The organism is Williamsia sp. 1135 (assembly GCF_002095395.1).
In the GTDB taxonomy this organism is placed as follows: Bacteria; Actinomycetota; Actinomycetes; order Mycobacteriales; family Mycobacteriaceae; genus Williamsia.
In genome coordinates this window covers 57,672-99,938 of the sequence record NZ_MJEI01000092.1, presented here as the reverse complement: position 1 = coordinate 99,938, position 42,267 = coordinate 57,672, and the positions used below count along the sequence as shown (strand labels likewise).

The 42,267-nt window shown below is 65.7% G+C and carries 40 protein-coding genes and 2 riboswitches (1 of these 42 cut by a window edge); of the genes, 23 read left to right on the top strand and 17 right to left on the bottom strand.

Annotated elements, in window-relative coordinates; translation table 11 throughout:
- Nucleotides 1-2,007, top strand: a 2,007-nt coding sequence (locus tag BFL43_RS13620; RefSeq protein ID WP_143695303.1) for a DUF222 domain-containing protein, incomplete at its 5' end; no start/stop codon positions are given.
- Between the two features lie 14 nt (nucleotides 2,008-2,021).
- Here BFL43_RS13620 and BFL43_RS13615 read toward each other — a convergent pair.
- Genes BFL43_RS13615 through BFL43_RS13605 form a run of 3 tightly spaced genes read right to left on the bottom strand, consistent with a single transcriptional unit; the run spans nucleotide 2,022 to nucleotide 5,214 of the window.
- Nucleotides 2,022-2,786: an adenosylcobinamide-GDP ribazoletransferase gene (locus tag BFL43_RS13615; protein ID WP_084893066.1), complete on the bottom strand. Its 765-nt coding sequence runs from the start codon at nucleotides 2,784-2,786 to the stop codon at nucleotides 2,022-2,024.
- A complete protein-coding gene (gene cobT, locus BFL43_RS13610) occupies nucleotides 2,783-4,537 on the bottom strand; it encodes a nicotinate-nucleotide--dimethylbenzimidazole phosphoribosyltransferase (RefSeq protein WP_084893065.1) in 1,755 nt (584 codons plus the stop codon). Before cobT ends, BFL43_RS13615 begins: the two co-directional genes overlap by 4 nt.
- A gap of 5 nt (nucleotides 4,538-4,542) precedes the next feature.
- Nucleotides 4,543-5,214, bottom strand: a complete 672-nt coding sequence (locus BFL43_RS13605; RefSeq protein WP_084837111.1) for a DUF3043 domain-containing protein — start codon at nucleotides 5,212-5,214, stop codon at nucleotides 4,543-4,545.
- Between the two features lie 60 nt (nucleotides 5,215-5,274).
- On the opposite strand from BFL43_RS13605, the gene BFL43_RS13600 reads away from it, so the two are divergent.
- The 3 genes from BFL43_RS13600 (at nucleotide 5,275) to BFL43_RS13590 (ending at nucleotide 8,005) form a co-directional block, all read left to right on the top strand.
- Nucleotides 5,275-6,330 (top strand): glycerate kinase, encoded by a 1,056-nt coding sequence (locus BFL43_RS13600; RefSeq protein ID WP_084893064.1) that lies wholly within the window; start codon nucleotides 5,275-5,277, stop codon nucleotides 6,328-6,330.
- A 136-nt stretch (nucleotides 6,331-6,466) separates the two neighbouring features.
- Nucleotides 6,467-6,841, top strand: coding sequence for an iron-sulfur cluster assembly accessory protein (locus BFL43_RS13595; protein ID WP_084837109.1), 375 nt, complete (start codon nucleotides 6,467-6,469; stop codon nucleotides 6,839-6,841).
- A 186-nt stretch (nucleotides 6,842-7,027) separates the two neighbouring features.
- A complete protein-coding gene (locus BFL43_RS13590) occupies nucleotides 7,028-8,005 on the top strand; it encodes a carbohydrate kinase family protein (RefSeq protein ID WP_084893063.1) in 978 nt (325 codons plus the stop codon).
- 84 nt (nucleotides 8,006-8,089) lie between these two features.
- Here the strand turns inward: BFL43_RS13590 and asnB are convergent, their stop codons facing one another.
- Nucleotides 8,090-10,015: an asparagine synthase (glutamine-hydrolyzing) gene (asnB, locus tag BFL43_RS13585; protein ID WP_084893062.1), complete on the bottom strand. Its 1,926-nt coding sequence runs from the start codon at nucleotides 10,013-10,015 to the stop codon at nucleotides 8,090-8,092.
- A 346-nt stretch (nucleotides 10,016-10,361) separates the two neighbouring features.
- Here asnB and BFL43_RS13580 point away from each other — a divergent pair, with 346 nt between their 5' ends.
- From BFL43_RS13580 to BFL43_RS29160, 3 genes are all read left to right on the top strand, one after another.
- Nucleotides 10,362-11,321: a cytochrome c oxidase subunit II gene (locus BFL43_RS13580; protein WP_346425964.1), complete on the top strand. Its 960-nt coding sequence runs from the start codon at nucleotides 10,362-10,364 to the stop codon at nucleotides 11,319-11,321.
- An 18-nt stretch (nucleotides 11,322-11,339) separates the two neighbouring features.
- Nucleotides 11,340-11,756 (top strand): cytochrome c oxidase subunit 4, encoded by a 417-nt coding sequence (locus BFL43_RS13575; protein ID WP_084893060.1) that lies wholly within the window; start codon nucleotides 11,340-11,342, stop codon nucleotides 11,754-11,756.
- A gap of 252 nt (nucleotides 11,757-12,008) precedes the next feature.
- Nucleotides 12,009-12,308 (top strand): GNAT family N-acetyltransferase, encoded by a 300-nt coding sequence (locus BFL43_RS29160; RefSeq protein WP_206186664.1) that lies wholly within the window; start codon nucleotides 12,009-12,011, stop codon nucleotides 12,306-12,308.
- Between the two features lie 87 nt (nucleotides 12,309-12,395).
- On the opposite strand, the gene BFL43_RS13565 is transcribed toward BFL43_RS29160, so the two are convergent.
- The 5 genes from BFL43_RS13565 to BFL43_RS13545 all read right to left on the bottom strand — a co-directional run bounded on the left by BFL43_RS13565 (nucleotide 12,396) and on the right by BFL43_RS13545 (nucleotide 17,396).
- Nucleotides 12,396-12,851: a GNAT family N-acetyltransferase gene (locus BFL43_RS13565; protein ID WP_084893059.1), complete on the bottom strand. Its 456-nt coding sequence runs from the start codon at nucleotides 12,849-12,851 to the stop codon at nucleotides 12,396-12,398.
- 169 nt (nucleotides 12,852-13,020) lie between these two features.
- Nucleotides 13,021-14,637: a cytochrome bc complex cytochrome b subunit gene (locus tag BFL43_RS13560; RefSeq protein WP_084893058.1), complete on the bottom strand. Its 1,617-nt coding sequence runs from the start codon at nucleotides 14,635-14,637 to the stop codon at nucleotides 13,021-13,023.
- Nucleotides 14,634-15,806 (bottom strand): ubiquinol-cytochrome c reductase iron-sulfur subunit, encoded by a 1,173-nt coding sequence (locus tag BFL43_RS13555; RefSeq protein WP_084837099.1) that lies wholly within the window; start codon nucleotides 15,804-15,806, stop codon nucleotides 14,634-14,636. The genes BFL43_RS13560 and BFL43_RS13555 overlap by 4 nt, the downstream gene beginning before the upstream one ends.
- Nucleotides 15,803-16,726, bottom strand: a complete 924-nt coding sequence (locus BFL43_RS13550; RefSeq protein ID WP_084893057.1) for a cytochrome c — start codon at nucleotides 16,724-16,726, stop codon at nucleotides 15,803-15,805. The genes BFL43_RS13555 and BFL43_RS13550 overlap by 4 nt, the downstream gene beginning before the upstream one ends.
- A 58-nt stretch (nucleotides 16,727-16,784) precedes the next feature.
- A complete protein-coding gene (locus BFL43_RS13545) occupies nucleotides 16,785-17,396 on the bottom strand; it encodes a heme-copper oxidase subunit III (protein ID WP_081729571.1) in 612 nt (203 codons plus the stop codon).
- Nucleotides 17,397-17,503: 107 nt separating this feature from the next.
- Between BFL43_RS13545 and BFL43_RS13540 the strand changes: the two genes are divergently transcribed.
- Both BFL43_RS13540 and trpD read left to right on the top strand, forming a co-directional pair.
- Nucleotides 17,504-18,007: a hypothetical protein gene (locus BFL43_RS13540; protein ID WP_346425963.1), complete on the top strand. Its 504-nt coding sequence runs from the start codon at nucleotides 17,504-17,506 to the stop codon at nucleotides 18,005-18,007.
- Between the two features lie 10 nt (nucleotides 18,008-18,017).
- Nucleotides 18,018-19,070, top strand: coding sequence for an anthranilate phosphoribosyltransferase (gene trpD / locus BFL43_RS13535; protein WP_084893055.1), 1,053 nt, complete (start codon nucleotides 18,018-18,020; stop codon nucleotides 19,068-19,070).
- A 4-nt stretch (nucleotides 19,071-19,074) separates the two neighbouring features.
- Here the strand turns inward: trpD and BFL43_RS13530 are convergent, their stop codons facing one another.
- On the bottom strand, nucleotides 19,075-19,350 hold the full coding sequence (locus tag BFL43_RS13530) for an Lrp/AsnC ligand binding domain-containing protein (RefSeq protein WP_084893054.1): 276 nt from the start codon (nucleotides 19,348-19,350) through the stop codon (nucleotides 19,075-19,077).
- Nucleotides 19,347-21,215, bottom strand: a complete 1,869-nt coding sequence (locus BFL43_RS13525; protein ID WP_206186663.1) for a DEDD exonuclease domain-containing protein — start codon at nucleotides 21,213-21,215, stop codon at nucleotides 19,347-19,349. The genes BFL43_RS13530 and BFL43_RS13525 overlap by 4 nt, the downstream gene beginning before the upstream one ends.
- A 611-nt stretch (nucleotides 21,216-21,826) precedes the next feature.
- A riboswitch (cyclic di-AMP (ydaO/yuaA leader) is annotated at nucleotides 21,827-22,008 on the top strand.
- Between the two features lie 15 nt (nucleotides 22,009-22,023).
- Here BFL43_RS13525 and BFL43_RS13515 point away from each other — a divergent pair.
- The 12 genes from BFL43_RS13515 (at nucleotide 22,024) to BFL43_RS13460 (ending at nucleotide 32,842) form a co-directional block, all read left to right on the top strand.
- Entirely contained in the window at nucleotides 22,024-22,602 is a 579-nt protein-coding gene (locus tag BFL43_RS13515) for a C40 family peptidase (protein WP_084893052.1), read from the top strand.
- Between the two features lie 212 nt (nucleotides 22,603-22,814).
- Nucleotides 22,815-23,858 carry a C40 family peptidase gene (locus BFL43_RS13510; protein WP_084893051.1) on the top strand — a complete coding sequence of 348 codons (1,044 nt, stop codon included), beginning with the start codon at nucleotides 22,815-22,817 and terminating at the stop codon, nucleotides 23,856-23,858.
- Between the two features lie 8 nt (nucleotides 23,859-23,866).
- The gene (locus tag BFL43_RS13505) at nucleotides 23,867-25,270 is read left to right on the top strand and encodes a hypothetical protein (protein WP_143695302.1); all 1,404 of its coding nucleotides are present in this window, start codon (nucleotides 23,867-23,869) and stop codon (nucleotides 25,268-25,270) included.
- 18 nt (nucleotides 25,271-25,288) lie between these two features.
- On the top strand, nucleotides 25,289-26,413 hold the full coding sequence (locus BFL43_RS13500) for a glycosyltransferase family 4 protein (protein WP_084893049.1): 1,125 nt from the start codon (nucleotides 25,289-25,291) through the stop codon (nucleotides 26,411-26,413).
- Between the two features lie 67 nt (nucleotides 26,414-26,480).
- Entirely contained in the window at nucleotides 26,481-26,909 is a 429-nt protein-coding gene (locus tag BFL43_RS13495; protein ID WP_084893048.1) for an SRPBCC family protein, read from the top strand.
- Complete coding sequence (locus BFL43_RS13490) at nucleotides 26,906-27,343, top strand: SRPBCC family protein (RefSeq protein ID WP_084893047.1); 438 nt, start codon at nucleotides 26,906-26,908, stop codon at nucleotides 27,341-27,343. The genes BFL43_RS13495 and BFL43_RS13490 overlap by 4 nt, the downstream gene beginning before the upstream one ends.
- Nucleotides 27,340-28,593, top strand: a complete 1,254-nt coding sequence (locus tag BFL43_RS13485; protein ID WP_084893046.1) for an ArsA-related P-loop ATPase — start codon at nucleotides 27,340-27,342, stop codon at nucleotides 28,591-28,593. The genes BFL43_RS13490 and BFL43_RS13485 overlap by 4 nt, the downstream gene beginning before the upstream one ends.
- 73 nt (nucleotides 28,594-28,666) lie before the next feature.
- A complete protein-coding gene (locus tag BFL43_RS13480) occupies nucleotides 28,667-29,107 on the top strand; it encodes a hypothetical protein (RefSeq protein ID WP_084893045.1) in 441 nt (146 codons plus the stop codon).
- Nucleotides 29,108-29,142: 35 nt separating this feature from the next.
- Entirely contained in the window at nucleotides 29,143-30,111 is a 969-nt protein-coding gene (locus tag BFL43_RS13475) for an ROK family protein (protein WP_084893080.1), read from the top strand.
- A 68-nt stretch (nucleotides 30,112-30,179) separates the two neighbouring features.
- The gene (locus tag BFL43_RS13470) at nucleotides 30,180-30,890 is read left to right on the top strand and encodes a lysophospholipid acyltransferase family protein (RefSeq protein ID WP_084893044.1); all 711 of its coding nucleotides are present in this window, start codon (nucleotides 30,180-30,182) and stop codon (nucleotides 30,888-30,890) included.
- Between the two features lie 7 nt (nucleotides 30,891-30,897).
- Nucleotides 30,898-31,389 carry a polyadenylate-specific 3'-exoribonuclease AS gene (locus BFL43_RS13465; RefSeq protein WP_084893043.1) on the top strand — a complete coding sequence of 164 codons (492 nt, stop codon included), beginning with the start codon at nucleotides 30,898-30,900 and terminating at the stop codon, nucleotides 31,387-31,389.
- A 49-nt stretch (nucleotides 31,390-31,438) separates the two neighbouring features.
- Nucleotides 31,439-32,842 (top strand): 3-deoxy-7-phosphoheptulonate synthase class II, encoded by a 1,404-nt coding sequence (locus BFL43_RS13460; protein ID WP_084893042.1) that lies wholly within the window; start codon nucleotides 31,439-31,441, stop codon nucleotides 32,840-32,842.
- Between the two features lie 349 nt (nucleotides 32,843-33,191).
- On the opposite strand, the gene BFL43_RS13455 is transcribed toward BFL43_RS13460, so the two are convergent.
- Complete coding sequence (locus BFL43_RS13455; protein ID WP_084893079.1) at nucleotides 33,192-33,974, bottom strand: 3-oxoacyl-ACP reductase; 783 nt, start codon at nucleotides 33,972-33,974, stop codon at nucleotides 33,192-33,194.
- A riboswitch (TPP riboswitch) is annotated at nucleotides 33,966-34,060 on the bottom strand. Its footprint overlaps the gene before it by 9 nt.
- Before the next feature lie 77 nt (nucleotides 34,061-34,137).
- Nucleotides 34,138-36,360, bottom strand: coding sequence for a Stk1 family PASTA domain-containing Ser/Thr kinase (pknB, locus tag BFL43_RS13450; protein ID WP_240498238.1), 2,223 nt, complete (start codon nucleotides 36,358-36,360; stop codon nucleotides 34,138-34,140).
- Nucleotides 36,361-36,546: 186 nt separating this feature from the next.
- Between pknB and BFL43_RS28590 the strand changes: the two genes are divergently transcribed.
- Entirely contained in the window at nucleotides 36,547-36,912 is a 366-nt protein-coding gene (locus tag BFL43_RS28590; RefSeq protein WP_143695301.1) for an Rv2175c family DNA-binding protein, read from the top strand.
- Here BFL43_RS28590 and BFL43_RS13445 read toward each other — a convergent pair.
- From BFL43_RS13445 to BFL43_RS13430, 4 genes are read right to left on the bottom strand one after another with little or no spacing between them, the layout of a single operon-like run.
- A complete protein-coding gene (locus tag BFL43_RS13445; RefSeq protein WP_143695300.1) occupies nucleotides 36,909-37,811 on the bottom strand; it encodes a phytoene/squalene synthase family protein in 903 nt (300 codons plus the stop codon). The genes BFL43_RS28590 and BFL43_RS13445 overlap by 4 nt on opposite strands.
- Nucleotides 37,808-39,403 (bottom strand): alpha-(1->6)-mannopyranosyltransferase A, encoded by a 1,596-nt coding sequence (locus BFL43_RS13440; protein WP_240498237.1) that lies wholly within the window; start codon nucleotides 39,401-39,403, stop codon nucleotides 37,808-37,810. Before BFL43_RS13440 ends, BFL43_RS13445 begins: the two co-directional genes overlap by 4 nt.
- A gap of 13 nt (nucleotides 39,404-39,416) precedes the next feature.
- Nucleotides 39,417-40,943: a phytoene desaturase family protein gene (gene crtI / locus BFL43_RS13435; protein WP_084893076.1), complete on the bottom strand. Its 1,527-nt coding sequence runs from the start codon at nucleotides 40,941-40,943 to the stop codon at nucleotides 39,417-39,419.
- Complete coding sequence (locus BFL43_RS13430; RefSeq protein WP_206186662.1) at nucleotides 40,943-42,019, bottom strand: polyprenyl synthetase family protein; 1,077 nt, start codon at nucleotides 42,017-42,019, stop codon at nucleotides 40,943-40,945. Before BFL43_RS13430 ends, crtI begins: the two co-directional genes overlap by 1 nt.
- A gap of 86 nt (nucleotides 42,020-42,105) precedes the next feature.
- Here BFL43_RS13430 and BFL43_RS13425 point away from each other — a divergent pair, with 86 nt between their 5' ends.
- Nucleotides 42,106-42,267, top strand: partial view of a methylenetetrahydrofolate reductase gene (locus BFL43_RS13425; RefSeq protein ID WP_094647513.1) — the 5' portion only. 774 nt of this gene lie beyond the right edge of the window; 162 of the gene's 936 nt are visible here — the first part of the coding sequence; it begins with the start codon at nucleotides 42,106-42,108; its stop codon lies beyond the right edge, outside the window.

Genomic DNA, 42,267 nt, shown 5'->3' with positions numbered 1-42,267 from the left:
TCCATCACCGGGATAACGCCGGCGATGTCGTTGCGGGCCAATGACTTGTTGGCCTCGATCGAGCGGGCGCTGACCGGGCAGGGTTATCTGGAATGGGCCCGCTACGCCTATGCCGCGGAGCTGCACCGCCAGCTCGAAGCCGAAAGCGTTGCTTCTCATGATTTCCTGCAGGACGCGTACGTCCAGGCCGCAGCCCGCCTGGCTCTGGCGAATCGGCTGTCTCAGACGGCAGCGGAAAGTCATCTCACCTGTGCGCTCGCGTTGCGGGACCGGTTGCCGAAGGTGGCACTGGCCCTCAAGCATGGTCTGGTGGCCTGGCATCACATCCCGAAGATCGTCTCTCGCACGGATTTGATCGAAGGCACCGACCATGCTGCCGACATCGACCGCGACATCGCAGAGAGTTTGCGCGGCAAGGGGTCGTGGTCGAGCAAGGCTATGCGGGACATGATCGATGCCACCATCTTCCGGCGCGATCCGGACCTGATCCGCGAAGACCGCAAGGACGCCAAAGACAAGCGTGGAGTCTGGAGCGAGGGTGAGCAGAACGGGATGGGCAGCCTGACTGCGACGTTGTCGGCTGAGCACACGGCGATCATCATGAAGCGGTTGGAGATGTTGGCGAAGTCGACCTGCCGGCGCGATCCGCGCAAGAAGGCTCAGCGGATGTCCGATGCGTTGTTCGCGATCACGATGGGCCGCGAGTTCGCGTGCTTGTGTGATGAGGACGACGAGCATCCCTGTGAAGCGGAGATCTGGCCGCTGGTCAAGACGCAGCAGATTGGTGGGGTCGACGTCAAAATTGTGCTCCATGCGATCGCGAATCAGTCCACGCTCGATGGTGAGGACGACGAGCCCGGCTACCTCGAAGGCCATGGCGTCATTTCCGCCGAACACGCTCGCGACCTCGCCAAGCAGGACTCGACCACAGTCCGGCCCACGGGCAACAAGACACGACCGGCACCCGAAGCTGCGCCGGAGCCCACGCCAGAACCAGCAGAGACAACGTCGGAACCAGCGGAGCCCACGCCAGAACCGGCGGAGACAGCGCCGGAACCAACAGAGACAGCGTCAGGCTCCGAAACACCTGCTAACGCTGATGTTTCAGACACGCACGCGACGGCCGACCCGGGCGAGGATGTCACCACCGAATCCGAGGCCAGGCACACCTCGAGCGACACCGAAGCAGAAACCGAACACGAGACCGTGGCCGAACCCGAGGCTGTGGCCGAACGCGGTGTAGAGCCGGGCGGCACCGCACCGAATGACGCTGCGGCTCCTCACCAGCATGCGTCCGGGGGACACCCCGGTGCGGGTGCACACGGTGCTTGCTCGCCATCGCAACCGAACCGCGCAGCCCGACGCGCGGCGAAGAAGGCCGCCACCACGACGATGAACATGCCCGCACCGCCACGGGATCCGCGGTTCGGAGATCTCGACAACGTCGACTGGGATGACGTCAAACCACCCGTCTTCCAAATGATCCCGTTACCTCCGGTCAAGCCACGCGACCACTACCGACCCTCCGCGGTACTCGATGCCTTCCTTCGAATGCGTGACCTGTACTGCATGTGGCCTGGCTGCAACCAATCCGCCTGGACCGCTGACCTCGACCACACCACCGAATACGACCACAACAATCCCGCCTGCGGGGGCCGTACACATCCGACCGGAATGAAAGCGTTGTGTCGTTTTCACCACTTGCTCAAAACACATTCCGATTGGGTTGACGACCAATACATAGACCGCCACGGTCGCACGAAAACGGTGGTCATCACACCCGAAGGCCGCACCTACGACGGTCCTGCCTGGACCGGAGACGACCTGTTTCCCGCGTTGCGAAACATAGAGTGGGAAGACCCGGCACCGGCGCCACCGCGCAGACGAAAACCGGATCAACCAACCCGCACCCGGTCCAGAACCGAAGCCAAACATCAACGTCGACAACAAGAACGCAATCGCAACCGACTGCGCCGAGAATTGCTGGACGACGCTCCGCCCGGGTGAAGTGACCGGCGACGTCAACCGGCCAGCACGACGCACAGTGCGATCAAGGTGCTCAGTTCGATGAGGGCGCCGAGCACATCGCCGTTCATCCCACCGAAGCGCTGCGCGCAGTGGGCGCTGAACAGCCAGGCGAACAGTGTCACGACCACGACGGCGATCACACCCGGCACAGGTAGTTCAGGGCTGACCGCGAACCCTACGGCGAGCGCACCGAGTATCCAGAACGGTATGGTCAGCCGCTGCGTGCCTGCGGTGAGGCCACCGAACTTGGAACCTGCCGCAGGAGGCAGGGTGATCCGGCAGCCGATCACCGTGGCCACCCGCGAGACGAAGCCGACGAAGATGAATGCCGCCCAGTTGCTCTCCTGCATCAGTGCGCCGTAGCCGACGGCCTGGGCGACGATCACGATCACCAAGGTCGCGGCGCCGAACGGTCCCGTGGAGCCGCTGTGCATCACTTGGTGGACTCGGACCGGCGGGCCGTAGCAACCGAGCCCGTCAGCGGTGTCGGACAGTCCGTCCAGGTGCATGCCGCGGGTCAGGACGGCGAGCAACCCGACGATCAGCAACCCGCACAGCAGTTCCGGGAGTTCGGTGTGGCCCAATCCGAAGGCGGCGGCCGCGGCGATGGCACCGAGCACACAACCCACCAGGGGGGTGGACCCGATGGCGGCACCGCCGAGAGAACGGTCGAACGGTCCGGCGGGTTCGGGTACGGGAATAATCGTCAGCCACGAGAACGCGGTCTGCGGGCCACGGATCGCACCGCGCAGACTCATTTCTCCGGGTTCACCGACGTCGGATCCGCCGCGCCGCTGACCGCGGCCTCGGAGAAGGTGGCCATCGAGGCGAGCGTGGCGACCGCGGACTGAACGACGGGCAACGCGGTCAACGCACCGCTGCCTTCGCCGAGCCGCATCGACAGATCCAGCAGCGGTTCGAGGTCGAGTTGCCTCAGGGCGATGCTGTGCGCGGGTTCTGCGGACCGGTGACCGGCCAGCCACCATTCCCGGGCACCGGGTGCCATGTCGTTGGCGACCAGAGCGGCGGCGGTCACCACGAGACCGTCGAGGATGACAGGCGTTCGGCGAAGGGCAGCCTGCGCGAGAAAGCCTGCCATGGCTGCTATCTCGGCTCCGGCAACCGTGCGAAGCAGTTCCAGCGGCACCCGCGCATGCGGGCGGCCCCGTCGCATACCGTCACGGACCGCGCCGGTCTTGCGGATCCAGCCGTTGTCGTCGATGCCGGTGCCGCGTCCGACCACGACCACCGGTTCGGTATCGGTGAGCAGACCGACGAGGATCGTTGCCGGAGTGGTGTTGCCGATCCCCATCTCGCCGGCCATCAGCAGATCGGCACCGGAATCGATCTCCTGGTCGGCGATGGTACGTCCGGCGGCCAGCGCGGCCCGGGTCTCCTCGGTGGTCAGTGCATCCTCGCGGGTGAGATCTCCCGAGCTCCTACGAACCTTGAAACGGCTGATCGCTTCGGGGGTCTGGGCATCTACCGCGAGGTCTTCGACTCGGACCCGGGCCCCGTGGACGCGTCCGAGGACGTTCACGGCGGCGCCGCCGGCGGCGAAGTTTGCGACCATCTGTGCCGTGACCTCGGGCGGGAACGCCGACACGCCTGCTTTCGCAACGCCGTGATCCCCGGCGAACACGACCACGGTCGGCGCCTCGAACATGGCTGGTGGGCACACGCCCTGGCAGGAGGCCACCCAGATCGCGACCTCTTCGAGGCGGCCGAGCGAGCCCGGCGGTTTGGTGAGCTCGCCTTGCCGGCGGCGAGCTTCGATCGCCGCGCCCCGGTCGGGCGCCGCGACGAACTCGAACTGCTCAGGAAGTTCGAACTCGGTTGCTGTGCGTGTGTTTTCGGGCGTCGCAGTCCCGGCCTCGGGCGCGAAGTCAGGTGTCGCCGACTTCTCGGACGAGGCCGAGTCCGCCGTCGCATCGACGGAAGGGCCGGTCGGAACGGGGAGGGGAGGAGCTGACACGGAGAGGTCGGTGCCGGTGCCCAATTCGAGAACCTGTCCGGCAACGACCAGGACCACCCGGTCGCACGCAGCGGCGATGGCACTGTTGAGCAGGCCCAGCTGATCCTGGAAGAGGCGGCCTGCCGGTGTCGGTGCCACCAGGGACAGGCCCACCTCGGGACTGATGATGACCAGATCACCCGTGAACTCGGACACAGCTGAGGAGATCTCGTCGATCACGCCGGACATGTCGAAGTTGTCGTCGCTCCACCCGCCGACCGAGTCGATGTGGCGGCTGATCCAGCTGCCGAGATCGTCGACGAGCGTGGCGGTGCGGGAGTCCGAACGCAATTCGGCAGCGACGTCGCCCGTTTCGATGGTCATCCATTCCGCAGGACGACGGACCCGGTGTTGCGCTATCCGATCCGACCACTCGGGGTCGCCGGTGGCAGGGTTTGCCGCCGTGGCCAGATACCGAACCCCGGTGTGCGGAAGAAGCCCTTCCCCGAACGCTGATTTACCCGAACGAATTCCACCCAGAACCAGAGTTCGCATCCCGGTCAGACCGCGTCACCAGGTTTGACCTTGGGCCGTGGCGCCCGCATGAACCGCATCTGCATGGCGCGGCTGAAGCCGTACCAGCCGAGTTTGAAGCCACCGTCGGTGGTGCTCGGGAAACGTTCGCGGACACGGTTGTTGAGGATCCGGCCGAGTAGCACGCCGTCGATCACCAGGAAGATCACGAAGATCAACATCAGCAGGGTGGCGTACACCGCGATGGCCGGGACGAACATCACGATGATCAGCATGATCGCGAAAGGCATGAACAGACCGGCGAAGTTGCGCCTCGAGTCGACGATGTCACGGGCGAAACGTCGGGCCTCACCCTTGTCGCGCGGCATCAGATACCGCTCTTCGCCCTCCATCATCTTCTCGCGCTGATCGGCCCGTTGCTGGCGGCGCGTATCCGACTGCGCCTTCTTTTCTTCCTTGCTCAGATTGGCCGAGCTGCCCTTGAGTTCCCTCTTGCGTGCGCGCGCCTCGGCCCGCGTCGTCGGGGCCGGGGCGACCGGGCCGCGGCGCCTGCCTTCCGCGTCGCGCCGTTTCGGCGTCGGTCGGCCCTTGGCCTCGGTGTACCGGCGCTTGGCCGCAGCTTCTTCCACGGTCAACGCGACGGTGGTGTCGGCAGCGTCGTCGGCGTCGACGTCGTCTTTCTTCCAGGGCAACTTCACCCGTCCAGATTATCGCGAGCGTGCGCTGCTGGAGCGGGCCACCCTTCATATACTCGGGCGATGAAGGCTTTGATCGCCCCCGATTCGTTCGGAGATACCTTGACGGCCGTCGCGGCGGCGGAGGCGATCGCCGCGGGATGGACCCTCGGACGCCCCGCCGACGAGCTCTCGCTCGTTCCGCAATCCGACGGTGGGCCGGGTTTCGTGGCGGTGCTCGCCAGCCGTTTCGGAGACGTGCAGACCACCCGCGTCAGCGGTCCACTCGGTGCGTTGGTCAGCGCCCACTGGCTCCTGGACCGGCGCGAAGGCCGCACTGTCGCCTACATCGAGTGCGCGCAGGCCTGCGGGCTGCATCAACTCGGCGGGTTGCCGACACCGCGGACCGCGCTCGCCGCAGACACGTTCGGGGTCGGCGAACTGGTCGCCGCGGCAGTGGCGGCGGGCGCCGACCAGATCGTCGTGGGTCTGGGGGGCAGTGGCAGCACGGACGGTGGCCGCGGGTTGATCGAGGGGCTCGGAGGGCTGGCGGAGGCCGCGCGATTGCTCGGCCCGGTGCAGCTGGTGGCGGCATCCGACGTCGAGAACCCGCTGCTCGGGCCGGAGGGGGCGGCTGCGGTGTTCGGCCCGCAGAAGGGAGCCGACCCCGCGACCGTCGCGATGCTGGAAGAGGGACTCTCGGATTGGGCGCAGGTGCTCTCCGGGCTGGCGGGCCGCGACATCTCGGGCGAACAAGGTGCGGGCGCTGCCGGTGGACTCGGTGCAGCTCTGCTGGCGTTGGGTGCAGAACGCGTGCCGGGGGCCACGGTGATCGCCGAGGCGACCGGGCAGGCCGAACTCATCGCCGGCGTCGACCTGCTCATCACGGGGGAGGGCAAGTGCGACGAACAAACCCTCAAGGGCAAGGTCGTGGCGGCGCTGACGACGGCGGCGCGCGGGCGGGGCATCCCGACCATCGTGCTCGCCGGCCAGGTCGCGCTGACGCCGGCGCAGCTCGCCGAAGCCGGGATCACGCAGGCGCGGTCGATCGTGGAGGTCGCAGGATCGGTCCAGGTGGCCATGGACGACGCGGAGAACCAGCTCAAGGAGCTCGCCCGTCAGGTCGCAGAGGCCTGGTGATCGATCCCGCGGCGCGGGGCGACGTGGCACGCGGGAATAGGTGGAGCAGGAGTACGGTTATAGGCGACGGAAGTTCGTATCCGATACCTGGCAACCAGGAATCGCACGCCTACGCCCCGCACACTGAGGAGAATCCATGACCGCATCGAACGACACCGCTGTGCAGACCGAGACCGAAGCGCCTGCGCACGGCGTGATTCTCACCGATGCCGCTGCTTCCAAGGCCAAGGCCCTGCGCGAGCAGGAGGGCCGGGAAGAACTCATGCTCCGTATCGCCGTCCAGCCCGGCGGCTGCGCGGGTCTGCGCTACCAGCTCTACTTCGACGATCGCAATCTCGATGGCGACCTGGTCGTGGAGTTCGACGGAGTCGGCCTCGCGGTCGACCGTATGAGCGCCCCGTACGTCATGGGAGCCAGCATCGACTTCGTAGACACCATCGAGAAGCAGGGTTTCACGATCGACAACCCGAACGCCACCGGCAGCTGCGCCTGCGGCGATTCGTTCAACTGACGCCCGAACCTCTCACCGGGCAGCTCGACCCCCGCACCACAAAGGACCGCATCCAAGATTTCCGGATGCGGTCCTTTTGGTTTCGGTATTCTGTACGCGCGCACATCCGGTGGGGCCCACCGGGGGACACCTGGCCCCGAAGGTAGCGTTGAGCCATCTGTCAGGTGACAAGAAAGGTTCTTCTCCGTGGCCATCGCCATTTGTGGATCCATCGCGACCGATCATTTGATGCGCTTTCAGGGGAAGTTCTCCGAGCAGTTGCTCGCCGAACACCTGAGTCACATCTCACTGAGCTTCCTCGTCGAGGAATTGGTGATCCGCCGGGGCGGCGTCGCCGGCAACATCTCCTACGCCATGGGTGTCCTGGGTGGATCCCCGCTGCTCGTGGGTTCGGTCGGCAGCGATTTCGACGACTACCGTCGCTGGCTCGAGGGCAACGGCGTCGACACCCGCGGGGTGCGGGTGTCGGACACCGCGCACACCGCCCGGTTCATGTGCACCACCGACGACGAGATGGCCCAGCTGGCCAGCTTCTACGCGGGCGCGATGAGCGAGTCGCGGGAGATATCGATCTCTGCCCTGGCCAAGGAATTCGGCACGCCGGATCTGGTGCTGGTCGGTGCAGACGATCCCGACGGGATGATCGCGCACAGTCGCGAGGCCCGCGAGCTGGGTATCCCTTTCGCGGCTGACCCGTCGCAGCAGCTGGCGCGCCTCGACGGCGAGCAGGTGCGAGACCTCATCGAGGGTGCGACGTTCCTGTTCACCAACGAATACGAGTGGGGCCTGCTCCGGCAGAAGGCCGCGCTCAGCGAGGAGCAGGTCGCCAAGACGGTCGGCTTGCGCATCACCACACTCGGCGGCGGGGGCGCAGAGATCGTCGAGGCCGACGGTTCACGCACCCACGTACCGGTGGTGCCGGAGACGGCAAAGGTGGACCCGACCGGCGTCGGCGACGGGTTCAGGGCCGGGTTCCTGGTGGGCAACGCAGCCGGACTCAGCCACGAACGTAGTGCCCAGCTCGGATCCATGGTCGCCGTCCTCGTTCTCGAGACCGTCGGCACCCAGGAATGGGTATGGGACCGCGCGTCGGCAGTGACCCGCCTCGCCGGCGCCTATGGAGACGACGCGGCTGCTGAGATCTCGGCCATCCTGCCGGCTTAGACGCCACACGCGCCACCGATACGAAGACGCGCCACAAATACATGTGGCGCGTCTTCGTTTTTCGTGGCGCGTGTGCGGTGGGTGTCAGAGCTTGACGGGGTACCGGTGGTCTTCGATCGCCGGGACGATCGAGCCCTCGACGAAGATGCCGTGCCAGATCATGAACACGAGGACGGTCCACAGTCGCCGACTGTTGTCGACGGTGCCCTCGCGGTGTTCGGCCAGCATCATGCGCACCGCGTCCTTGTCGAAGATGTGGTCGGTCTGCGAGTGATCGATGGTCTGATGCGCCCAGTCATAGAGCTCGGTCCCGGCCAGCCAATGCCTCAGTGGCACAGGGAAACCCAGCTTCTTCCGATGTAAGACATGGGCCGGGACGATCTGCTCGAGCGCCTTCCGCAGTGCGTACTTCGTGGTGCCGTGCGAGATCTTCTCCTCGAATGGCAACGCTTCGGCGACCCGCATCACCTCCGGATCAAGGAACGGCACACGTAGTTCGAGCGAGTTGGCCATCGTGATCTTGTCCGCCTTGACGAGGATGTCCCCGCGCAGCCAGGTGAACAGGTCCAGATGCTGCATCCGGGCGACCGGATCCCAGCCCGCGGAGATGGCGTAGATGGGTGCGGTGACGTCGGTGTGGGTCCACTCGGGTCGAAAGTCCTTGAGTACTGCGCGGAGTCGGGCGTCGTCGAAGCTCCGGGCGTTGCCGTAGTAGCGCTCTTCGAGGGTCATCGACCCCCGGTGCAGCAAGCTCTTGCCGCGCCTGCCCTCGGGGAGTCGGTCCGACAGGCGGCCGGCAGCAGCCCGCACGCCGCGGGGGAGCCGTTCGAAAGGCTTGAGCGACAACGGTTCCTTGTAGATCGTGTAGCCACCGAAGAGCTCGTCGGCGCCTTCGCCGGACAGCACGACCTTGACGTGCTTGCGCGCTTCGCGGGCAACGAAATACAGGGGCACCAGCGCGGGATCCGCGACGGGATCATCCAGGTACCAGACGATCTCGGGGATCGCTGCGGCGAACTCTGCGGGACCGACAACCTTCACCACGTGCTTGGCGCCGATTGCGGCGGCCGACTCCGCAGCGACGTCGACCTCGGAGTACCCCTCGCGCTCGAATCCGGTGGTGAAGGTGATCAGGTCCGGGTTGTGCTTGATCGCCATGGCGGCGATGGCGGTGGAGTCGATGCCTCCGGACAAGAACGACCCGACCGTGACGTCGGCGCGCATGTGCTTGGCCACCGAATCCTGCAGAGCCTCGGCGATCTCGTCATAGCGCGCCTGCTCGCCGCCCTTGGTGAAAGGGCGGACCGCGAATTGTGGCGTGAAGTAGCGGTAGACCTTCGGGAGCTGGCCGGGGCGCAGTGTCGCGTAGCTGCCGGATTCGAGCCGCCTGATGCCTGCGTGCAGCGTTTCCGGCTCCGGAACGTACTGCAGGACGGTGTAGTGCTCGATCGCGCGGTTGTCGAGCACGTCGGTGACGCCGACCCTGTCGATCAATTCCAGCAGGCTCTTCTTCTCGCTACCGAAGACCGTGCCGCCCGACCCCGACGCGATGAAGAGGGGCTTGATCCCGAACGGATCGCGGGCGAGGAACAGGGAACGCTCGACGGTGTCCCAGATGGCGAAAGCGAACATCCCGCGCAGTCGCGACACCGCGTCGGGACCCCAATGATGGAAGGCGGCGACAATCGCTTCGCCGTCACCTTCGGTGCGGAACTCGGCGCCCTCGTCGCGGGCCAGCTGGGCCCGGATCTCGAGGTAGTTGTAGATCTCGCCGTTGAAGACCAGTGCGTACCGCTCTGGGCTCTCCGGAGGGCCCCAGCGCAGCGGCTGGTGTGAGTGCTCGATGTCGATGATGGAGAGCCTGTTGAAACCGAAGACGACGTCGTCGTCGTTCCAGGTTCCGGGCTCATCCGGACCGCGGTGGCGCATGCAGTGCGACGCCGCGGCCACGAGTTCGGCTGATTCTCCCGCTGACGCGTCGCTGGACAACAGACCTAGCAGACCACACACGAAAAATGCCTCGATTCGTCCTGGGAGAACACGCGGAACACGCCCGAGTATGCCGCAATCAGGGGTTGTCCCGCCCGTCCGGCCTGCCAAGGGGTGGACCAAAAACCCGGGCGATGACGCGTTCGCAACCCAACTACGAATGTTGCTGTCGGTTGGTCTACGCTGCGTAGTACACGAGCTACCAATCGTGGGTGGCTGTGTGGCTGTTTCCAGTCAGAGGGCAGGGTAGGAAGGCGTGAAATTGGCACACGGTGGGCGACCTCCGGCATCGGCTACGCGTCAGCACCGCGGACGTCGAATCAAGCAAGTCAGCGCAGCCTTCTTTCTAGGCGTCGGCGCTCTTGTGTTGTCGAGCTGCAGCGCTGAAGAAGCATTGCGGTTCGGCTGGCCCAAGGGCATCACGCCTGAGGCAGAAGACATGCGGCACCTCTGGACGTGGTCGGTCATCGCCGCCCTCGTGATGGGTGTACTGGTGTGGGGTCTTACGTTCTGGACCGTCACCTTTCACCGCAAGAAGCCCGGTGGTGACGAGTTCCCCCGGCAGACGGCATACAACGTCCCGTTGGAGTTGACCTATACGGCCATCCCCTTCGTGATCATCGCGGTCCTGTTCTACTTCACGATCATCGTCCAGAACGATGTCGAGGGTAAGCAGCCCAATCCCGATGTCGTCGTGGACGTGACCGCCTTCCAGTGGAACTGGAAGTTCGGCTATCGCACCGTGACCATGGCCGACGGCCAGGTCTACAACGGTTTCGAGAAGGACGGCAGCCCGTACGACGCACAGGTCGCCGAGCCCGATCCGACCGAAGAAGAGGAAGCGCACAGCGCTCCCGACGACCAGAAGAACAACGTTCGTAACTACCTGAAGTTCGACAAGATCGAGACGGTCGGTACCTCTGATGAGATCCCGGTCCTGGTGTTGCCGACCGGTAAGCGGATCGAGTTCGAGATCGCTGCGGCTGATGTCATCCACTCGTTCTGGGTGCCTGAGTTCCTGTTCAAGCGCGACGTGCTGCCTTTCCCGAAGCAGAACCACACGGACAACCGTTTCCAGGTCAGCTCCATCGATCGTGAAGGCGCCTTTGTCGGCCGGTGTGCTGAGATGTGCGGCACCTACCACTCGATGATGAACTTCGAGGTCCGCGCGGTGAGCCCGGATCAGTTCGAGGACTACATCGACTTCCGTGAGGCCAACCCGAACGCGACGAATGCTCAGGCGCTCGAATCGATTGGTCAGACGCCGACGGCGATCACGACCAAGCCCTTTGATACCAAACGCGGCACCCAGACAGCGTCGAACTAGTCAGCCAGGAGCTACGAGATGAGAATTGAAGCGCGGCTCTTCGAGATCCTTACCGGGTTCTTCTTCCTGGTGGCGGTCGCCTACGGACTGGCCACCGGATTGACGAGCAAGAATGTCGAGTGGGTCGGTGTCACAGGTCTGGTCATGACCGGTGGCCTGACGTTGATCATCGGAACCTACTTCCGCTTCGTGGCCCGCCGGGTGGACATCCGCCCAGAAGACTACGAAGACGCTGAGGTGGCCGACGGCTCAGGCGAACTGGGCTTCTTCAGCGCTGGCAGCTGGTGGCCGGTGCTGATCGCACTCGGCGCTGCGACCTTCGCGGTCGCGCTGGCCATGGCGAACTTCTGGCTCGTGGCATTTGCTGCCGTCTGCATCATCGGTGCAGTGGCCGGGCTCGTCTTCGAGTACCACGTCGGGCCTGAGAAGCACTGATACACACACCCTCTCAGCTCCCAGGTCTGCACCTCGACGTGCAGCACACCTGGGAGCTGAGTGCTATCCGGGCCACCGAACTCAGAGCGCTTCTGGACTTGGCGTTCGCAGGCGACTTCGCCGACACAGACTATGACCACGCCCTCGGTGGGGTGCACGTGTTCGTCACCGACGCCGCCGGCGCGATGGTGGGACACGCCGCGGTTGTCGCCCGGTCGATGATGATCGACCGCACTCCACGCCGTCGGCTATGTGGAAGCCGTCGCGGTGGATCCGGGCCGGCAACATCAGGGGATCGGCGATCAACTGATGACCGCGATCGAGCGAGTCATCGTCGGGGCCTACGACTTCGGTGCCCTCAGTGCCAGCCAAGCCGGGTTGCGGTTGTACCGCTCTCACGGTTGGCGCCCCTGGGAGGGGACGGTCTCTGCGATGACGCCGACAGGGGTATTACCGACACCCGACGACGCGGACAGAATATTGGTCTTCGGGGATCCGCAGCCCGCTGTCGGGGAACTGACGTGTGATTGGCGCTCAGGCGACCTCTGGTGACCTAACCCCCGAGCGGGCCCCTGTGCGGCGTCAATCGTGCCGTTACCGTCGCCGACCGTGCCGTTGTTGCCGTCGACCGTGCCGTTGTCAGGTCGACGCTGCGCAGGAGACCATGTGCAGCAGTGGAAACGGACGCCCATCGGCGTCGATCTCAGACCGTCCGACGATCACGAAACCGTGGCGCCGATAAAAAGCGACTGCGTCGGGGTTCTGTTCGTTGACATCGAGCTCGAGTCGTGGGATTCGGTCGAGCGCCTCGCCGAGAAGCGCACCACCTACGCCAAGTCCGCGGTAGTTGTCGTCGATGAAGAGCATCTCGAGCTTGTTGCCGTCGGTACCTGAGAACCCGACGGTCCGACCACCGATTCTGGCGATACGTAATTTGACCGCCGGGAGGTAACTGTCGGCCACCTTCGGCGCGTAGAAAGCGATGTCTTCGTGCGTCAGGAACACATGGGTGGATTCAACTGAACGTCTCCAGATCCTGGCAAGCGCGGGAAACTCTGCCGGGTCGTGACAGCTGACGATTTCGATGTTGCTCACGAACGTAAGAGAGTAACAACGGCACGTTCGGCGTCCACAACGGCACGCTCGACGTCCACGACGGCACGATGAACGCACCGCAGTGGGGGAGGGGAGTGTCCGTCTACCGTTGGCCTAAACAAAAAAGACCGGCCTGCAGATGCAGGCCGGTCTTTTCTCATGCATTGTTTCAGTCGATGAACGGGTCTCCGCCGCGCTTCTGGAGTTCGCGCAAAGCCTCGTGCTCCTTGTGATGAGCCTTGGCTTCGAGCTCCACGTTCTTCTGCTGCTCCTCGGGTGGGTCGGCCAGCATCAGCGAACCGGTGCCCGGAGCACCCGCGGATCCGAGCTTGTTCATCCGCTTGGGCAGAGCCGCACCCTCGTACGGCAACGGGATCGGGTGGCCATGGTCGTCGACCGGTCCGAGCGGCTGATGCAGCTCGATGAACTCACCGTGCGGCAGGCGCATGATGATGCCGGTCTCGATGCCGTGCTCCAGCACGAACCGGTCGCTGCGCTGCAGGGCCAGTGCCCACCGGTAGGCGATGTAGTACGCCAGTGGCGGCAGGATGATCAGTCCGATACGGCCCATCCACGTCGTCGCGTTGAGGGACACATGGAACTTCAACGCGATGATGTCGTTCATACACGAGATCGTCAGAACGATGTAGAACATCAAAGCCATAGCACCGATGCCGGTACGCACCGGCACGTCGCGCGGACGCTGCAACAGGTTGTGATGAGCAGTGTCGCCGGTGAGGCGCTTCTCGATGAACGGGTAGGCGAACAAGATCCCGAAGACGATGCTCAGGATCACGACCACCCAGAAGATGGCTGGGATCGTGTACGCGTTGCCGAAGTAGATCTCCCAGGCCGGCATCAGTCGGGCCAAACCGTCTGTCCACATCATGTAGATGTCCGGCTGCGAACCTGCGGACACGTGCGCCGGGTTGTAAGGCCCGAGCACCCAGACCGGGTTGATCTGCAGCACTCCCGCCATGATCGCCAGGATGCCGAAGGTGACCGCGAAGAACGCACCCGACTTGACCGCGAAGACCGGGAGGATGCGAACACCGACCACGTTCTTCTCGGTACGGCCGGGGCCGGGGAACTGCGTGTGCTTCTGGTACCAGACCAGCGCCAGGTGGGCACCGATCAACGCCAGGATGATTCCCGGGAACAGGAGCACGTGCAGGATGTAGAGCCTCGGGATGATGATGTCGCCTGGGAACTGGCCTCCGAAGAGTGCCCAGTGGATCCAGGTGCCCACGACGGGGATACCGAGGACGATGCCCGACATGGCGGCACGGACGCCGGTACCCGAGAGCAGGTCGTCGGGGAGCGAGTATCCGAAGAAGCCCTCGAACATTGCCAGCACCAGGAGGAAGCAGCCGATGATCCAGTTGGCCTCACGCGGACGCCGGAAGGCACCGGTGAAGAAGATGCGGGCCATGTGGATGATGATTGACGCCGCGAACAGCAGGGCCGCCCAGTGGTGGATCTGACGGACGAAGAGTCCACCGCGCACCTCGAAGGAGATGTTCAGCGTCGTCTCGTAGGCCTTGGTCATCATGACGCCGTTGAGTGGTTCGTAGGCACCGTTGTAGGTGACCTCGGACATCGACGGATCGAAGAAGAACGTGAGATAGACGCCCGAGATCAGCAGGATGACGAAGCTGTAGAGGGCGATCTCACCGAGGAGGAATGACCAATGGGTCGGGAAGACCTTGTTGATCTGACGGCGCATACCTGCCGCGAGGTGATACCGAGAATCTACTTCCTCGGCCTGCTGTCCGATCTTGCTCATGGTCGATCCTTCCCCTTCCCGCGTTCCCAGAACGCGGGGCCTACGGGTTCGATGAAGTCGCCGGCGGCCACCATGAAGCCCTGCTCGTTGACCGTGATCGGCAGCTGCGCGAGCGAGCGCGCAGCGGGGCCGAAGATGGGCCGTCCGTATTCAAGGGCGTCGAACTGTGACTGGTGGCACGGGCACAAAATACGGTTCGTTTGCTGCTCGAACAGTGAAGTCGGGCAACCGAGGTGCGAGCAGACCTTCGTGTACGCGTAGTAATCGCCGTAGTTGAAGCTCTCCTGGCCCTGACGCTTGATCGCTTTGGCAGCGTCGTTGGGGCGAAGGCGGATCAGCATGACGGGGTTGCTGATGTAACGCAGGCCTTCGATCAACTTGTGCCGTGATTCTTCTGTCTCGCCGGTGCCGTCCGAGACCCGCCACGGGAACACAGTCTCCATACCACCGGCGTCGATATCCTCGGGACGCACCAGCACGACGGACATCGGATTACCGGTGTCGCGGCGTAGGAAGATGGTCTCGTTCGGGTTCTCCGGTGGGTTGTAGATCGGTGACCAGCCCGTGTGCCACAGGGGCGAGTTCTTACCCTCGGCCCAGGGGTTCTTGATGATGCCGCCGAGGAGCGCGACCACGCCGGTGACCGCGAAGGTACCGAGACCGAAGAGTCCGGCGCCGATGATCATCTTGCGACGCGGCAGGGTCGAGGTGTTCAACGAATCGCCCAGTTCGGCGACGATCGTCTTCTTGTCGGTCTCGTTGGAGCCGCCGTCGTGACGATCCTGGACCGAGATCTCCTCGGGGATGAACTTCTTCGTGAACTGCACGGCGCCGATGCCGATCGCAAGGATCGACAGACCGAAGGTGATGCCGAGCAGCGGGGTGTTCAGAAGGTACGCCCGGTAGTTGTCGCCTCCGGGCATCACGAACTCCCATTGGTTGAACAGGAAGATCACGAAGCAGGCGATGGCTGAGATGCCCGAGAGGGCGAACCAGAAGGCGACGCTGCGTTCAGCGCGCTTCTCGGCCTTGGTACCCGGCTCGGGGAACCGCTCACGGCGGTGGATGACCTCTACGCCGTCGAGATTGGTACCGAGTTTGACCAGCTCATCGTTGGTCATGGCATCGAGCTCGTCCTGGGTGGGAGCTGATTTTTGCTGATCACTCATGTTCGAGATCCCATCCACATCGCGGCGGCGACCACAGCCACTACGCCGATGACCCACATCGCCATGCCCTCGGATACCGGGCCGAACCCGCCGAGCCCGTATCCACCGGGGTTACCCGAGGTGGTTGCGTACTTGACATAACCGATTATGTCGCGTTTTTCCTGATCCGTCAGTTGCCGGTCGGAGAACTTGGGCATGTTCTGCGGGCCGGTCAGCATGGCGGTGTAAATCTCTTGCTCGTTCGGGGCGTCCAGCGCGGGGGCGAACTTGCCCGACGAGAGGGCGCCACCACGACCGGTGAAGTTGTGGCACGAGGCGCAGTTGAGCCGGAACAGTTCGCTACCGCGGCCGATGTTGTCGCCGCGCAGTTCACCCTGCTCGATGACGGGGTACCCGTCCTTGAAGATCACATTGCCTTCGGCGTCCTTGGCGTAGACGACCTGGGGTCCGCCACCGACCGACTGGATGTACGCACCGAGCTGGTCGATCTGAGCCTCGGTGAACTTCGCGGGCTTGCGCACGATCTGCGCCTCACCGCGAACGGCGGGCATGCGGCCCGACGAGACCTGGAAGTACACGGCTGCGTCGCCGACGCCGACGAGGGACGGACCGCGTTCGGCGACACCCTCGAGGTTCGCGCCGTGGCACGTGATGCACGACGTTTCGTAGAGCTTCTTGCCGTCCTGGATGAGCGCCGCGCTGGACTCGCTGTCCGCCTTGGCGACCTGCGGGTCCGGCGTGATTGCGCTGGCCAGGCCGCCTGCGACGACGAGTCCGGCCAACAGCAGCAGGATTCCCGATGCGCGACGACGCAGTTTACGACGCGACTTGGCTTTCTTCGCGTCTATCCGGCCTGCACCCTCGCTCAGGGTGCCCGGGGCCGAATCCCCGGGTGAGGTGGGTGGGGGAGATGAACTCATCTGTATCTCTCTGCTTAGCGGACTGACTTTGCCTGGGCTGAAGATCGGTTTGGGCGCGTTACCGGATGAAGTAGATGGTCGCGAATAGTGCGATCCACACGATGTCGACGAAGTGCCAGTAGTACGACACGACGATCGCAGCGGTTGCCTGCGCCGGCGTGAACTTGCTGAGCCTCGTACGGATCAGTAGGAACACGAAGGCGACGAGTCCACCGATGACGTGGAGGCCGTGGAAGCCGGTGGTGATGTAGAAGACCGACCCATAGGCGCTCGACGAGAGCGTCGTGCCCTCGTGGACCAGGTGGTAGTACTCGTAAGCCTGTCCGGCGACGAAGATCGCGCCCATGATCAGGGTGATCGTGTACCACCGACGAAGGCCGAACACGTCGCCGCGCTCCGCGGCGAACACACCGAGCTGGCAGGTGACCGAGGACAGGATCAACACCGTTGTCACGGGGATCGCCAAGGTCAGATTGAGCTCGGTGGGCTCCATCGGCCAATTGCCGTAGTTTCCGGCCCGCGCGACGAAGTACATCGCGAATAGTCCGGCAAAGAACATCAGCTCGCTCGAAAGCCACACAATCGTGCCGACGCTGACCATGTTCGGCCGGTTCAGCGAGTGCACGCGCTGGGTGATAGCTGATCCTGTGGGTGCTGCAGCGCTAGTCACCCCAGAAGTATGACGGTTCGTAGTAACCCCTGACTACTTGGGTCCAGGTTTTTTTTCGGGCGGATACGCAGACCCTGGTAGGGGGCAGCAAAACCCCAGGATTCGGCGTGTCCCGGCCTTACGAAATCGGCACCTGGGAGGGTGGTGGGGTGGCACGAGACGTGAACGGGAACCCGATCGAGGCATCGCGGTGGAAGCAATGGACCTCGCGGCTGGGTGGCAACCGAAAGCCCAACGCGGAGTTGTCCGTCGACGATCCGGAGCTGGTCGTCACCGCGGAGAGTTTCGACGACAGTGTCGCCGCATCGACGACGTTGTCCGATTCGGCATGGCGCGAGGACGAGCAGTCGGTCCTGCGCCACGTTCTGGTTGTACCTTCCAGCGCGGTTCGCGCGGCCGTCGAGCTGGCGGCGCAGGACCATTATCGACGTGTTCCGGTGCCTGCGGAGGCGTCCAAGGGGATCGATGTCGAGGGTGAATTGTTCGCCCTTGCCAGGGTGCAGTTGATCGACGCCCTGCACGTGTCGCAGGAACGATCGCGAATGGCCGGATTGGCGCAGCGGCACGGTGGCACGGTGCTGGCCTGGCAGGTGTTGCAGCCACCTCGATAGGCTCTGGGCCGTGACCCATTCCGATGCGCAGGCCCGCACGTGGCCATTGATACTCGGTGCCCTCTGCGCCGGCAGTGATCTCGACGTTGCCGATGCGGAGTGGGCGATGAACGAGATCATGTCCGACAGCGCCACCTCGGCCCAGATCGCGGCATTCGGGGTGGCACTGAAGATCAAGGGCCCGGTATCCGCGGAACTGCGTGGTCTGGCGGCGGGAATGCTCAGTCACTCCACCGTCGTACCGACCTCGGTTCCTTGCATCGACATCGTCGGGACGGGCGGGGACCGATCCAACACCGTGAACATCTCCACCATGACTGCTGTCGTGGTGGCAGCGGCCGGGGTGCCCGTCGTCAAACACGGGAACCGCGCGGCGTCCTCCAAGAGTGGCGGCGCCGACGTCCTCGAGGCCCTGGGCGTCAAGATCTCCCTCACCGCCGACGGTGTCGCCCGGTGCGTCGAGCAGCTCGGTATCGGGTTCTGCTTCGCGCCGGTCTTTCACCCCGCTCTGCGCTTCACCGCTGCAGCCCGCAAGGAGATCGGTATCCCTACCGTCTTCAACATGCTCGGGCCGCTGACGAACCCGGCTCAGCCCAGTAGCGGGTTGGTCGGATGCGCATTTGCGGACCTCGCGCCGGTCCTCGCGCAGATCTTCGCCGAGCGCGGGCACTCGGTGCTCGTGGTGCGCGGTGACGACGGTCTCGATGAACTGACCACGACTGCGACGTCGACGGTGTGGCAGGTCGCGGGAGGCACCGTACGCAGGCAGGTGGTCGACCCGACCACGATCGGGCTGGCCCGCGTCGAACTGTCGGCCCTGCAGGGTGCCGATGCCGAATACAACGCCCGGGTCGCCCACGAGCTGTTCTTCGGGATGACCGGTCCGGTTCGCGACGCTGTATTGCTCAACGCGGCTGGGGCATTGACTGCTTACCGGCCTCGCCCCGACATCGATCTCCACAAACAACTGCGGGAGCAGCTGGCCGTGGCGGCCGCAGCCATCGATTCGGGTGCCGCAACGGCACTGCTGGCCGACTGGGTGCGGCTGAGCAACTCTCTGTAGAGGTCTATTCGCCGATCGAGAAACCCGCGTCGATGTCGGCGCTCGAATAGCTCTTGAAGGCGATGTGCGTCGCGGTGTGCTTGACACCGGGCAACCGGTTGATGCCCGCGGTGACGACGTCGGCGATGTCGCTGTGTTCGCGGACCCGGATCTTGGCGATGAGGTCGACGTCACCCGCGCACGAGAACACCTCGGTGACCCCGGCGATGTCGGCAACCGCCTGCGCGGTCTCCGGGATCTGGTGAACATCGGTCTGGATCAGGACGATCGCGGTAATCATGCGTCCAGACTAGTGCCGCGAGATGCCGGTGTGCGGGGGCCGGCGGCCCCGCCGCGGTGCGAGAGGACGGGCACGGGCGCGGGTGCTGTAGAGCTCCTTCGACCGGGGGAATCGTGTTCGGCGGTCTCCCGCAGGGTTCGATGGGCCGAGCCGGCCATGTCCCGCCACTGGGTCCAGCGGGCGCCGCCATGTAGCGGAAGGCTCAAACCGCTTGTGGCGCAAACTATCCTGACTCCGGGTGTGGTCAGCCAGCGATAGATCAGAGCGACCTCCTCGTGCGGCGCGCCGTGGAGCGGGCCGGGGTCGGGGAGCACGGTCTCGGCAGCCGCCGCGAGTGCGGCGACGACGGGCATCGGCGGGACCCCGCGAGCTGCGACACCCGCACTGGCCAGGCGGCCGTGTCGGATCACGGCGAGCTCCCAGCCGCCGCTGCCGTCCGGACCCGCCGCCACCAGTTCGGAGATCCGCGCGAGGGCAGCCAGTCGTTGACACCGTTCGAGTTGCCCCACCAACTGGTCGAGTCGGTCACGCAACCGAGCTGCGTTCTCGAAGAGTTCCGCGTCCGACAGGGCCATGAGGCGATCGATGGCCGCGCGAACGGGGGTGTCGGTCCGTCCGGTGAGCAAGCCGGCCGTGATCTCGGCGCGGGAGGAGTACTGCAGCGCCGACAACGGCGTCGGTGTCGCACCGTGACATCCGCCGACCAGTCTGCGTCCGTCCGGGCCCACCTCGCACGTGTGACGGCCGGTGGCCTTCAGGGCTGCGCGGCAGGTCCGGAGGCCACAGGACTCGGCGATGAGGTCGGCGACGTCGTAGGCGACGGCCCTTGAACGGAAGGGGCCCAGGGCGACGGTGGACGCGCTGCGGCTGATCTTGAGCCTGGGGAAGGCCTCGTCGGTGAGGCAGATCCACCACCCGAGGTGGGGGAACTTGGAGCGTCGGTTGTAGGGCGGCGCGTGAGCGCCGAGCAATCGCAGTTCGCGAACGCCCGCCTCGAGTCGGTGTGCGCACTCGACGTGATCGACCCGGGTGGCCAGCGCCACCATCTCCTTGATGCGTGTACGGCTCTCCGAGCCGGTGAAGTAGCTGCGCACCCGGCGTCGCAGATCCACGGCCGTACCCACATACAGGACCTCGTCCGAGGGGCCTCGGAACATGTAGATGCCGGGGCCGGAGGGCAGATGATCCGCCAGTACTCGTTTGTTTCGGGTCTCCCTGGGTACCCCGGGCAGATAGTCGAGGAGATCGCGAAAGGTTTCGACGCCCAGATTCCCCACGCGTTCGAACAGGCGGTGCATCACTTCGACGGTGGCGCGGGCGTCGTCGAGGGCTCGATGGGTCGGTCGGGTCTGGACCCGGAAGAGATAGGCCAGCGCAGACAACTTCACAGTGGGTGCTTCGTCCTTGGTCAGCACGCGGCGAGCCAGCTTCACGGTGCACAGCACCCTGCGGAACGGCCAGGGGTGGCCCATGGCGGCGGCTGCGGCTCGCAGGAAGCCGGTGTCGAAACCGGCGTTGTGGGCGACTATCACCGCATCTTTGGCGAACTCGAGGAAAGCCGGCAGGACCTCTTCGATCGTGGGCGCCTGATAGACCATGGCCTGGGTGATCCCGGTCAGCCGAACGATATGGGGCGGAATCCCGCGCTGCGGGTCCACCAGGGTGGCGAACTCTCCGATCACCTCGCCGCCGCGGACCTTCACCGCACCTATCTCCGTGATGCGATCGTGTGCCGAGCTCCCGCCGGTGGTCTCCAGATCAACCACCACGAACGTGATGGAGCACAGCGGCTCGTCATCCGGGTGGCCCAGAGCGGGGTCTTCGAACGAGAGCTGAGTCCCATTGGCCTCATCGGTAACACTCACCCCACGAACACTAGTTCGAAGCTCTGACACATTCGCACGCGGCGCGCTCGGGGCGGTGATCTGGGCCACTGCGTACACCGTGGTGAACGCGACCGAAAAGGGTTGTCGGACGGTGCCGCTAGCGTCCGGGGCAATGGATCAAAAGTCGGCGATCCGGCCTCGGGGAAAACCCTGAGGGCCCCCTAAGAGGGGTCGGCGACCGAATGAGACGGAGATCACAATGCTTCTGGACTGCAGCACCTGCCCGGGGCGACACATCGCCTGCGACGACTGCATGATGACCGTTTTTCTGGGGCCTGTCGGGGTCCCGAGCAGCAAGAACTCCGAAGTTCGCTGTGATGAATTCGTTATTGACGACGAGGCCAACATCGAGGCGGCCACCGCACTGTTCAGTGCGGCCGGCATGTTGTCGAAGTCTGACACACACGATCACGTTCGTCGGATCAACGCAGGTAAGGCCCCATTAGTTCCCGAAGAAGGGGCCCATTTGTGGGCCATGTGAGGCGACACGCCGCAGGCACCTGTGTCGTCCTCCTAGTGGACACGGGCCACCGGCGTTTCGTAACCTTCCTGAGACCTTACGAAAGCGTCCCCTCCAACCGGAGAGGATCGTGAGGTCGCCGCTCAATCACCTAGCAAGGTGAGCCGGGGAACCACTGATGTCGACCACAAGTCGCATCCGGGGTGAATCCCACCGGACCCTGAGGCCGAAAGGTTTTCAGGGTTCAACGGGTAGGGCCATCTTCCGGCCCGAATCCGACAGCTAACCCGGTCGGCGGACAGGGAAGAAACAAGGAGACCTCGCTTCGTGGCGAAACATCGTTTGCAACAGCCGAACCGCGGCATGAAGAGTGCCCGTGGCGCATTGATCGCCGGTTCCATCACACTCGGCGCAATGGGTATGGCAGCTGCACCGGCCATGGCCGCACCGATCACCGTCCCAGGCGTCGGAACATTCGACATCCCGGGCGTGACCGAGGGTCAGATCCCGAATGAACTCAAGCCCCAGAGCTTCCTGCCGCAGGCCGCCGCTCCGCAGGCGAAGCCCGTCGGCCAGATCGCTGCCGACGCCGCCGTGAGCAAGATCGGTTCGCCGTACGTCTACGGCGCAGCAGGCCCGGACGCCTTCGACTGCTCTGGCCTCGTCTACTGGTCGCATCAGCAGGCCGGACAGAACATCCCGCGTGACAGCTACGGCCAGCTCGGTGGCGGCACCAGCGTGAGCGCTGCCGACGCCCAGCCCGGCGACGTCGTCATCTACAACGGCGGCGGACACGCAGGCATCTACATCGGCGGCGGCCAGGTCGTGCATTCCTCGACCGAGGGTGTGCCCGTGGCGAAGATGGGTCTGAACGACCAGTCGGTCCTCGACATTCGTCGCTACTGAGCGACAACAATTGAATACGGCCACTTGGGCGGGATCGCTGATCACAGCGGACCCGCCCAAGTGGCTTCCGGGCCGGACCCTCGGGAGGGGGTGCGCCGATAGCGGCGTCGCCGCCGTGGAACGCTGTGTAGCCTGGCCGGGTTGGGGTGGGTGCTGAAGTGTCACGGGCCGCGCGAGCGGGCCCGCTGCAGGTATTAAGGAGTTACATCGTCGTGGTGCATGAGCGATATGTCGCCGTGATGCGGACAGTGATCGCCGCAGTTGTGCTGGCGCTGGCGGTTGCCCTGGGGGCAGGCGTCCCGGCGGGTGCCGAACCCGGTCCGCGGAGCCCGGACGACATGCTGACCGAGTACAAGTCGCTCGGTCGCGAGGCCGAGCAGGCCACCGAAGCCATTCACAGCACGACGATCGAGCTGACCAAGCAGCGTGAAGCGGTCGCCGCGGCCACGACAGAGGCCACCGCCGCAGACCAGACCCTCGCGGATTTGAAGAAGCAGGCAGAAGGGCTGCAGGGCGCGGTCGACGCCCTGGTCAGTGCCAGTTACAAAGGCGCCCGGGTCAACCGGTTGTACGCCGTACTCGTCAGTGACTCACCACAATCCCTGCTCGATCAGATGTCCGGGCTGGAGATGGTGTCCCGTCAGACCGTTGACGACGTCCGCAAATTCACACTCGCGAACGAGAAGGCCGAGTCGGCCAAGAAACTGGCCGACGACACCAAGGCGAAGGCGGAAGCGGCTGTCGCAACCGCAGAAAAGACCAGCGCCGATCTGCAGGCCAAACAGAGTGAGCGGGTCTTCAAGGCCACCGAGATCAGGGCGATGTACGAGGCCCTCACCGGCAAACAACTCGCCGAGCTCGCGGGCCCCAAGATCGAGTTCAACGCCGCGATGCTTCCCAAGGGCACTGCGCCCGAGGTCATCGCAGTGCGGGCCGCTCTCACCCGGATCGGTGATCCGTACGTGTGGGGTGCCACCGGACCGGACCAGTTCGACTGCTCAGGTCTGATGGTCTGGGCGTACAAGCAGGCGGGCAAGACCCTGCCGCGGTCGAGCCAGGCCCAGCTTGCGGGCGGTACCGCCGTCGACCGGAACGACATGCGCCCCGGCGACCTGATCATCTACTACCCCGACGCCACGCACGTCGGTATGTACGTCGGCAACGGATACGTCATCCATGCCTCCACCTTCGGTGTTCCGGTCAAGGTCGAATCAGTCGACGGTGCCGGCCCGTTCAACTCGGCCCGCCGGTACTGAAACCCACGGTGCGAGAACCTTCTACGCCAGAGAATGAGCAGGGCGGTGCCCGCCGCGGTCGCCGGGTGGCGTGGGTCGCCGTGGCGATCGCCGTCATCGTGGCGTTCGCAGTCACTCTCACGGTCACACTGACGGACTCCGGCGCAGACAGCGGTACACAGACGCGAGAGAGCGCGCAGCGTCCACAGAATCCATTTGAAGAGGCCCGCACCCTGGGGGTTTCGCAAGTTCTCGCGGACTACAGTGCCGCTCTGCGCGACGGTGATGCGGCGACAGCGGCCACAGCGCTGGACCAATCGGCAACGGAGATCGTGCGGGATCGCACCCGACGATCCGCAGAGGGAATCGGTAGTCTGCCGATTTCCACCTTCGAATATCGCTTGTCCAGCACGCGTGGCCCCGAACGACTGGTGCCCGCCGAGTTGCAGGCTCGACTCGACGCCCAGGGCAGTAGCGACTCGTGGGTGGCGCCGGTGCAGTTGCGATACGCCTACGAGGGCATCGACAGCGCTCCTGTGGTGCTCGAGGTACCGATGGTGATGGCCAGGTATCCCGACGGTTGGAAGATCGTTGCCGACTCCGGGCCGGAGTTCGGTGAGGCAGCTCCGGCGGGCCAGGTCTGGCAATACGAGGAGCCTGCTGCCAGGCCGGTGAGCACTCCGCCGGGGGACTCGCTGGTGCTGACCAACGGCACCTCACCGTTGACCGACGCGCTGGCGAAACAGCTGCCCGCGGCCACCGAGTCGGTGACAGGCTTCTGGGGTACGAGGTGGGCCCAGGGCGCCGGCGTCATCGTCGCGGGCTCCGACGAGGAGTTCGCGTCCATCACCGGCTCGAGCCAGGCGGATGCCGATGCTGCCGCCGCCGTGACCATCTTCAGCTCCATCGATCCCGCGGGACCGACCGCGCTGGGTCAACGTGTCGTGTTCGCTCCGCAAGCGGCCGAGCTTGATCCGAACACTCTTGCCGTCGTGTTGCGGCACGAGCTGTTCCACGTCGCCGCACGGACCGTCACCGCAGTGGCAGCTCCGGTGTGGGTCACCGAGGGCGTTGCCGAGTACGTGGGCAGGCGTGGGACCTACGCGCGGCTCGAGCAGGCCGCCCCCGCGCTGGCCGCGGAGATCGCCGCGAACGGTCCGCCCGCCGATCTCCCGGCCGATGCGAACTTCGCACCGAGCAATCCCGATGCCGCGCTCGCGTACCAGTCCGCCTGGTCGGTCGCGGCGTTCATCGCCGAGACCTACGGTGACGACAAACTCAAGCGTTTCTATGTGGCACTGGCCGGTGCCGACCAGCCGAGCGATCCGGCTCTCGTGGTCACCGCGCAGAACACCGCGGCCCAGATCGTGCTCGACGTCTCGCGCGATGAACTGGTCAACCGGTGGCGCGCCTGGCTCGGTCAGCAGGTCTGACGCAGCTACGGTGGGCCAATGCATCGGACGCTGTTGGTCACCAACGACTTTCCGCCCCGGCAGGGCGGCATCCAGTCGTACCTGCAGAACTTGGTCGACCGTCTGCCTGCCGACGAGATCATCGTCTACGCGCCGAGGTGGCGTGGTGACAGCCACGTGCGTTTCGACAAGGAACAGCCCTATGAGGTCGTCCGGCACCCCACCACGCTGATGCTGCCGACACCGATCGTCGCCCACCGGGCAGCCGAACTCGTTCGCGCACACCAGGTGGACACCGTCTGGTTCGGTGCGGCGGCTCCGCTCGCGACCCTGGCGGGAACCGTGCGCCGGGCGGGTGCGAGCCGGGTCGTCGCGAGTACGCACGGACACGAGGTGGGCTGGTCGATGCTCCCGCTTGCCCGCCAGACGCTGGGCACGATCGGGCGTGGCACCGACGTCATCACCTATGTCAGCACCTACACCCGTGGCCGGTTCGCTACTGCTTTCGGCCCGCGGGCGGCACTGGAACACCTGCCGCCCGGCGTCGACGTGGACCGGTTCAAGCCTGATCCAGTTGCGCGACAGCACTTTCGGGAGCGTCACGGACTGGGCGAGGCTCCGACGATCCTCTGTTTGTCGCGATTGGTTCCGCGCAAGGGCCAGGACATGCTGATCCGGGCATTGCCCGAGGTGCGTGCGCAGATCGACGGCGCAGTCCTGGTGATCGTCGGGGGCGGGCCCGATCAGCGTCGGTTGCGCGAGCTCGCGGCCGCGGCCGGGGTGGCCGATCACGTCGTCTTCACCGGATCTGTACCTGCCGACGAACTCGCCGGGTACCACAACATCGCCGACGTGTTCGCGATGCCGGCCAGGACCCGCGGTCGTGGGCTCGACGTCGAGGGGCTCGGCATCGTCTACCTGGAGGCGTCCTCGACGGGGATACCGGTGATCGCCGGTGACTCGGGCGGGGCACCGGAGACCGTTCGACCGGGTGAGACCGGACTGGTGGTCGACGGCCGGTCGCTTCCTGGACTGGTCGAGGCGCTCACGACCATTCTCTGCAATCGCGAGCTTGCCGAATCGATGGGGCGGGCAGGCCGCGAGTGGGTGCAGTCGCGGTGGCGATGGGAACACATGTCGTCACGTCTCGCACAGCTGCTGTGATCTCGGGATACCGGAACAAGTAAGGGTTTGTGATGGGCGTGCCGGGTCGATATGTGAAGCTAATGCGGTGACCAGAATTCAGGTTGCCGACCAGACGTTCATCGCGGCGCCCGCAGAATCGGCGACGGAGCTGATCTCCGACCGCGCGAACTGGCGTCGCTGGTGGCCGGACCTGCAGTTGACCGTAGTCGAGGATCGAGCCGAGCAGGGGGTGCGCTGGAAGGTGAGTGGCCCGCTGAACGGAACCACCGAACTCTGGCTGGAACCGGTGCTCGATGGGTTCGTGCTCCATTACTTCTTGCACGCGGAACCGACGTCGCAGTTGCCCACCGAGCCCCGCGCGCTGATGACCGAGGTCGGCAAGATCAATCATCGTCGGCGTGTTGCCGGTCGTGCGATGTCGTTCGAGGTGAAAGACCGACTGGAGGCCAGTCGCCACGTCGGCGGCCCGGCGGCAGGAGAGGGCGGGGTCGCGGCGTCCGGGGGTGCCAGATGACGGATCGTACTGAGCAGTCCATCGTCATCAACGCCGATGCGCAGGCCATCATGTCGGTCATCGCCGATTTCGAGCAGTACCCGAAGTGGGTCTCGGCCGCCCGCGACGTCCAGGTGACGGTTCCCGGTGCGTCAGGGCGGGCCCGGCAGGTCCGGTTCGTCCTCGATGCCGGTGTCCTCAAGGACAACTACGAATTGAGCTATGACTGGTCACCCGACGGCAATTCGGTGACCTGGGATCTGGTCAGCAGCGATCTGCAGACAGCCCAGCACGGGCGCTACCTGCTGGTGCAGCAGGCCCCCGGATCGACGAAGGTCACCTATGAGCTCAGCGTCGGCCTTTCCATCCCGATGATCGGCCAGCTCAAGCGTCGGGCTGAGAAAGCGATCACGGACGCAGCGCTCAAAGAACTCAAGAAGAGGGTCGAAGGCTGATCGATCTAGCGCCCATCCACCTCGTACTCGGTGCGGGCGGGGCGGGAACCACCACGGTCGCGGCGGCCGCCGCCGCCGGCGACCGGGAGGCTCGTCGCACCGGCCGTCGGGGAAAGACCTTGCTCGTCACGCTGGACAGGTTTCATTCGGCGGCGACTGTCTTCGGTGTCTTTTCTGTTCCGGGAGAACCGATCCCGGCCTCGCAGCAAGTCGATCTGCTCGAACTCGACACGATGGCGATGCTCGAGCAGACCTGGGGGACGGTGCGCTCGGCACTGGCTGCCGGCGAGTTGACGGGTACAGGTGTCCCCGGGGTAGGTGCCGTGCTCGCGGGACTCGATCCCGAAGAGGTGCTGGGGATGCCCGGCGTCGAATCGCTGCTGGCGTTGCGCCGGATCCGAGACGAGGCGGCGTCGGGATCCTGGTCGCAGGTCGTGGTGGACCTATCGGGCGGTACGGACCCGTTCGAGTTTTTGCGCGTTCCGCAGATGGTCTCCGACACCATCGAGAGGCTGTGGCCGAGGCACCGGCGCCTTGCGGCGTCGACAGACAATGTCCGTATCGCCAGGGTCGTCGCGGTGCTCGACGCGCTCGTCCGTGACTGCGTGGACGTCGATGAATTGCTGTTCGACACCACAGGTGTCGACGTTCATCTCGTCGTCGGCGCCGATAGTCACGGAGTGGCGACAGCGGAGCGAGCACTCTCGGTGTTGCAGGTGATGGGGCTCCCGCTCAGTACCGTGCTGGCCAATCGTGTTCTTCCGGACAATATTTCACCTCCGCCGACGGGCGCCGGTGCGGCGGGGCCGGCGACGTGGTGGGATGAGCAGCTCAGGGTCCAGGCCGCTGCTGTCGAACGGCTGCGCGAGATCACCTCCGGCGCCGAATTCATAAGCCTGCCATGGCTTTCGGAGCCGATCGATTCGGTGTTGACATTGCGGCGGCTCGGAGTGCGTATCGAGTCGCGGCCGATGGACACAGTGGGGCCCCAAGCGGCCAAGGTCGAGCGCGAATCGGGTTCAGGAGTCGATTCGATCTACCGGATGAGCTGGACACAGGCGCTTCCGGACCCCTCGGGGCTGCAACTGGGTCGTAGCGGTGACGATCTGATGATCACCGTGAGTGGAGTGCGCAGGCGGGTACGACTACCGTCGGTGCTGCGGCGATGTCTGGTCTTGGGAGCCCAGTGGGACGGCGGGGTGCTGACGGTCCGATTCCGCCCTGACCCCGGTCTCTGGCCCCAGCCGTAGCAGATAGGTAACAATGACGGACATCGCATGAGCCACCCGACCGTGAAGGCAGCGTGAACGAGAGAAGGCCGGCTTGACCCATCAGCATGGCGGTGACGCAGACGGTGCTCGGTCAGGCTCGGACGCCGAGGCCTGGCGCGCCCTCATCCTGGGCGTCCTGGAGCGTTTCGACACGCTGGCGGCAGGCCTCCTCGGCGAGGGCGGCACGCGAACCGGCGAATCAGGTGGCCAGGCCGGCGCACGGGGTGGACCCAGGCCGCCGACCGACTTCGCCGGACAGGCGCGGATCGCCTTGGACGGGATCATCGAAGAGGCAGGTGAACTGCTGTGGCAGATACTGGGACAGCTGATCGCGATCTTGGAGGCGATCCAGGCTGCGCTGGAGCAGGTGATCGGTGCCGGCGCGGCGGCGCCCGCGCCTCGCACGCCGGGTGAGACCGGTCGCGATGCGGCGTATCAACCCATCACCGTTCGCTTCGAACCCGTAGGTGACGACGGCGTGGACAGGACGTGAGCGCCGAGCCCCGGCACGGCGCGGGTAGAGGGGACATGGCCGTCGGTATCGACATCGGCGGGACGAGCATCCGGGCCGCTGTCGTGGACGAGAACGGCCAGGTGCTCGACACCGTACGGTCTCAGACCCCCACGACGGCGACCGCACTCGAGAGCTGTCTCGACTGGACCGTCGCCGAACTGGCAGAACGCTGGACGGTGACCGCGGTCGGGCTTGCAGTGGCCGGATTTCTCACCACCGACCGGCAGGTCATCCGGTTCTCTCCCCACCTGCCGTGGCGCGAGGCGCGGGTCGCCGAGGAGATGACGGCCCGGATCGGCCTTCCCGTGTTCTGCGAGCATGACGCGAACGCCGCGGCGGTGGCCGAATATCACTTCGGTGCGGCCGCCCGCGGTCACAACACCCTGGTCATCGCGATCGGCACCGGTATCGGCGCCGGATTGCTCCTCGACGGTGAGATCTACCGCGGGAGCTTCGGCGTCGCCCCCGAACTCGGACACCTGCGCGTGATGCCCGACGGCAGGCCGTGCTCGTGCGGAAAGTTCGGGTGCTGGGAAAGATATTGCAGTGGTACGGCATTGGTGGACACCGTCGTCGAGCTGATCGCGGACGGCGGCATGTGGAACAGCCAGCTCGCCCGGGAGATCACCGACGATCCCGGTTCGCTGACCGGTCGTCGGATCGCGGCGGCCGCTCACGACGGTGACGCGCTCGCGTTGGCGGCGTTCGCCGAGTTCGCCCGCTGGCTCGGGTTGGGGCTCGCGATGGTGTGCGACGTCTTCGATCCCGATCTCGTGGTCTTGGCCGGGGGCGTGGGTTCGTCCTCGGGGCTCTATCTCGATGAGGCCCGGGAGCACTACTCGGCGTTGCTGACCGGAGCAGGACACCGGCGGATGGCACGCATCCGCGGAACCCAGCTCGGAGAGGCGGCGGGGATGATCGGCGCCGCTCAGATAGCCAGGATGGGGGCCAGGGCTGTGACGGACCAGCGCCCGGGTGGGTAAAGTTCTCGGCGTATGTGGTGTCGGCAACAGCGGCGGGGCGTTTGTGGCTCGTCAGAGAGTGAGAAGACATGTGGTACTGGGTCTTCAAATACATCCTGATGGGACCTGCGCTGCGGGCCCTGGGTCGGCCGAAAGTCGAAGGGCTGGAGAATATCCCGGCCAAGGGTCCGGCAATTCTCGCCAGTAACCACCTCGCGGTCGTCGACAGTTTCTACCTTCCGCTGATGGTGCCGCGCCGGATGTACTTCCTCGCCAAGAGCGAGTACTTCACCGGCACCGGGGCCAAGGGCGCGTTCCAGCGATGGTTCTTCAATGCCTCGAGTCAGATCCCGATCGACCGCACCGGCGCCGACGCCGCGGCCGGTGCGCTCGTGTCGGCTCGTCGCAAACTCGACGTCGGTGACCTGATGGCCATGTATCCCGAGGGCACCCGGTCTCCTGACGGTCGGCTGTACAAGGGCAAGACCGGTCTGGCCCGAATCGCGATGGAGTGCGGTGTTCCGGTGATCCCCGTGGCGATGATCGGGACCAGCGAATTGAACCCGCCCGGCACCACGATCCCGCGCCTCGGCCGCATCACCGTCAAGATCGGGAAGCCGCTGGACTTCAGCCGCTATGAGGGCATGGAGGGCAACAGGTTCATCGAACGCGCGGTCACCGACGAGATCATGTACGAGCTCATGCACTTGAGCGGGCAGCAGTACGTCGACGTCTACGCCGCGACCCTCAAAGATCAACCGGCCGCCGAGCCGGTCACCGAGACGCCCCCGGCGGCCTGATCCGCCGGTGCGCTACTTCTACGACTGCGAGTTCATCGAGGACGGCCGCACGATCGAGTTGGTCTCGATCGGGATGGTCGCCGAGGACGGCCGCGAGTTCTACGCCGTGTCAACCGAATTCGACCCTGACCGGGCCGGCCAATGGGTCCGGGCGAACGTCCTTCCCAAGCTGCCGTCGCCGGCGTCGAAGGCATGGCGCTCCCGCGCCCGGATCAAAGAAGATCTGCTCGATTTCGTGAACTCCGGACCCGGGACCATCGAGTTGTGGGCCTGGGTCGGTGCGTACGACCACGTGGTCCTGTGCCAGCTGTGGGGTCCGATGACGGCGTTACCCCGAGAACTCCCGCGCTACACCCGCGAGTTGCGGCAGCACTGGGAACTCAGCGGACGCCCCGAGTTGCCCGCCGCGCCCAAGGATGCGCACGACGCGCTGGCGGACGCACGGCACAACCTGAACAAGTGGCTCGCCATCGAGAGTTCGGTGAACCGGCCGCAGTGATCCGGCGATGAATTGGTTTCGGATGTCGGCGGGGCACTAGGCTGGTCTGGTGGTGAACTGGACCGTAGACGTTCCGCTTGACGAACTCCCTGAGCTGCCGCCCCTGCCCGGCGACCTCGCAGCCCGATTTGCGGCGGCGCTGACGAAGCCCGCATTGCAGCAGCCGAGCTGGCCGGAAGACAAGGCACGGGCGATGCGCACCGTGCTCGAGAGTGTGCCGCCGATCTGCTTGCCCAACGAGGTGGAACAGCTCAAGGCCCAGCTCGCCGAGGTCGCGCTCGGTCGGGCTTTCCTGCTGCAGGGAGGTGACTGCGCAGAGACGTTCGCAGACAACACCGAACCCCACATCAAAGGCAACATCCGGACGCTGCTGCAAATGGCGGTGACGCTCACCTACGGCGCCAGCCTGCCCGTGGTGAAAGTCGCGCGCATCGCAGGTCAGTACGCCAAGCCGAGGTCGTCGGACACCGACGCACTAGGCCTGCCGTCGTACCGCGGCGACATGGTCAACGGCTTCCTGCCCGAGTCGACCGTCCGCGAACACGATCCGTCCCGGCTGGTCCGCGCCTACGCCAACGCCAGCGCCGCGATGAACCTGGTCCGCGCGCTCACCGGGGCCGGCCACGCCGACCTGCACCGGGTGCATGACTGGAACCGGGAGTTCGTTCGTACCTCGCCCGCGGGCGCCCGATACGAAGCCTTGGCCTCTGAGATCGACCGTGGCCTCAAGTTCATGGACGCCTGCGGTGTTCGGGACTCCAACCTCGAATCGGCCGACATCTACGCCTCACACGAGGCCCTGGTCCTCGACTACGAGCGCGCGATGTTGCGACTGGCAGACGATCCGGCAGTCCCGGACAGCGACAAGAAGGTCCTCTACGATCTGTCGGCGCACTTCCTCTGGATCGGGGACCGCACCCGCCAGCTCGACGGCGCCCACATCGCGTTCGCGGAACTGATCGCCAACCCCATCGGACTCAAGATCGGTCCGAGCACCACCCCCGAACTCGCCGTCGAATACGTCGAACGGCTCGACCCGAACAACGAACCCGGCCGGCTCACACTCGTCGCGCGGATGGGCAACGGCAAGGTCCGGGAGTTGCTGCCCCCGATCGTCGCGGCCGTCGAGGCCACCGGCCACAAGGTCATCTGGCAATGCGACCCGATGCACGGCAACACCCACGAGGCCAGCACCGGATTCAAGACCCGCCACTTCGACCGCATCGTCGACGAGGTGCAGGGCTTCTTCGAGGTGCATCACGCTCTCGGCAGTCACCCAGGTGGCGTCCACATCGAATTGACCGGTGAAGACGTGACCGAATGCCTCGGTGGCGCACAAGACATCTCGGACCTCGATCTCGCAGGTCGCTACGAGACCGCCTGCGACCCACGGTTGAACACCCAGCAATCGTTGGAGCTGTCGTTCTTGGTTGCGGAGATGCTGCGGGGTTGATCGCGGGTTAGTTGAGTGCGCTCGGGCCTGGTTTTGGTCGGTCGGGTTTTGGTTGGGTCGGGTTTGGTTCTTGTGTCACCAGCTGTGTTTTTTCGCTCCGCTTCGCTACGCGGGGCGTGCGGCCCTTTATCGCGTGCTCTTCCTCCGTCGACTCAGTCGCTGCGCTCCCTCGCTCCTCCGTCCAGAGCACGCGGGCCGCACGCGGGCGGGGCGAGTTCGCCTTGCTCACCGCCCTAGGTGGCCTTCCGTCGAGCGTGCCGAAACAGCCGTTGAGCGTGCCGAAACAGCACGCTCGGCGGTCAGATCGGCACGGTCGGCGGTCGGTAGGGCACGCTGGATGGTCGGGTCGTCAGTCCTTGACTAGGCCACCGTCTACTACCAAGTTCTGGCCCGTGACGGCGCGAGACCACGGTGAAGCGAAGAACAGGACAGCATCTGCGAATTCCTGCGGCGTGGTGACGCGTCGTAGCGGGGTGCTCTCGGCGATCAGATCGAACACCGCCTCCGGAGTCGCGGAACTGGCATCGGTGGTGCGGAGCAATCCTCCGGAGACCATGTTGACAGTGATGCCCTCCGGTCCGAGATCCGCGGACAGGGTGCGCGTCAACGCCAAGAGCGCAGCCTTGGCTGCGGTGTAGTCGTGGTACGGGACGACCGGGTTCTGGACGAGGTTGGTGCCGATGGTGATGATGCGGCCGAAACCCGCTTCGCGCATGCCCGGCAAAGCCGCCTGGGTGGTGTGCAGCGCGGCAGCGACGCTGCCTTTCAGTTGCGCATCGAAGTCCGGCCACGTGATCGTGTCGGCTTTCGGTCGGCCGTCACCGTTGAACGAGAAGTCGACGAGGGCGTTGTTGACGACGGTGGTGATCGGTGAGTCGAAATGCGCTCGCGCGGTGTCGAACAGGGCGGCCACGGCCTCGGGGTCGGTGACGTCTGCCCCGACGGCAAGTGCGTGATCGGGGCCGAGCTCGGCGACGAGGGCGTCCGCGGCGTCCTTGCTTCGCAGGTAGTTGATGACCACCTTCGCGCCCTGGTTGGCAAACGCCCTCGTGATCGACTGGCCGAGCCCACGGGCCCCGCCGGTGATCAGCACGATCTGCTGCTCGATGGATTGCGCGTTGTTCGACGGCATGATGGACATCCCTCCGCCAGTACTAACTGGTCAGGTTCAGCGGGTCTGATCTCAGCCGAGAGGATTCGGCACCCCGTGTCGCCCACAATCAGATCACAACAGCGGGCATCCGCGGACGCGGGGCGCCAGTTGTCCGGCAATTCGCCGCCCGAACTCCCCGAGGCTAGGGGATCGAGGTGATGTCGACCGTGGTGCCCTGTTTGATGCGGGTGCCGCCAGATGGGCTCTGACTGACGACGATCGAGATGACGGACCCTGTCAGGCCCCGGCTGTTGACCTTCAGCCCGGCGTCGCCGAGTTTGCGTTTGGCGGTGCCGACGGTGTCCCCGGTGACGTCGGGGACGCTGACGGCATCGGAGACGAAGATACGTACCACGGGATTCCGCGGGTCCACGCGAGCGCCGAAAGCCGGGCTCGCGGACGTGATCTCGCCGGCCCTGGCGGTGCCATCTGTCGACGTTCCGCCATCCTGGGCGATCAGTCCGGCGTCCTGCAAGGTCCGCCGTGCCTCATCGGGTGTCATGCCTGACAGGTCGGGAACCGAAATGGCGTCCGAGACAATGAGGTCGACGGTGCTTCCGGGTTCGGCCATGGCTCCGGCGCCGGGACTGGTGCCGATCACTTTGCCGCCGTCGATGTCCGGGCTGAACTCTTTGCGGACGTTCCCGGTCTTGAGTTTCGCGGTCCCCAGCAGCTTTGTGGCGTCGTCCTGGTCACGACCTGACACATCGGGGACGGAGATGGGTTCGGGGCCGCGGCTGGTGGTGATCTGGATCTCACTGCCGACGGGCACCGTGGTCCCGGAGTTGGGCGTCAGCGAGACCACGGAGCCCTTCGGTGCGGTGTTGCTGTACTGCTGCCGGGCCACCGTCGGTACGAGAGTGCGGTCGCGCAAGCGCTGCTCGACTTCGGGCAGGGGGTCGCCGGCGCTGAGGTCGGGAACCTTCGGCTGCCCGACCGAGTACGCCAGGGTGACGTCGGAGAATCGGCTGACGCGGGTTCCCGGGGCCGGTTGCGCCGACATCACCTGGTCGACGGGGAGATCGTTGTCGAAGGTCGGGTCGTCAACGACGTCGAGTCCGGCGTCTTCGATGGCCTCCGTCGCGGTGACGCGGTCCATCCCGGTCAATTCCGGGACAGTGGTGAAGCGGCCCGACCCCAGCCACCAGCCGCCGACCCCGAGCAGTGTCGCCACGAGCATCACGACCAGCACCCAGATGAGCGCTGTGCGACGGGACTTGCGGCGTTGTTCTGCGTAGGCCGAGGCCTGCGACATCATCGCCGTCGACGGGGGAGGTGGACCCTGCGGGCGTGGGGGCCCGGGTGGTGGCGGCTGTTGATGGCGGGTGTCGGGTGGGAGGGTCTGGATCCGCGTCGGATTCCGGCCGCCCTGCTGCGGTGGCGCCGACGGGGCGGCGATCGGATCAGTGCCATCCGGGTCGCCAGGTGGGCCCGCCGGGGGCCGTTGCTGGCGGTCGCGGAAGGCGACCATGGTCTCTCGTTCCGCCGAGCGGGTCGGGGCGGGCACCGTGAACGCGGGCAATTCGAGGTCGGCTGCGATCTCGGTGAGCACTTCGCGCATGTGATACCCGTCGCGATAACGGTTCTCGGGGTTGCGGGCAGTCGAGGTCAGGACGAACTCGTCGAACTCCGGCGGTACGCCCGGTATGAGCGAACTCGGTGCGGGCACGTCGTTGTTGAGCCGCTGATAGGCCAGACCCAAAGCGGTGTCACCGGTGAACGGAGTTCTGCCGGTGAGCATCTCGAATACGAGTATGCCGGTGGAGTAGACGTCGGAGCGGGCGTCGGCGGACGCGGACTCGACCTGCTCGGGGGACAGGTACGCTGCGGTACCCAGGATCACGCTGTTCGACGTGATGCCCGCTGCGGCGATGGCGCGCACCAAGCCGAAGTCGACCACCTTGACTTCGCCTTCGTCCGAGATCAGGACGTTCTCGGGTTTGACGTCGCGGTGTACGAGCCCGGCGCGGTGGGCTGACCCGAGTGCTCCGAGGACCGGTGCCGTCACGGCGGTCACGGCATGGGGTGGCATCGGGCCGCGTTCGCGCAACAGCTCGCGCAGGGTGCCGCCCTGCACCAATTCCATGACGAGAAACGCATAGTCGCCGTCTGCGCCCTGGTCGTAGACGGCCACGAGTCCGGGATCTTTGAGCCTGGCGACCGACCGGGCCTCGAACTCGAGGCGCGCCAGGAACTGCGGGTCTGCCGAGAATCTCGGGTCCATCACCTTGACGGCGACAGGCCGATCGAGCCGCAGGTCCATTCCGAGGTAGACGCTGGACATGCCGCCGCGGGCGATGAGCGCATCGATCCGGTAGCGGCGCTCCAGCAGCATGCCGATCAGCATGTCGGAGGGAGCGTTCACAGGCGTCAGATCCTTTCGCGGCCGGACAGGTGGGCAGATTTACGAGTCCACAGTAGCGACGCCCGGTCTAGAAACGATCACGAGCGCGGGTGTGTGCGGACGAAGCGCAGCGGAGTTCGACCGTTTCCCGGTCGGAGAGGGAGAGCGACTCGACTGCGCGCCGACCCGCTCGGTAGTGTCACCTACGTGGGTTCCGTACCGCTTTCAGAAGACACGCTGCCTGCTGACACAGAGGTTTTGTCCGTGTCCCAGGTTTCTTCCCGAATGGGCTTTTCCAACAGCAAGGTCCTCAATCTGATCACCGACGAGCGTCTGCTCGCGGTGCGCCGTGACGGACAGGTCGCCATCCCGGCATTGTTCTTCGACGGCCCGGAGATCACCAAGCACCTCGTCGGCTTGATCAAGGTGTTGTTCGACGGCGGTTTCAGCCGCGACGAGGCGATGAGATGGCTGTTCGAGATCCAGGATGACCTGGGCATCTGCCCGGCGGAGGCGCTGCACGGGCACCAGGCACGCGAGATGGTGCGCCGCGCCCAGGCCGAAGCCTTCTAGACGCGTCCGCGGCGCACCAGAGCCGCGGCGATGTGCCCCACCCGGGCCGGTTTCGACAGGCGGGCCCGCTGCGTCAGGACGCGGTAACCGTTCTGTTCGACCTGATCGAGGATGGCTCGGTACATCGTCAGCGCTGCCCTGATCCCGGGTCTGCTGGCAGGCGCCAAGAGCGCGATTCCGGGCTCTGCGAGCCGATATTCGGCGCGGGTGATGGCGATCAGATGCGCCAACGCCCGACGTAGCTGCGGCGGTACCTGGCCGTTGCGGCGGCACCGTCGGAGCATGGCTTCGTCCACCCCGAACGCGGCGAGTTCATCGGTCGGCAGATAAATACGGCCGCGGTCGAGGTCTTCCCCGGCGTCGCGGATGAAGTTGGTGAGCTGAAAGGCGTCGCCCAGCGCTCGCGCTGCCGACATCGCACTCTCGACGTCCCCGACTGTTCCCAGGATGGGGAGCATCTGTAATCCGATGACGCTCGCCGACCCGTACATGTATTCGCGCAGCTGTGCCATCGAGCGGTAGGTGGCCACGTGCAGGTCGCTGTCGGGGAGGTCCATCCGCATCGATCGCAGGAAGGCGTCGAAATACTCGTGGGGGATCCTGAACGCGGCCGCGGTGTCGGCGACGGCGAGCACCTCGAGATGTCGGGCTCTGTGATCGGGACGCGCCAGCGCGGTGTGCAGGTCTGCCTCGATGTCGTCGAGTTGTCCCAGCCGATCCGGCCCGGTCGTCGTGTCGACGATGTCGTCGACCATCCGCGCGAACCCATAGAGTGCGTAGACGCCGCTGCGCCGTGCGGGAGAGAGCAATTGGATTCCGCGATAGTAGGTGCGCCCGTGGGTCGCGGTGAGCTGTTCACAGTGCACGTAGGCCGTCTCGAGGCGTGTGCCGTCCGTCATGAGGCTTGATCCGCGCTGTCGGTGGCCCGACCGCGGGTCAATCGCCGGATACGCAAAGGATCACGCCGCACCAGGGACCAGCCGGCGAGAGCCGAGAGAGCAATCGCGACAATCACATCGGTGATCTCGTACATGAAGATGTCATCGCTCGGTCCGAATACCTGGAGCAGGAACACAGTGAACGCCACGATGGCGACCAGACCCCGGCGATCGATGGTGAAGACTGCTGCGATCACCAGCGCCCAGGTGTAGTACCAGGGGAGCGTGGACGGCTCGAGCAGCAGGACCGCGAGCATCGCCCACGCCATACCCTTGACCGCATCGCGCTCACTGCGCCGGAACCACACCCAGAGTCCGATCAGCGTCAGGGACAACACGATCGAACCGATGGACCGGGCGACCTCGAGAACAGGAAGCAGCGGCAGGCTCACGAACGGTGACGAGACGAGAGTGGTCAGATGTGCCATCGCGGTGGGAATCGTGAGCCAGTTGATGATCTTGGCGGCCCAGGTCAGTCCGAGCAGCCATCCGAATCCGTGGCCGACGAGCAGGGTCAGCACACCGAAGATGAGGGCACTGAGTCCGACGATCCACGCCAGCACGCCGGCGACGTCGGCAGGTCGGATACCCGGGGGGTCACCCTCGGACCGGGCTCGCGTGTGCCGGTCTTCCCGAATGTGCGCCAGCCAGATCCACAGGACGAAAGGGATCGCGACACCGGCGGTGATCTTGATCGAGGCGGCCAGTGCCAGCACGCTCACCCCCGCAACGTGTCGGCGCTGGACGACCAACGTGATCCCCGCGATGAGCACGCCCATCATCAGCAACTCGACGTGCGGGCCGCCGACGAGGTGGATCAGCAGCAGTGGATTGAGGGCGATCACCCAGATCGCCATCGCGGGGTCGGTCCCGAAGTGCCGGGCGAGCCGCGGCAGCGCCCAGAGGGTCAGCAACAACCCGGGTATCAGGACGACTCTCATCACCAGCACACCGACGATCGCCTGGTCACCGGTCACGGTGGTGACCAACCGGGTCAGCGACATGAACGCCGGTCCGTAGGGCGCGGTGGTGGTGGCCCACACCTGTGCCATCGAGTCCAGCAGCGGTCCGGGCCGGACCACCGGGCCATCGGAATACGGATTGAAACCGTCTCGGAGCAAGGCGCCCTGCGCGAGGTAGGCGTAGACATCGCGGCTGTAGAGCGGCACCGCGATCATCAGCGGGGCGGACTGGGCCAGGGAGGCCCAGCCGAGAGCGCGAGTGGGACGATCGGCGGATGGGTCGGCGCGCAGGGTGCGTCCCACCTGGACCCACGAGATGACCATCAGCGCCACCCCCAGCCAGAAGACGAGGCTGCTCAAAGTCTTCCCGTGCCCGAAGTACAGCCACGTCAGGTGCATCGTCTGCAGCGTCGTCTCGTTGCGGGGGACGTCCCCGACACCGAAGCTGCCTGCGGTGACGAGCAGAGATCCGGCACACCCCATCAGCACCTGGCGACCGAGGTCGGTGCGGCAGAAATCACCCACCGAGAGCCGGGTGCGGGTCAGTCGGGCTCGGACACCGCCGGCCGGCATCGACGTGGACGTGGACATCGCCGTTGAGTTCCTATTCACCTGTGATGCGCTGGGCCGCGAGTCGTCCGGAGACCAGCACGGGCGGAATCCCCACACCGGGCACCGTGGAACTACCCGCCAACACGACGTTGTCGGCGCCCGGTACGAGATTGCGCGTGCGCAGCGGGCCGGTCTGCGCGACGGTGTGGGCTGCGGCGAACGGTGTCCCCGCCGCCATACCCGCCGCCGCCCAGGTGGCCGGATCGTCGACGCGCGCGATCCTGAAGGTCTCACTGATGCCTGAGTAGCCGCGGGCCTCGAGGACCGCCAGCACTTCCTGTATGTAGGGTCCGGCGAGCTGCTGCCACGGCAGGGGCGCCGAATCGAGGTTCGGGCAGGGTGCGAGCACCGTGACCGATTCGCCGGCGGTGCTGATGCCGTGCTCGCGGTCGGAGAGGCCGGGCCTGTTGATCAGCAGCGACGGATCGCTCATCAGTCGGCCCCGACCGTTCCGGGCGGTCAGCTCCCGAAAGGTCTGGGACCAGGCGGCGCCGAAGTCGAGGGTGTGGTGACCGCCCGGCCACCCGGCGGTGACCTCGGTGGGAACCACGCCGTGGGCCACGACGGCGCTTGGTGAGTAGACGATCCGCCGCGAGCGCCTGGTGCGTCGGCGCCCCAAGAGACGCTCGGTGACGGGTGCGTCGGTGGTGAAAACAGCTGCGTCACAATTCCAGACGCGTCCGTCGGTGCTCGTCACCGAGGTGACGCGGTCGCCGGTCCACTGCACGCTCGACGCGGCGGTGCCGAGTTCGACGCGCCCGCCTGCGTCCTGCAGCGCTCCGGCCATCACGTCGGCGACGCGGCCCATCCCGCCCCGCGGGTAGTACACGCCCATACTGATGTCCATGTGGGCGATCACCGCGTACACGGCCCGCGCGCGCTCAGGTGGTACCCCTGCGTAGAGGGCCTGAAAGGTGAAGGCGCGCAACAAGCGTTCGTCGGTGACGAACTTTCCCACGCGCGCGGACAACCGGCCCAGGGCACCGAGCCGCAGCAACTCGGCTGCGCCGGTGCGCGTGGCCGGATCCCGGGCGAGGGAGAGCGCCGAGTCGAAGTTCCGGTTGATGAAGGTGTCCATCTCTACGGCGTACAGCTGCCTCATCCACTCGGTCAGTTCGCGGTAGCCGCGGGCCTGTTGCGGCCCGAACACGTCGGTGATGGCCGCAGCGAACCGATCGTGGTCGCGGTGGACGGCGAGCTCGGCGCCGTCTGCGTAGCGCATGTTGTACGTGGGATCGACGTCGATGAGATCGAGGCGGCGTACTGCGTCCTCCCGCTCGACGCCTACCGCGGCGAGGGGGGCGTGCACCAGCTCGGGCATGGTGAGAATGGTTGCGCCGGTGTCGAAGTGGTTGTCGCCGATGGTTTCTGTGGCGACCCGGCCGCCCGGGTGTGCGGCGGCTTCGAGGACTGTGACCTCTCGCCCGGCGCCGCGCAGATGGAGCGCCGCGGTCAGACCGGAGAGTCCCGCGCCGACCACCACTATCCGATCGGTGGAGCCGGAGACCGAAACGACCATCACGCCCGCCGCTGCGTCATGGAGGTCGCCAACTCTGCGAGGTCCGCCTTCGCGGTGGCAGGGGCACTGCTCGCGAACAGGGTGATCAGTGCTGATTCGACGAGCTCGCCGATCTGCGATTCGACCCTGGCAACCGCGCCGCTGTCGTGGATGATCTGGGTCGTCTCGGCCAGCTCCGCCGGGTCGAGGTTCTTGCCGATGCGCCGACGCAACACCTGCGCTGCTGCGGGGTTGTCGATGTCACTCAGATTCAGCGCGGCAGCGAGCAGCGCCGTCCGTTTGCCCGCGATGATGTCGTCGCCCGCTGGTTTGCCGGTCACCTCTGGATCGCCGAAGACGCCCAGCACATCGTCGCGGAGCTGAAAAGCGACGCCCACGTCGGTTCCGAACGAGCGAAGGGCCCCGATCAGGTCTGCGTCGGCGCCGCCGATCGCGGCGCCGAGCTGCAGTGGCCGCTCCACCGTGTAGGCGGCAGTCTTGAAGCGCATCACCCGATGGGCCGCCACGGGCGACTCGTCGCCGGCGGCCTCGGCCGTGATGTCGAGGTACTGACCGGCGAGGACCTCGGTACGCATCCCAGCCCAGATGCTGGCGACCGCGGCGATCACATCCGGGGTCAAACCCGCCCCGAAGAAGAGGTCGTCGGCCCAGGCCAGAGCCAGATCGCCGAGCAGGATCGCGACACCCTCGCCGTACGACGCCGGGGAGCCGTGCCACCCCGCGTCGCGATGAAGTCGCTCGAACTCACGGTGCAACGTCGGATGCCCGCGACGGGTGTCGGATCGATCGATGATGTCGTCGTGGATCAATGCGCAGGCCTGCACGAACTCGAGGGCCGCGCACACGGTCAGCATCTGGTCGGGGAGAGGCCGGGCGGGGCCCGCGGCCTGGTATCCGGCCCAGGCAAAGGTCGGGCGCACCCGCTTGCCACCCCGCAGCACGAATCCGCCCATCGACTCCACCGCCTCGGCGAACCCGGGGGCGATGTCAGAAGCTGCAGGTCGGCGCTCTGCAAAGATCTGTTGTAGTAGCTCGGAGGTCGCCGCTGGGACGTCGCGCAGGGACTCGATGGGCACCTGGTCACCTTAACTGCGGGGTGATGATCGGCTCGGCCGACCGGGCGACGTGGCCGGGCTCGCCTGGGCAATCGTATGATTGCCGGGTGAGTTCGCAGCTACCCCAGACATCGATCGTGCAGCGGCTGGCCGAGCCACATCCGGGGCCGGTTCCATTTTCCGTCGAGTTCTACCCGCCCCGCGATGAGCAGGCCGAGGCGCGGCTGTGGCGTGCGGTGCGCATCTTCGAGCGCATGGGTCCTGCATTC

What these genes read in the sequence shown, in the direction of transcription:
- BFL43_RS13475 (WP_084893080.1), top strand. Translation starts at nt 29,143, where the DNA reads ATGGCCGTCGGTATCGACATCGGCGGGACGAGCATCCGGGCCGCTGTC.
- BFL43_RS13595 (WP_084837109.1), top strand. Translation starts at nt 6,467, where the DNA reads ATGACCGCATCGAACGACACCGCTGTGCAGACCGAGACCGAAGCGCCT.
- BFL43_RS13560 (WP_084893058.1), bottom strand. Translation starts at nt 14,637, where the DNA reads ATGAGCAAGATCGGACAGCAGGCCGAGGAAGTAGATTCTCGGTATCAC.
- BFL43_RS13555 (WP_084837099.1), bottom strand. Translation starts at nt 15,806, where the DNA reads ATGAGTGATCAGCAAAAATCAGCTCCCACCCAGGACGAGCTCGATGCC.
- BFL43_RS13550 (WP_084893057.1), bottom strand. Translation starts at nt 16,726, where the DNA reads ATGAGTTCATCTCCCCCACCCACCTCACCCGGGGATTCGGCCCCGGGC.
- BFL43_RS13575 (WP_084893060.1), top strand. Translation starts at nt 11,340, where the DNA reads ATGAGAATTGAAGCGCGGCTCTTCGAGATCCTTACCGGGTTCTTCTTC.
- crtI (WP_084893076.1), bottom strand. Translation starts at nt 40,943, where the DNA reads ATGGTCGTTTCGGTCTCCGGCTCCACCGATCGGATAGTGGTGGTCGGC.
- BFL43_RS13440 (WP_240498237.1), bottom strand. Translation starts at nt 39,403, where the DNA reads ATGTCCACGTCCACGTCGATGCCGGCCGGCGGTGTCCGAGCCCGACTG.
- BFL43_RS13470 (WP_084893044.1), top strand. Translation starts at nt 30,180, where the DNA reads ATGTGGTACTGGGTCTTCAAATACATCCTGATGGGACCTGCGCTGCGG.
- BFL43_RS13615 (WP_084893066.1), bottom strand. Translation starts at nt 2,786, where the DNA reads ATGAGTCTGCGCGGTGCGATCCGTGGCCCGCAGACCGCGTTCTCGTGG.
- BFL43_RS13445 (WP_143695300.1), bottom strand. Translation starts at nt 37,811, where the DNA reads ATGACGGACGGCACACGCCTCGAGACGGCCTACGTGCACTGTGAACAG.
- BFL43_RS13530 (WP_084893054.1), bottom strand. Translation starts at nt 19,350, where the DNA reads ATGATTACCGCGATCGTCCTGATCCAGACCGATGTTCACCAGATCCCG.
- BFL43_RS13500 (WP_084893049.1), top strand. Translation starts at nt 25,289, where the DNA reads ATGCATCGGACGCTGTTGGTCACCAACGACTTTCCGCCCCGGCAGGGC.
- cobT (WP_084893065.1), bottom strand. Translation starts at nt 4,537, where the DNA reads ATGCGAACTCTGGTTCTGGGTGGAATTCGTTCGGGTAAATCAGCGTTC.
- BFL43_RS13455 (WP_084893079.1), bottom strand. Translation starts at nt 33,974, where the DNA reads ATGCCGTCGAACAACGCGCAATCCATCGAGCAGCAGATCGTGCTGATC.
- BFL43_RS13490 (WP_084893047.1), top strand. Translation starts at nt 26,906, where the DNA reads ATGACGGATCGTACTGAGCAGTCCATCGTCATCAACGCCGATGCGCAG.
- BFL43_RS13600 (WP_084893064.1), top strand. Translation starts at nt 5,275, where the DNA reads ATGAAGGCTTTGATCGCCCCCGATTCGTTCGGAGATACCTTGACGGCC.